This window comes from Aquimarina sp. MMG015 (genome assembly GCF_018100855.1).
GTDB classification, from domain to species: Bacteria; Bacteroidota; Bacteroidia; order Flavobacteriales; family Flavobacteriaceae; genus Aquimarina; species Aquimarina latercula.
In genome coordinates, this window is the sequence record NZ_JAGJEB010000018.1 from 1 (window position 1) to 57,671 (window position 57,671).

52 protein-coding genes and 1 pseudogene (1 of these 53 running past the window's edge) are annotated in these 57,671 nt (G+C 32.0%); 26 read left to right on the top strand and 27 right to left on the bottom strand.

Features of this window, described 5'->3' with window-relative positions; genetic code table 11:
- Positions 1-65 precede the first annotated feature (65 nt).
- Positions 66-1,133, bottom strand: a complete 1,068-nt coding sequence (locus J8L88_RS22260; RefSeq protein ID WP_027392247.1) for a hypothetical protein — start codon at positions 1,131-1,133, stop codon at positions 66-68.
- A 140-nt stretch (positions 1,134-1,273) separates the two neighbouring features.
- On the opposite strand from J8L88_RS22260, the gene J8L88_RS22265 reads away from it, so the two are divergent.
- From J8L88_RS22265 to J8L88_RS22320, 12 genes are all read left to right on the top strand, one after another.
- Complete coding sequence (locus J8L88_RS22265) at positions 1,274-2,173, top strand: ABC transporter ATP-binding protein (protein ID WP_027392248.1); 900 nt, start codon at positions 1,274-1,276, stop codon at positions 2,171-2,173.
- A 4-nt stretch (positions 2,174-2,177) separates the two neighbouring features.
- Positions 2,178-3,017, top strand: a complete 840-nt coding sequence (locus J8L88_RS22270; RefSeq protein WP_027392249.1) for an ABC transporter permease — start codon at positions 2,178-2,180, stop codon at positions 3,015-3,017.
- A gap of 27 nt (positions 3,018-3,044) precedes the next feature.
- Positions 3,045-6,464: a T9SS type B sorting domain-containing protein gene (locus J8L88_RS22275; protein ID WP_211061889.1), complete on the top strand. Its 3,420-nt coding sequence runs from the start codon at positions 3,045-3,047 to the stop codon at positions 6,462-6,464.
- A gap of 77 nt (positions 6,465-6,541) precedes the next feature.
- Positions 6,542-9,022 (top strand): T9SS type B sorting domain-containing protein, encoded by a 2,481-nt coding sequence (locus tag J8L88_RS22280; RefSeq protein WP_211061891.1) that lies wholly within the window; start codon positions 6,542-6,544, stop codon positions 9,020-9,022.
- Between the two features lie 81 nt (positions 9,023-9,103).
- A complete protein-coding gene (gene uvrB / locus J8L88_RS22285; protein WP_118389745.1) occupies positions 9,104-11,110 on the top strand; it encodes an excinuclease ABC subunit UvrB in 2,007 nt (668 codons plus the stop codon).
- A 73-nt stretch (positions 11,111-11,183) separates the two neighbouring features.
- Positions 11,184-12,200 (top strand): adenosine deaminase, encoded by a 1,017-nt coding sequence (locus J8L88_RS22290; protein ID WP_211061893.1) that lies wholly within the window; start codon positions 11,184-11,186, stop codon positions 12,198-12,200.
- The gene (locus J8L88_RS22295) at positions 12,197-12,778 is read left to right on the top strand and encodes a pyridoxal 5'-phosphate synthase (protein WP_211061895.1); all 582 of its coding nucleotides are present in this window, start codon (positions 12,197-12,199) and stop codon (positions 12,776-12,778) included. The genes J8L88_RS22290 and J8L88_RS22295 overlap by 4 nt, the downstream gene beginning before the upstream one ends.
- A gap of 107 nt (positions 12,779-12,885) precedes the next feature.
- The gene (locus J8L88_RS22300; protein ID WP_211061897.1) at positions 12,886-13,686 is read left to right on the top strand and encodes a DUF3050 domain-containing protein; all 801 of its coding nucleotides are present in this window, start codon (positions 12,886-12,888) and stop codon (positions 13,684-13,686) included.
- A complete protein-coding gene (locus J8L88_RS22305; protein WP_118389741.1) occupies positions 13,674-14,132 on the top strand; it encodes a hypothetical protein in 459 nt (152 codons plus the stop codon). The genes J8L88_RS22300 and J8L88_RS22305 overlap by 13 nt, the downstream gene beginning before the upstream one ends.
- A gap of 263 nt (positions 14,133-14,395) precedes the next feature.
- Entirely contained in the window at positions 14,396-15,691 is a 1,296-nt protein-coding gene (locus tag J8L88_RS22310) for a serine hydrolase (protein ID WP_118389738.1), read from the top strand.
- A 65-nt stretch (positions 15,692-15,756) separates the two neighbouring features.
- On the top strand, positions 15,757-17,130 hold the full coding sequence (locus tag J8L88_RS22315; protein ID WP_118390117.1) for a hypothetical protein: 1,374 nt from the start codon (positions 15,757-15,759) through the stop codon (positions 17,128-17,130).
- Between the two features lie 18 nt (positions 17,131-17,148).
- On the top strand, positions 17,149-17,739 hold the full coding sequence (locus tag J8L88_RS22320; protein WP_118389736.1) for a hypothetical protein: 591 nt from the start codon (positions 17,149-17,151) through the stop codon (positions 17,737-17,739).
- 51 nt (positions 17,740-17,790) lie between these two features.
- On the opposite strand, the gene J8L88_RS22325 is transcribed toward J8L88_RS22320, so the two are convergent.
- Both J8L88_RS22325 and J8L88_RS22330 read right to left on the bottom strand, forming a co-directional pair.
- Positions 17,791-18,336: a DUF1569 domain-containing protein gene (locus tag J8L88_RS22325; protein ID WP_158594414.1), complete on the bottom strand. Its 546-nt coding sequence runs from the start codon at positions 18,334-18,336 to the stop codon at positions 17,791-17,793.
- 24 nt (positions 18,337-18,360) lie between these two features.
- Positions 18,361-20,745 carry a TonB-dependent receptor gene (locus tag J8L88_RS22330; RefSeq protein ID WP_027392259.1) on the bottom strand — a complete coding sequence of 795 codons (2,385 nt, stop codon included), beginning with the start codon at positions 20,743-20,745 and terminating at the stop codon, positions 18,361-18,363.
- Positions 20,746-20,992: 247 nt separating this feature from the next.
- Here J8L88_RS22330 and J8L88_RS22335 point away from each other — a divergent pair, with 247 nt between their 5' ends.
- From J8L88_RS22335 to J8L88_RS22350, 4 genes are all read left to right on the top strand, one after another.
- Complete coding sequence (locus J8L88_RS22335) at positions 20,993-22,069, top strand: sensor histidine kinase (RefSeq protein WP_211061899.1); 1,077 nt, start codon at positions 20,993-20,995, stop codon at positions 22,067-22,069.
- A 1-nt stretch (position 22,070) separates the two neighbouring features.
- Positions 22,071-22,829: a LytTR family DNA-binding domain-containing protein gene (locus J8L88_RS22340; RefSeq protein WP_118389730.1), complete on the top strand. Its 759-nt coding sequence runs from the start codon at positions 22,071-22,073 to the stop codon at positions 22,827-22,829.
- 22 nt (positions 22,830-22,851) lie between these two features.
- Positions 22,852-23,877, top strand: coding sequence for an aldehyde reductase (locus tag J8L88_RS22345; protein ID WP_027392261.1), 1,026 nt, complete (start codon positions 22,852-22,854; stop codon positions 23,875-23,877).
- 410 nt (positions 23,878-24,287) lie between these two features.
- Positions 24,288-24,758, top strand: coding sequence for a hypothetical protein (locus J8L88_RS22350; protein WP_051336020.1), 471 nt, complete (start codon positions 24,288-24,290; stop codon positions 24,756-24,758).
- 67 nt (positions 24,759-24,825) lie between these two features.
- On the opposite strand, the gene J8L88_RS22355 is transcribed toward J8L88_RS22350, so the two are convergent.
- From J8L88_RS22355 to J8L88_RS22370, 4 genes are all read right to left on the bottom strand, one after another.
- On the bottom strand, positions 24,826-25,008 hold the full coding sequence (locus tag J8L88_RS22355; RefSeq protein WP_027392263.1) for a hypothetical protein: 183 nt from the start codon (positions 25,006-25,008) through the stop codon (positions 24,826-24,828).
- A 3-nt stretch (positions 25,009-25,011) separates the two neighbouring features.
- Complete coding sequence (locus J8L88_RS22360) at positions 25,012-25,866, bottom strand: SPFH domain-containing protein (RefSeq protein WP_211061901.1); 855 nt, start codon at positions 25,864-25,866, stop codon at positions 25,012-25,014.
- 173 nt (positions 25,867-26,039) lie between these two features.
- Positions 26,040-26,471, bottom strand: a complete 432-nt coding sequence (locus tag J8L88_RS22365; RefSeq protein ID WP_027392265.1) for an Hsp20/alpha crystallin family protein — start codon at positions 26,469-26,471, stop codon at positions 26,040-26,042.
- A 198-nt stretch (positions 26,472-26,669) separates the two neighbouring features.
- The gene (locus J8L88_RS22370) at positions 26,670-27,071 is read right to left on the bottom strand and encodes a TerB family tellurite resistance protein (RefSeq protein WP_211061903.1); all 402 of its coding nucleotides are present in this window, start codon (positions 27,069-27,071) and stop codon (positions 26,670-26,672) included.
- Positions 27,072-27,176: 105 nt separating this feature from the next.
- Here J8L88_RS22370 and J8L88_RS22375 point away from each other — a divergent pair, with 105 nt between their 5' ends.
- The gene (locus tag J8L88_RS22375; protein ID WP_211061905.1) at positions 27,177-27,443 is read left to right on the top strand and encodes a DUF1456 family protein; all 267 of its coding nucleotides are present in this window, start codon (positions 27,177-27,179) and stop codon (positions 27,441-27,443) included.
- Positions 27,444-27,520: 77 nt separating this feature from the next.
- A complete protein-coding gene (locus tag J8L88_RS22380; RefSeq protein ID WP_211061907.1) occupies positions 27,521-29,128 on the top strand; it encodes a class I SAM-dependent methyltransferase in 1,608 nt (535 codons plus the stop codon).
- A gap of 60 nt (positions 29,129-29,188) precedes the next feature.
- Here J8L88_RS22380 and J8L88_RS22385 read toward each other — a convergent pair whose 3' ends face one another.
- Positions 29,189-29,521, bottom strand: coding sequence for a hypothetical protein (locus tag J8L88_RS22385; protein WP_108803578.1), 333 nt, complete (start codon positions 29,519-29,521; stop codon positions 29,189-29,191).
- A 305-nt stretch (positions 29,522-29,826) separates the two neighbouring features.
- On the opposite strand from J8L88_RS22385, the gene J8L88_RS22390 reads away from it, so the two are divergent.
- Complete coding sequence (locus J8L88_RS22390; protein ID WP_371813727.1) at positions 29,827-30,210, top strand: S41 family peptidase; 384 nt, start codon at positions 29,827-29,829, stop codon at positions 30,208-30,210.
- A 148-nt stretch (positions 30,211-30,358) separates the two neighbouring features.
- Here the strand turns inward: J8L88_RS22390 and J8L88_RS22395 are convergent, their stop codons facing one another.
- The 8 genes from J8L88_RS22395 to J8L88_RS22430 form a co-directional block, all read right to left on the bottom strand.
- Positions 30,359-30,871, bottom strand: a complete 513-nt coding sequence (locus J8L88_RS22395) for a PAS domain-containing protein (protein WP_027392271.1) — start codon at positions 30,869-30,871, stop codon at positions 30,359-30,361.
- A gap of 96 nt (positions 30,872-30,967) precedes the next feature.
- The gene (locus tag J8L88_RS22400) at positions 30,968-33,439 is read right to left on the bottom strand and encodes a TonB-dependent receptor domain-containing protein (protein ID WP_118389724.1); all 2,472 of its coding nucleotides are present in this window, start codon (positions 33,437-33,439) and stop codon (positions 30,968-30,970) included.
- Complete coding sequence (locus J8L88_RS22405; RefSeq protein ID WP_211061911.1) at positions 33,420-34,781, bottom strand: HTTM domain-containing protein; 1,362 nt, start codon at positions 34,779-34,781, stop codon at positions 33,420-33,422. Before J8L88_RS22405 ends, J8L88_RS22400 begins: the two co-directional genes overlap by 20 nt.
- A gap of 18 nt (positions 34,782-34,799) precedes the next feature.
- Complete coding sequence (locus J8L88_RS22410; RefSeq protein WP_118389720.1) at positions 34,800-35,915, bottom strand: imelysin family protein; 1,116 nt, start codon at positions 35,913-35,915, stop codon at positions 34,800-34,802.
- 105 nt (positions 35,916-36,020) lie between these two features.
- On the bottom strand, positions 36,021-37,247 hold the full coding sequence (locus J8L88_RS22415; RefSeq protein ID WP_211061913.1) for a DUF4856 domain-containing protein: 1,227 nt from the start codon (positions 37,245-37,247) through the stop codon (positions 36,021-36,023).
- 198 nt (positions 37,248-37,445) lie between these two features.
- Positions 37,446-37,904 carry a heme-binding domain-containing protein gene (locus tag J8L88_RS22420; RefSeq protein WP_211061915.1) on the bottom strand — a complete coding sequence of 153 codons (459 nt, stop codon included), beginning with the start codon at positions 37,902-37,904 and terminating at the stop codon, positions 37,446-37,448.
- Between the two features lie 17 nt (positions 37,905-37,921).
- Complete coding sequence (locus J8L88_RS22425) at positions 37,922-38,788, bottom strand: hydroxymethylglutaryl-CoA lyase (RefSeq protein WP_211061918.1); 867 nt, start codon at positions 38,786-38,788, stop codon at positions 37,922-37,924.
- Between the two features lie 49 nt (positions 38,789-38,837).
- The gene (locus tag J8L88_RS22430) at positions 38,838-39,464 is read right to left on the bottom strand and encodes a LysE family translocator (protein WP_027392278.1); all 627 of its coding nucleotides are present in this window, start codon (positions 39,462-39,464) and stop codon (positions 38,838-38,840) included.
- Positions 39,465-39,624: 160 nt separating this feature from the next.
- Between J8L88_RS22430 and J8L88_RS22435 the strand changes: the two genes are divergently transcribed.
- The gene (locus tag J8L88_RS22435; RefSeq protein ID WP_118389712.1) at positions 39,625-40,536 is read left to right on the top strand and encodes a spondin domain-containing protein; all 912 of its coding nucleotides are present in this window, start codon (positions 39,625-39,627) and stop codon (positions 40,534-40,536) included.
- 1 nt (position 40,537) lies between these two features.
- Here J8L88_RS22435 and J8L88_RS22440 read toward each other — a convergent pair whose 3' ends face one another.
- The 5 genes from J8L88_RS22440 to J8L88_RS22460 form a co-directional block, all read right to left on the bottom strand.
- A complete protein-coding gene (locus tag J8L88_RS22440; protein WP_118389710.1) occupies positions 40,538-41,575 on the bottom strand; it encodes a quinone-dependent dihydroorotate dehydrogenase in 1,038 nt (345 codons plus the stop codon).
- 84 nt (positions 41,576-41,659) lie between these two features.
- Positions 41,660-43,858 (bottom strand): PepSY domain-containing protein, encoded by a 2,199-nt coding sequence (locus J8L88_RS22445; protein WP_211061920.1) that lies wholly within the window; start codon positions 43,856-43,858, stop codon positions 41,660-41,662.
- A gap of 13 nt (positions 43,859-43,871) precedes the next feature.
- Positions 43,872-44,360 carry a DUF2271 domain-containing protein gene (locus J8L88_RS22450; protein WP_027392282.1) on the bottom strand — a complete coding sequence of 163 codons (489 nt, stop codon included), beginning with the start codon at positions 44,358-44,360 and terminating at the stop codon, positions 43,872-43,874.
- 27 nt (positions 44,361-44,387) lie between these two features.
- Complete coding sequence (locus tag J8L88_RS22455; protein ID WP_211061922.1) at positions 44,388-45,890, bottom strand: ankyrin repeat domain-containing protein; 1,503 nt, start codon at positions 45,888-45,890, stop codon at positions 44,388-44,390.
- Between the two features lies 1 nt (position 45,891).
- Entirely contained in the window at positions 45,892-46,803 is a 912-nt protein-coding gene (locus J8L88_RS22460; protein ID WP_211061924.1) for a DUF6607 family protein, read from the bottom strand.
- A gap of 117 nt (positions 46,804-46,920) precedes the next feature.
- On the opposite strand from J8L88_RS22460, the gene J8L88_RS22465 reads away from it, so the two are divergent.
- The 3 genes from J8L88_RS22465 (at position 46,921) to pepT (ending at position 51,233) form a co-directional block, all read left to right on the top strand.
- A complete protein-coding gene (locus J8L88_RS22465; protein ID WP_211061926.1) occupies positions 46,921-49,080 on the top strand; it encodes a TonB-dependent siderophore receptor in 2,160 nt (719 codons plus the stop codon).
- An 11-nt stretch (positions 49,081-49,091) separates the two neighbouring features.
- Positions 49,092-49,838: an HmuY family protein gene (locus tag J8L88_RS22470; RefSeq protein WP_027392286.1), complete on the top strand. Its 747-nt coding sequence runs from the start codon at positions 49,092-49,094 to the stop codon at positions 49,836-49,838.
- A 159-nt stretch (positions 49,839-49,997) separates the two neighbouring features.
- Positions 49,998-51,233 (top strand): peptidase T, encoded by a 1,236-nt coding sequence (gene pepT / locus J8L88_RS22475; RefSeq protein ID WP_211061928.1) that lies wholly within the window; start codon positions 49,998-50,000, stop codon positions 51,231-51,233.
- A gap of 45 nt (positions 51,234-51,278) precedes the next feature.
- On the opposite strand, the gene J8L88_RS22480 is transcribed toward pepT, so the two are convergent.
- Together J8L88_RS22480 and J8L88_RS22485 are read right to left on the bottom strand one after the other, a co-directional pair.
- Entirely contained in the window at positions 51,279-51,443 is a 165-nt protein-coding gene (locus tag J8L88_RS22480; protein ID WP_211061930.1) for a hypothetical protein, read from the bottom strand.
- A gap of 164 nt (positions 51,444-51,607) precedes the next feature.
- The gene (locus tag J8L88_RS22485) at positions 51,608-52,351 is read right to left on the bottom strand and encodes a LytTR family DNA-binding domain-containing protein (protein ID WP_211061932.1); all 744 of its coding nucleotides are present in this window, start codon (positions 52,349-52,351) and stop codon (positions 51,608-51,610) included.
- Positions 52,352-52,391: 40 nt separating this feature from the next.
- Here J8L88_RS22485 and J8L88_RS22490 point away from each other — a divergent pair, with 40 nt between their 5' ends.
- The 3 genes and pseudogenes from J8L88_RS22490 to J8L88_RS22500 all read left to right on the top strand — a co-directional run bounded on the left by J8L88_RS22490 (position 52,392) and on the right by J8L88_RS22500 (position 55,544).
- Positions 52,392-54,314, top strand: coding sequence for a histidine kinase (locus tag J8L88_RS22490; protein WP_211061933.1), 1,923 nt, complete (start codon positions 52,392-52,394; stop codon positions 54,312-54,314).
- Positions 54,315-54,382: 68 nt separating this feature from the next.
- A pseudogene (locus tag J8L88_RS22495) lies at positions 54,383-54,535 on the top strand (peptidase T); the annotation flags it as partial.
- 130 nt (positions 54,536-54,665) lie between these two features.
- Positions 54,666-55,544, top strand: coding sequence for a mechanosensitive ion channel family protein (locus tag J8L88_RS22500; protein WP_051336021.1), 879 nt, complete (start codon positions 54,666-54,668; stop codon positions 55,542-55,544).
- A 75-nt stretch (positions 55,545-55,619) separates the two neighbouring features.
- Here the strand turns inward: J8L88_RS22500 and yajC are convergent, their stop codons facing one another.
- From yajC to J8L88_RS22520, 4 genes are all read right to left on the bottom strand, one after another.
- Positions 55,620-55,919 (bottom strand): preprotein translocase subunit YajC, encoded by a 300-nt coding sequence (gene yajC / locus J8L88_RS22505; RefSeq protein WP_027392289.1) that lies wholly within the window; start codon positions 55,917-55,919, stop codon positions 55,620-55,622.
- 5 nt (positions 55,920-55,924) lie between these two features.
- Positions 55,925-56,404, bottom strand: a complete 480-nt coding sequence (locus tag J8L88_RS22510; protein WP_027392290.1) for a DUF1573 domain-containing protein — start codon at positions 56,402-56,404, stop codon at positions 55,925-55,927.
- Between the two features lie 49 nt (positions 56,405-56,453).
- On the bottom strand, positions 56,454-57,365 hold the full coding sequence (gene nusB, locus J8L88_RS22515) for a transcription antitermination factor NusB (RefSeq protein WP_118389698.1): 912 nt from the start codon (positions 57,363-57,365) through the stop codon (positions 56,454-56,456).
- A gap of 163 nt (positions 57,366-57,528) precedes the next feature.
- A protein-coding gene (locus tag J8L88_RS22520; RefSeq protein WP_118389696.1) for a Glu/Leu/Phe/Val dehydrogenase crosses the window boundary here: on the bottom strand, positions 57,529-57,671 show its 3' portion. 952 nt of this gene lie beyond the right edge of the window; 143 of the gene's 1,095 nt are visible here — the last part of the coding sequence; its start codon lies off the right edge, out of view; the stop codon is at positions 57,529-57,531.

The following is a 57,671-nucleotide window of genomic DNA, read 5'->3' on the forward strand; positions in this document are numbered from 1 at the left end:
GACTTCTGACTTCTGACTTCTGACTTCTGACTTCTGACATCGGTCCTCCGACTTCCGACTCCCAATTATCCTTCCAACAATCGTTTCATATTTACATTTTCATAATTACGCTTCACGAAATCCAACGCTGTTTTTAAAACTTCTCCCATCGACTTACTTCGCCTAAATTTTAAGTCTAGTGTAAAATTATATAAATGCTCTCTTAATTCTTTTAAGTTTTTTTCTGTAGAAATAGTGTCTTCGCACATACATTTCACAAGGGTTTCATAACGGGATCTAGAATTCAATATTCGCTTTGCAAGAATAGAACGTTCTTCTTTTTTATACTGCTCTATAGAACTAGGCTGAAGCTTATTCATCACAATATCTACCATATCAAAATTCTCTTTAAAAAACTGTGGTTGATATACTTTTAACTTCCCTTCGAAACATTGTTGATCAAAATCTATAGCCCTTATTTTATATTCTACATGATCAAAATCATGGATAGGGATAATAACATAATTATATGATCTCATATCTCCTAATAAACGCATCTGGCAACGTTCATTAAACTTCACAAACTCTTTTGCTATTTGGGATTTAGCCTGATCACTTAAATCCGGTAGAAAATCTTTAATAAATACATCTCCAGGAATACCTGCAATATGCTCTTCTATAAGTGTATTTTTATATACTAAAAAGTTAATTCTATTGGGCGAAAACATATGCTCTAGTTCCAATCCGTAGATACGAGAAGCATCTGCTTTCTTAACATAAATATACGTATAGTTATCATTCAGTATATTCCGAACTCGAACTCTAAAAGGCTTTGAATTTCCAAAGGTGCAATAGTCAATTGCATCGATATTAAGAAACTCTATAGCATCTTCATTTCCATCAGAATGTAATATCGTATATACTTTTTTTAAACTAGATTCAATCTCTGGCCGCTCATGCTCTTCATAATACACGCGAACCCACAAAGTATCTTCGTCATTACTATCATAAACAACTATGGAGCCAGAAAACCTCAACAAATCATCGTAAAATACTGGAATCTTTATTTTACGATTACATTCTTTTAAATAACGATCCAAACTATCATTAATTGGATAGGTAGGTTTCTTTTTAGACATTAACTTTTCTTCCATATTCAGCTGCTTTCGGATAGCAATTTACGAAAGAAAAGGTTTCGAAATACAATATTCAATTACTAACAAACCACAACTTTATTGTAACAAAACTTAATACCGGTCGTCTAGTTTAATATAACCACCAAAAATAATCACAATTGGAAACCATTCTAACTTTAAAGAATCTTACCAAAAGATTCGGACCAATAACAGCCGTCAATGATCTTTCCTTTACAATTAAAAAAGGAAACGTATATGGTATTTTAGGACCTAACGGAAGCGGTAAATCAACTACTTTAGGAATTGTTCTTAATGTTGTCAATAGAACTTCTGGAGATTTTACCTGGTTCGACGGATCGTCGTCCACCCATGAGGCACTAAAAAAAGTAGGAGCAATTATTGAGCGCCCTAATTTTTATCCCTATATGACTGCTGCTCAAAACTTAAAGTTAGTATGTCAAATAAAAGAAGTAGCAGCTGATAAAATTGATGAAAAACTAGAACTTGTTGGTCTTTTAGATAGAAAAGACAGTAAGTTCAGAACTTTTTCTTTAGGTATGAAACAACGATTAGCAATTGCTTCTGCATTGCTAAATGATCCAGAGATCCTTATTCTGGATGAGCCTACAAATGGATTAGATCCACAAGGGATTCATCAAATCAGAGAAATTATTAAAGTAATTGCATCTCAAGGTACTACAATTCTTTTAGCATCTCACCTCTTAGATGAAGTAGAAAAAGTATGTAGTCACGTGGTTATTATTAGAAAAGGAGTGAAATTATATTCTGGACCGGTTGATGAAATGAATGCAAGTCATGGTTTCTTTGAATTAAACAGTAATCAAAATAGCATCTTAAAGAAGTGGTTATCTGAACAAAGTACTTTTGGTAATATTAAAGAAGAGGACGGCAAACTGATCGCTTTTTTAAATAGTGAATTAGATGCCGAAAGTCTTAACAAACAGCTATATGACGCTGGTATTACTCTGACACATCTTGTAAAGCGTAAAGAAAGTCTAGAAGAACAGTTCTTACAATTAACCAACAACTTAAACTAAAGCCATGTTACGATTACTCAATATAGAATTTCAGAAATTACGATATAATAAGTCTGCGAAAGTACTGACTATAACTTATTTTGTATTAATACTCCTTATTTCTCTTATAGCATCTTATGAATTTAGTTTTGGAGGAGTGAATTTTCGTTTAGCGGATCAAGGGATCTTTAATTTTCCATATATATGGCATTTTAATGCTTGGATTGCTGCTTGGTTAAAGCTTTTCTTAGCCATAGTTATTGTATCTATTATGGCGAATGAATACTCTAATAGGACATTAAAACAAAACCTAATAGATGGCTTAAGCAAAAAAGAATTTCTTGCTTCTAAGTTTCTTACCGTTGTTGTTTTTTCATTAATATCTACCATTTTTTTATTCTTAGTATCTCTAATTCTAGGATTGATATTTTCTGATTACAATGAGATTTCAATTATATTTTCGGATTTAGAATTTATTTTTGCTTATTTCATAAAATTAGTTGGTTTCTTTTCTTTCTGTATGTTTTTAGGAATACTTATCAAACGTTCAGCTTTTGCTCTTGGTTTTCTTATTTTTTGGCAGCTAATTGAAGGCGCTTTTAGATTATTTTCTGGTTTAATTAAATGGAAATTTGATTCTGATATCATAGATAAAATTATACCTTTTTTACCTTTAGATAGTATGTCTAATCTTATTAACGAACCAATAACTAGATTAAATTTTATACAATCTGCAGCTAATCAACTAGGAGAAAACTTTCAAAGAGACTATGCTGTACACTGGTATGAGATACTAATTGTGTTAATCTGGACTGTAATATTTGTTAGACTTTCGTATTATCTTCTTAAAAAGAGAGATTTATAATATCTTTGGGTTTTTGGAACTCAACTCATGAAACACATATCGTTCATCTTTTTCCTTTTATTAGGAGCTTCAGTATTTTCGCAAGGAGAAGCTAATAACTGGTATTTTGGACAAAATGCGGGAGTCAACTTTAGTACTACACCTCCTACTCCACTTACAGATGGTAGGATAAGTACTTTAGAAGGATGTACAACAATATCTGATGCTACTGGAAATCTTCTTTTTTATACAGATGGTTCGACTATTTATACGCAGAATCATAGTATCATGTTAAATGGAGAAGATCTAAGAGGAGATACTTCGAGTACCTCATCTGCATTGATTGTCCCTCAGCCAAACACTCCTAATATTTATATTGTTTTTACTGTAGATGAGCCTCATCATTTTAATGCAGATGGAGATTCCAACACCAATGATGGAGATGGAGTAAATGATGGACTATTATATTCGGTAGTAGATATGTCGTTAGATGGAGGAAATGGGGCTGTAATTTCTGGTCAAAAAAATCTTCCGCTAATAACGTATGATACTTCTGATTCTTTAGAAAGCTTATACAGATGTTCAGAAAAAATAACAGCGGTAAAAAGTGACGATTGTGATTCTTTTTGGGTAATTACTCATTTTATTGATACCTATTATGCATTTAGTGTTGATCAAACAGGTGTTAACACTACTCCCGTTACATCACAGGTTGGAGTTACTGTTCCTATTTCTGGATACCGTCGTAATGCATTAGGTTACCTAAAAGCCTCTCCGGAAGGTGATAAATTAGCTGTAGTTCATTTTGGATTGACTACTGTAACTGGAGGTGATGGGCCTGGCAAAGTATTGTTTTATGATTTTGATAATAGTACAGGAATTGTAAGTAATGAGATAGAATTATATGATGGTGATGCACCTTACGGTATTGAATTTTCACAAAGTGGTCAACGTTTATATACTACAGTTGGTATTGGAGACGGAGGATTTGGCAATGGTTTTCTTATGCAATTCGATCTTACATTACCCGACAACCAAATCGCCGCTAGTGGCACTCGAATTTTAAATGAGAACGGACAAGACAATTCTAATTTTAGTGCGGGAGCATTGCAATTAGGACCGGACGGTAGAATCTACAGAGCTTTATATGATTTTGATTCTGGAACTGGAAATTATCTTGGAGTTATAGAAAACCCCGAAGAATTAGCAACAAATATCAACTATAGTGATAGAGGGTTATTAGTTAACACAGATGGAAGAAGAGGATCCAGAATAGGACTTCCTCCTTTTATCCAATCTATTTTTGCCCAGTCAATTGATATCATAAATAATGGTGACGTAAATAATGTAAACCTTTTACTTTGTGAAGGAGACACATTTAGACTTGAATATCAAGATATCTCTACAGCCACATATACTTGGTATATCAATGATGTAGCAGTCACAAACACTCCTTATTTTCTAGACATTACAACCACTGGTAATTATAGATTAGAAGTTGATCTAAATGATGGAAGTTGCCCTTTAATTGGTGTTGCTAATGTGACATTTTTTGAAGTTCCTACCATTCAAAACACACCAATGAATGAAATCATCTGTGATGATAATAATGATGGGGTAACAAGTTTAGATCTCTCTATTTATGATTCCTCTATTCTCGGAATGCAGGATCCTAGTCAGTTTCAAATTCGTTATTTTAGATCGATTGCCGATGCTGATGCTGATATAAATGAGATATCTGGAAATTTCGTAACAGAAAACAACCCGCAAACTATTGCTATTAGAATTGAGAATATAGAAAATATAGTCTGTTATAATACATCTAGTTTTCAGGTACAGATTTTTGATGGACCTACAGCTTTTAATACTAGTCCAATAGTTGCTTGTGATAATGCAGATGATGGAGATGACACCAATGGAATGATTACATATGATCTAACCACAATCAATTCTGACATTTATGGCAGTCAAAATATTTCTGATTACAACCTTAGTTATCACGCTACATTAATTGATGCCGAGAATAATACGAATCCATTTTCGGATCCAACAAATGTAGTATTATCAAGCGCAATGACTTCTATATTTGCCAGACTTGAAAACATCTTGAACACAGCTTGTTTTGATACTACAGAAATTCCTGTAACCGTTAATATATTACCCGTTGCCAATAATTCTTCTCTATCACAATGTGATGAATATCTGAACACAAATGACGGAATAACATCATTCAATTTAAATCAAGCAATAAATCAAATTACTGGTGGATCAACAGATCGTACGGTATTATTTTTTGAGGATATGGTATCTGCCGAAACTGGATCCCCTGTTATTTCAAATACAAATACTTTTATAAATACAATTACTAATCAACAACTATTCGTAAGAGTAATAGATGATATTACGGGATGTTTTAGAACAACTACCTTAGATTTACTAGTAAGTACTACATCCGCGAGTGATGCTGTTTTAGCAGTTTGCGATGATGACGGCATAGAAGATGGTTTTAGAGAATTTGATCTTACACAAGCAAACCCTCAAGTCTTGCTCGGAATAGCAAGTCCCAATCTTTCTGTTTCATATTATGAAACTAATGAAAATGCGCTAAGTGAAACTAATGAAATTGTATTTTATACCAATACAACTCCAGGAACTCAAGGACAAGACATTGTTTACGCCAGAGTAGAAGACAATCAAAATCAGTGTTATGGTATTAATGAAGTGCAATTATTTGTAAATCCTCTGCCAGATATTGAAGAATTAGCTGAAGCTTTTTTATGTGAAGGCACTAATGTTACTATTAACTCAGGATTACAATCCGGAAACTCAAGTAATTTCGATTATTTATGGTCTCCAAATGGCGAGACTACAGAAAGTATCAATGTATCTCAAGAAGGAACATATACTGTTTCAGTTACAAATCAAACCACAGGATGTTCTAAAGATAGAATGGTAACTGTTACAAATTCTTCTCCAGCGACTATTATACAACCTATTGAAATTAATGATGCATCGGACAACAATACAGTAACGATAAATGTTTCAGGATCTGGAGACTACGAATATGCAATTGCTTTTAACGATGCTAACATCCGAACGTATCAAGATAGTCCAATCTTTACAGATGTTCCTCCAGGATTCCACACGGTATATGTTAGGGACAAAAATGGTTGCGGACCAGAAGCCTCTCAAGCTATTTCTGTAGTTGGTTTTCCCAAATATTTCACACCAAATGGAGATGGTTTTCACGAAACTTGGAACGTAAAGGGAATATCTGCTCAAGTACTTGGAAACTCTATCATTTATATTTTTGATAGAAGTGGGAAATTATTAAAACAATTAGTTCCATCTGGAAATGGTTGGGATGGAACATATAGTGGCTCCTTAATGCCTTCCAGCGAATATTGGTTTCGTGTAGAACTAAGTGATGGAAGAATTCGAAAAGGAAGTTTCTCTTTGATAAGATAATACATCTACAAGCCTTTTCTTCTTCTATAAAGCTATGGTATATTATTAGTATATTCGTGGCTTAACAGAGATTGTAGATGGTAAAAAAATTACACTTCACTTTATTACTTTTTATATTATGCTTTAATGGATATGCACAAAACGAGCCTACGGATTGTATAAATAGCATTATTGTTTGTGGAAATACAAATTTAGAGCTTAATTCTAACGGAGTTGGTACTAATGATTTTGCTTTACCCGGCAATTTCCCCCCAGATTGCGCATTTGTGGAAAGTCAAAGCTTGTGGATTAAAGTGAATATAGTCCAGTCCGGAACGTTAGCCTTTACCATAACACCAGAATCTAGTAGTACTGGTGAAGATTATGATTTTGCTGTTTACGGCCCCAATGTCACCTGTAATGCACTTGGTACTTCTATTAGATGCTCATCTACTAATCCTCCAGCGGCTGGAGTATCTACTTTAACAGGACTTAATGACACTGAAACAGAAACTAGTGAGGGACCTGGTAGTGAAGGAAATGGATTTGTAAGATCTATAGATGCTCTTGCAGGAGAAGAATATTACATATTAATCGATAACTATTCGCAAAATGGTGGTTTTGATTTAGAATTTACAGGAACAGCACTTCTGCCTGATAGCCCTCAAAATGATTCTGGTACTTCTACTAGTTTAGACCTTACAGAATGTGATATCGTTACAGATCCTAATGACGGAATGACAAATTTTGATTTAGAAAGTAATACTGCAGCAATTCTTGGAACTCAAATAAATACCATTATTACGTATCACGCTTCTGAAGAAGATGCCAGCCTAGGAAATGGGGCATTAACAAGTCCTTATCTCAGTACACAAAACAATCAAACCATTTATGTAAGAATAGAAAATACAATCACAGAATGCTTTGTAGTAGACACCTTTCTTTTAATAACAGATCCTGGTCCCCCTATAGCTATTCCTACTCCATTTATAGTATGTGATACTAATGATGATGGTAATGACACAAATGGATTTGTTTCTTTCTTATTAAGTAATAAGGATTCAGAAATTCTTAATGGATTAAATCCAACGGATTATACATTAACCTATCATCTATCTCAATCTGACGCTGATGCAGGAACAAATATTATTGATAAAACAACGCCTTATATTAACATTTCTAATCCACAAACACTTTTTGTTAGAGTTCAAGAAAATACTTCCTTACTTTGTTTAAGTACCACTAGTTTTGAGTTACAAGTTGATCCACTTCCTGTTGCAAATGCTTCTACACTTACACAATGTGATGAATATAATAATCCAACCGATGGTATTACTCTATTTAATCTCAATCAATCAATTGATCAAATCACTAATGGCAACCCTAATCGAACAGTTACATTTTTTGAAGACCTAACAGCAGCTAATATGGGAGCACCCTCAATTACGAATACAGATGCTTATCAGAATTCAACAACAAATCAACAACTATTTGTTCGAGTTACTGATGACACCAATAACTGTTTTAGAATTATTACTTTAGATCTTCAGGTAAGTATCACTACTGCCAATAATGCTTCTATAGCTGCATGTGACGATGATGGTATTGAAGATGGTTTTACAGAATTCGATTTAACACTTGCCAATGCTCAAGTACTTTTTGGAATCAATAACCCTAATTTATCAGTTGTCTACTATCAAAATATTGATGACGCTTTAAGCGAAACTAATCTCATAACCTCATATACTAACACTACCACAGGAACCCAAGGAACGGATATTGTTTATGCTCGTATAGAAGACAATCTAAACCAATGTTATGGTATTAATCAAGTAGCACTTTTTGTAAACCCTTTACCTGATATTGAGGAATCAGCAGAAGCTTTTTTGTGTGAAGGTAGTAATGTAACTATCAATTCAGGGTTACAATCTGGAACCTCTAATAACTTCGATTATTTATGGTCTCCAAATGGCGAGACTACAGAAAGTATCAGTGTATCGCAAGAAGGAACATATACAGTTTCGATTACCAATCAAATCACCGGATGTTCTAAGGATAGAATAGTTTCAGTTACAAGTTCTTCTCCAGCGACTATTATACAACCTATTGAAATTAATGATGCTTTGGATAACAACACGGTAGCTATTAATGTTTCAGGATCGGGAGACTACGAATATGCAATTGCTTTTAATGATGCTAATATCCGAACGTATCAAGATAGTCCAATCTTTACAGATGTCCCTCCAGGATTCCATACAGTATACGTAAGAGACAAAAATGGTTGCGGACCAGAAGCCTCTCAAGCTATTTCCGTAGTTGGTTTTCCTAAATATTTTACTCCAAATGGAGATGGTTTCCATGAAACTTGGAACGTGGGCGGAATTTCATCGCAGGTTTTAGGTAATTCGATTATTTATATTTTTGATCGAAGTGGCAAGTTGTTAAAACAGCTAGTCCCATCTGGAAATGGCTGGGACGGAACTTATGGAGGAACACTTATGCCATCAAGTGAATATTGGTATAGGGTAGAACTTAGTGATGGAAGAGTACGAAAAGGCAGTTTTTCATTAATACGATAAACTTTCCCTAAAACTTCGATTCATCATAAAAAATCATAGTAGTATTCTTTATCTTTATTCAGAAAAGACAGTCTATATATAATGAAGTTCGAACTCAAGTCAGATTTTAAACCAACAGGAGATCAACCTGGAGCTATAAAGCAGCTTGTTAATGCCTTAGAAGCAGGAGAAAGATACCAAACATTACTAGGAGTAACAGGTTCTGGTAAAACATTTACAGCGGCTAACGTTATTTCTGAAGTACAACGCCCAACATTGGTATTAGCACATAACAAAACATTAGCAGCTCAATTATATTCTGAGTTTAAACAGTTTTTTCCAGAAAATGCTATAGAGTATTTTGTTTCTTATTATGATTATTATCAACCAGAAGCATATATCCCAACAACAGGTACCTATATCGAAAAAGATTTATCAATTAATGATGAAATTGAAAAGTTAAGATTAAGTGCTACTTCTTCCCTGCTTTCTGGGCGAAGGGATGTACTAGTAGTTGCTTCAGTTTCTTGCTTATATGGTATTGGAAATCCTGTTGAATTTCAAAAGAATGTAATCTCTATACAACAAGGGCAATTTGTATCGAGAACTGCCTTGTTACATAAACTAGTTCAAAGTTTATACTCTAGAACTGAAGGAGAATTTAATCACGGTAATTTTAGAATTAAAGGAGATACTGTAGATATTTATCCTAGTTATGCTGATGATGCATTTAGAGTCCATTTTTTTGGTGATGAAATAGAAGAAATAGAAGCTTTTGATGTACAAACTAATGAAATTATAGAAAAATATGATCGCCTAAATATATATCCTGCTAATATGTTTGTTACCTCTCCAGATATATTACACGGAGCAATCGATCAAATCGCATTAGATCTAGGTAAACAAGTAGAATATTTTAAAGAGATTGGAAAGTTTCTTGAAGCTAAAAGACTAGAAGAACGCACTAATTTTGATTTAGAAATGATCAAAGAATTAGGATATTGTTCAGGAATCGAAAACTATTCTCGCTACCTGGATGGTAGAGAGCCTGGAACCAGACCATTCTGTTTATTAGATTATTTCCCAGATGATTATTTAATGATCGTAGACGAAAGTCATGTAACGATACCACAAACACATGCGATGTATGGAGGAGATCGATCAAGAAAAGAAAACCTTGTAGAGTATGGTTTTAGACTACCAGCCGCGATGGACAATCGTCCTTTAAAATTTGAGGAGTTTGAAGCTCTTCAGAATCAAATAATTTATATCAGTGCAACACCGGCAGATTATGAATTACAAAAAAGTGAAGGTACATATGTAGAACAAATTATTCGTCCGACAGGATTATTAGATCCAATTATAGAAGTACGTCCAAGCCTTAATCAAATTGATGATTTAATTGAAGAAATGCATAAGCGTATTGAAAAAGACGAACGTATATTGGTTACTACTCTTACCAAAAGAATGGCCGAAGAGTTAACAAAGTATCTTACCAGAATTGATATTCGTTGTAGATATATCCATAGTGATGTAGATACATTAGAACGGGTAGAAATAATGCAGGATTTACGAAAAGGGCTGTTTGATGTATTGATTGGGGTTAACCTACTTCGTGAGGGATTAGATCTTCCCGAAGTATCCTTAGTTGCTATTTTAGATGCTGATAAAGAAGGCTTTCTACGTAATAATAGATCGCTAACGCAAACCATAGGGAGAGCTGCTAGAAATGTCAACGGATTAGCTATCATGTATGCGGATAAAATTACAAAAAGTATGCAAGACACTATTGATCAAACTAATTATCGTCGAGAAAAGCAAATTGCTTATAACACCAAACACGGTATTACTCCTAAAGCAATAAAAAAATCACTGGATAATGCGCTTGCTGGTAAAAAAGTAGAACCGTATCAATTCGAAACTGCTCCATCATTGCAAGCGGCAGAAGAAGAAACTGCTTATTTTACAAAGGAACAATTAGAAGCTCGAATTCGCAATGTGCGTAAAGAAATGGAGAAATCTGCTAAGGAACTAGATTTCATGACTGCTGCAAGATTACGAGACGAAATAAAAATGTTACAAGCTAAAATTCAGGATCAAAAAGTATAATGCAGTTGGCAATATTCTTAGAATTAGATAACTGTTATTTACTTAAACAATAAACTAAAAAAATAGAACGAATATGGTTTCCATAGAAAGATTCATAGAAGGCATTCCGAAAACAGAATTGCATTTACATATCGAAGGAACTTTTGAACCAGAATTAATGTTCGAAATAGCAAAAAGAAATCAAAAGAAGATTCCTTATGATTCTGTTGCAGCTTTAAAAAATGCATACCAGTTTAATAATCTACAAGAATTTCTGGACATCTATTATGCCGGAGCTAATGTATTAATTAAAGAGCAAGATTTTTATGATCTCACTTGGACTTATCTTACTAAAGTTAGCGAACAAAATGTGGTTCACGTAGAAATATTTTTTGATCCTCAAACACACACAGATCGAGGAGTATCTTTTGATACTGTTATCAAAGGAATTTACTCAGCTCTCGAAGACGGAAAAAAGAAACTAGGTATTACATATCAATTGATTTTATCCTTTCTAAGACATTTAGACGAAGCTTCTGCTTTTAAAACCTTGGATCAAGCTTTGCCTTACAAAGATTGGATTAGTGGAGTTGGATTAGATTCATCTGAAGTAGGCAATCCTCCTTCAAAATTCGAAAGAGTATTTGAGAAATCTCGAAAAGAAGGATTTCTTACGGTAGCACATGCTGGAGAAGAAGGGCCTGCATCATACATTTGGGAGGCATTAGAACTATTAAAAGTCACTCGAATTGATCATGGTAATCGTTGTTTAGATGATGACAAATTAGTAGACAAATTAGCTACTTCTCAAATACCTTTAACGTTATGCCCTCTTTCTAACTTAGAACTAAAAGTAGTCTCTGACTTGAAGCAACATCCAATAGTCAAAATGATGGACAAAAATTTACTTGTAACTGTAAACTCTGATGATCCTGCTTATTTTGGGGGGTATATGAATGAAAATTACATCGGTATTGCAAATGCTTTAAATCTTTCAAAAAAGCAAATAGCTGATTTAGTCAAAAATAGTTTTAAAGCGAGTTGGTTACCTGATCAAGAAAAAGAAAAAAGAATATCAGAAGTTGAACACTATTTGATAAAAAACTCATGAATATAGATCCTTTCCAATTATTTACTAAGTGGTATGCCGAAGAGCTTGAAAAAAGCACTAACAGTCTTCCTGCTGCTTGTTGCATATCTACCATTGGATTAGATGGATATCCTAATGCTCGATTTGTGTCATTAAAAGAACTCAAAAATGACACCTTTATTATTACAGGACCGCTTCAATCAAGAAAAGGATTAGAAATCGAAAAATCATCTAAAATAGCAATTACTTTTTGGTGGGAAACTACTCAACGACAAATACGTATCCAGGGGAATGCTACTAAAATAAACGAGGAAGAAGCTATATCATATTTTGACCCAAGAACTAAAAAATCTAAAATTATATCTATGATTAGCGAACAAGGCAATACTATTGAAAACATAGATGTGCTTAAACAAAAATTTTCCGAAGCAGAATCAATTTATAAAAATAACGATGTTGTAAAACCTGAAAACTGGGGAGGATACGCTATACAGCCTATTAGAATCGAGTTTATGGAATTCAAGACGAATAGATTTCATCAAAGAACTCTTTTTCAATTGAATAATAAGATATGGAAAACAACAATATTGCAACCATAATCATTAATAAACACATGATATCCAACAATAATATAAGTCTATAATAGAAGTAAATATAAAAAGTATAGAGTGAATATTTTTGCAATTACTAATAAGTACCAAAAAAAATGGATAAAATTCAACATATAGAAAATGAAATTTCTGAATTGAGAAATCAGTTGCAGAATCATCAACTGTACAAAAACTTGAGAACAATAGATGACATTAAAACCTTTATGGAAAATCATGTATTTGCCGTTTGGGATTTTATGTCACTTTTAAAAAGCCTTCAAATAAACTTAACGAATGTTCAAATTCCTTGGACGCCTTCAAATAATCCAACACTTTCAAGATTTATAAATGAAATTGTCCATGGAGAAGAAAGTGACATCAATGAAATGGGAGAACCAAAAAGTCACTTTGAAATGTATTTGGACGCTATGAATCAAGTAAAAGCTAATACAAATGAGATTAATGAATTTATAACAAAAATTGAATCTGGACATTCGGTTTTATATTCATTAAATGAAATTAACATTGATAAAAGAGTAGCAGATTTTGTAAAGTTTTCATTTTCTATTATTGAAACTAACAAACCTCACTTAGTCGCTTCTTCTTTTACATTCGGACGAGAAGACCTCATCCCAGATATGTTTATAGAAATATTGAAACAGTCTGATTCCGAAAACAATACATACAATAAGCTTAAATACTATCTAGAAAGACATATCGAACTTGATGGCGATGAACACGGCCCTCTGTCACTTAAAATGGTAGAAGAACTATGTGGAAAGGATGAGCAAAAATGGAATGAAACATTACTAGTGGCAAAACAATCCCTAGAAAAAAGAATCTCACTTTGGGATGCTATAAATGATTTAATTATTCAAGAAAACCTGTTTATACAATTTGAAAAATGGAGATCATAATTGCGAAAGGTAAAAACAGAAATATGCTGACTTGCATAAGAGAAGATGGGACTTCTACAACTATAAATCTCGGACCAGATATACCAAATCACGATATTGCCCATTATGTCGTTGAAAAAAAATTCCATTTAAGAAATGGATTTTATGGAAAAATTCAATCAGGAATGACTATACAAGAGTTATCTGACAAAGAGGTTATTAAGAATCTTGGCGCAGAAACCTGGTTATCTGAAATTATGGCTAGAAACTTACAGTCAATAGGCTCTGGAGCTGCAAAAACAGAAGAATTCATTGAATTAATAAACTGGGAAGCTAAAAAAATTGATGGAATTAAAGTCCCAAAAATGAATCTAACAGATATTGAAAAAATAAAAGAAAATTTTGATCAACTCTGTAAAAAATGGAATCTGATTCCTGAAAGTGATGAGCTAATACTATTATTCTAATAAAAGATGATTCACTAAGAAACTGCAATTTTTAGAGAAAGAAATTACAACAGTATTGTTTATCAAATTAAATGGTTCTCAAAACCAAAAAAAAGCTGGTAAAAAACCAAACAAAGACCATATTATCATATAGTTATAACAAAAAATAACAATTTAAAATTTCGCAAATATTCCCTACCTTTAACAGTAACGAAAATACTCACACATCTTTTGTTAGGCACTCTACTCAAAAAGGTTCCATACAAATCAAACACTTCGTTGGTATGAAAAAGGCTTTTTTTTTAATATTACCTATCGCAATTATCTTTAATGTAAACGCTCAAGAATACTTAAGTGCAGAAAAATCTGATCCTATCAGAATGGGATGGATGCAAGGGTATCCTCCTCCTAAAGAAAAAACAATCTCGGCCTCTGACGGGAGTTTTTTTAAATTTCCAGCACTTAGATATAGTGTTTGTCATATGCGAAAATTTCTGCCTACTACAACAGTAAAAGCAGCTGCATCCGATAGGTATCAATTCGAAACAAAATTAGACCCTAAAATAGATTCAATAGAGTTCACTCCTTTAAACAGTAATAAAAAAATGAGTTGGTTGATATCTTTGAATGAGAATTATACCGATGGAATCTTAATAGTACATAAAGGCATTATTGTCTATGAAAAATATTTTGGAGCACTAAAAGAAGATGGTTTACATGCTGCTATGTCCGTGAGCAAAACATTCACAGGAACACTTGGCGCAATGCTAGTTACGGATGGTGTTTTAAATGAAGATACTACCGCTGTAAATTATATTTCAGAATTTAAAAATTCTGCGTTTGAGACCGCGACGATCAGAGAAATACTAGATATGCGCACTAATCTTAAATATAGCGAAGACTACTCGGATCCCAATGCTGAGATTTGGGCTTTTTCTGCTGCTGGAAATCCATTACCCAAACCAAAATCATATACTGGTCCAACAAATTATTACGAATACTTACGAACCGTAAAAAAAAATGGTGAACACGGAGAAATATTTGGTTACAAAACAATTAACACAGATGCTATGGGATGGATTATTTCTAGAGTGACTGGTAAAAGTATTCCACAATTATTATCAGATAAAATCTGGAAACCATTAGGAACTCATTACGATGGCTATTTTCAGGTTGATGGTTCCGGAATCGCATTTGCTGGAGGAGGGTTTAGTGCTAATATGAGAGATCTGGGCATGTTCGGAGAAATGATTCGCAATAAAGGATATTTTAATAACAAACAAATATTATCTCGCGAAACGATAGAAAATATTATGAAAGGTGGTAACCAGGAATCCTTTAAAAAATCAGCGTATAGTTCTTTGACTAATTGGAGTTATCGAGATATGTGGTGGATAACTCATAATGAACATGGAGCATTCGCAGCTAGAGGAGTTCACGGACAAACCATTTATATCGATCCTAAAGCGCAAATGGTTCTAGTCAGATTCTCATCTCATCCTGAAGCAAAAAATTCGAAAATAGATCCAACTTCGTTACCAGCGTATCATGCAGTTGCAAAATATTTATTGCAGAAATGAGGATATTTAACTTTAAATTCTTAAGCTCTAAATCTATATTTTTTTATTTGATTTTATCTGCTTCAATGTCAATAATAGCTCAAAAAAATAATGCACTTCATTTTTTAAATAAAGAACATCTTGACATTCAAGGATATCTACAGTCAGGAATAAATGCCGTTGCAGAAACTAATTTATTTTGGAATTTAGCTGATGTTCCTGAATTAGATTTTAACTCAGATACGGAATGGTTAGAATTATATATGAAACCTGGAATTGGTTTAGAATACAAAACCGAATCAAGTAATATCCTTTATACTAAAGTATCCGCAGTAGGCTCTTATACTTGGGGGATTGATGCATTCGACGCACAGAATACCGGACGCATTACATTAGAGGACGCATATTTAGGCTATCGTTTTAATATATTAGATAGTATATCATTTGATGTTTCAGTTGGATCTAGGCCTCTGAAGTTAGGAACTGGAATGTTAATTTCTAATGGTGCTTCAAGCGGTTTTGAAAGAGGAGCATTAAAACTTGGACCAAGAAAAGCATGGGAGAAATCTGCTATTATAGAGGTTATCAAAAATCAATTAAATAGTAAAATATTTTATATAGCACCTAATGAATTACCTTCTAATGATACTAACAATGAATTAATTGGATTAGACTTCAATTATTCCTCTTCTAAAAACAAATATCTAGGTATATCTTACATTAACGTATTACAATCCGACGCCCCATACCCCAAAGCTGCTTTAAATGGAGATGGCCCTCCCATAATTACAATTGGGGACAGGAAAGGATTAAACGCCTTAAATCTATATGGAAAAACAAATCCTGTTAAGAATTATGTAGAGAATCTATATATAGCAATGGATTTGGCATATCAATGGAATACAGCAATAGACTTAATAGCTTGGGGAGGAAGAATACAATTAGGATATAGTATCGCCAAATTACCTTGGAAACCAACATTTATGTATTCTTATCAAGTATTTTCGGGTGATGATCCAGACACCTTTAATCAAGAACGATTTGATCCTTTATATTTTGAAGGTTCTCCAAGCGCTTGGTCAACAGGTTCAAAATCTTCTATGGTATTTATTAACTCTAATGTACAATCTAACGGAATTACTGTCAGGTTACAACCGTTTTCAAAAGATATAATTACATTAAGGTATGCACATATTACTGCACAACAATCACGTAGTCCAATTCAATTTGGACAAGCTGCTCGTATTGAATTTTCTGACGAAATTCCTACCGTTATAGCTGGTGTTACCAACAATAAATTAGCAGATGATATATTTATTGAATACAATAAAATAATTGGTAAAAATCTATTTATCAATGCTGGTTTTAGCATTTCTTTTCCCGGTAAAGGAATTCGCTTAATAACAAACAACACTTCTAATTGGACTGGAGGTTTTATTAATTTTGTGTTTAATTATTAAAAAGAAACATAGTAACGTTTGAAATTTTTCAAAAACATATCCGCAATTTTCAATAGAAAGCTATTCGCAAAAAATCTATTTTGTGGAATAGGAAATTCTGAAATACAGGAAAATGCTATCTGGTTTTATAAATATCCATTTGAGCCTTCAATCATCTATCCAGAAAGATTAGTGCACGCTAGTGAAATTGAATCTATAGGTATGGAATTTGGAGCTATTAAAATCTTTCTAAAAGATGATATAGTTTTTATATCTGCAGAAAAAAAGGAAACATTAAAAGCATTTGCAGAAAGAAATGCCATTCCTTTGTCCCCTTATAGCTGGAATTGGGATTGGATTTTGGAACCTTACCTAGACACTGAGTTAACTAAAGAACATGGAGAACTACTTATAACTAGGCTTCAGGAGAATAATTTTAATGAAACTGAAATTATTAAAATACGAAATGAAGTAGAAAAATCAATGTACATTTATAATTTTGATACATTATTATGGGAATGGAATAGTTTATCTTTATTAGACGTCCTTTCTGCTATGCGAGCTACCTATAAAAAAGAAGATTTTAGAGCTTTTTACAAAAGAGCTCTAGAAATCGAAAAACGTAACTAAAACAATTATTGATTACATTTTTCGATTATTAAAAGTTCTCAGGTCTAGGTTTTATTCTTTACCTAAAATATCTCGTACAATTTTTAAATGATGTTTAGTATGAATCTTCAAAAAACGTTTTGCTTGTTTCTTATTTAATTGACCAAAAACTGGATGGATAAAATTAACGTTTTGATCTAATTTTTCTAGTTCTGATAGGTTTTCTCGGGCTTCTTCTAATTGAGATAATATATCTTCTGTTTTTATAGTATTAGGCGGTAAAACAGCTGCAGGGGATTTCGCTCTTCCCCTAGGGATATATCCAAGTGTAAATGAAAAAACTCGTGTTAAACTAAAACGTTTTTCGTAGACAGTTGGATCAGAATTCTGTAGTATATTATGAATTCTGTTTACTACCTTAAGCGTATGATCCAGATGCCATGCAACTGGCACTTTAGAGACATTGGTATTTACGCTGTCTCTAAATTGAATCAAATATGCGATATCATATAATTGACTATCCATAAATCCTTTCTTAACATCATTATTATCTCCTTGTCCATACCCCCAGAAAGCCAAGTTACAAATAACAGAAAACGTGAATAATAGTGTTCTCATTGTGTTCATGGTGAATTTTTTATGTTAAAATTCAAAACGATATCCAAAATCGGGAAAAAACCCTATTTGATTTACCTCATCTATATTATTAGTCAATCTATTATATCGTCTTGCAAATAGATTTTCATTAGCAGTTACATTCTGTAGATCAACATAAAATTGATGAGAAGTTTTCTTTTTACTGCTATTAATTTTATAACCAAACTTAACGTCCCACCTAAAATATCCGTCATTTTGTTCACTAAAAGCAATATCCTCTTGCAAAACCTCAAAACCAGCCGCTTGTGAAGCAGGCAGATCAACAGGTGTATAATATCTTCCACCAGAAAATGTTACTCTAGTATCAAAAAATAAAACATCTTTTTTGTTTTTACCCATAGCAAATTCTTTACCGGCAAGCATATTAATAACATACCCATTATTAAAAGGAGTATTTCTTTCCACACCATCACTTCCTTCATATTTGCTTTCGAATATTGATGTCGTTAATAATCCGTAATATCCTTTATTAAAAAACTTTTCTAACGTAAGCTCTATTCCTTGATTAAAACCAGTTCCTTCATTTAGGAGAGAAGTTCTATCATTATCAAAACCAAAATCCGCTCCTTCTGTTAAAGAAGAGTAACTAGATGGAAATGATTCTACAGCTGCATTATCAATATCTTGATAATATATTTCTGCTTTACCTCTCCAACTATTGCCCAGTTTCACATCGTATCCTAATACAAAATGATTACTTCTCACAAAATCCAACTCCTTATTTGTTTGTAGAATTTCTCCATCCACTTCTTCGTTTAAAAACAAAAGAGGTAGCGGAACAGGCTGATGATGCAGACCATACCCAAAACTCAAACGATGATTTTGGGATATCTTATAATTTAATCCTGCTCTTGGCTCTATTACAAATTGTTCATTTAGTGTACTATATTGGCTATGAATACCACCATTTATAGTTAGCTTTTCTGTTAATCTAAATTGTCCCTGAATAAAAGGCTGTATAATTGTAAGGTTTTCATCTAAATCTCTAAAAGTAAATATATCTGGATCTCCATCATTATTAATATCAGGTTGTTCCGTTCTATCACGAAACAAAGATTCTACACCAATATTCTCTAATAATACTCCAGTTCTTAAGGTGCTTTTATTACTTAATTTTACGTTATAAAGGGTTGAGAAAGTAAATCGATTTTCTTTATTATCCGCTTCTGTATATCGAATAACTCTTTCCTGTGGAGTCTCTTTATCTATAAATCGATCCGCAACGAAATCATTTGCCGTAAATGATCCAGACAGAATTGTCTTAAGATATGATTTGTTGGTAATATTAATTTGATGCTTTAAACCTATCACACCAAATCTAGATTTTACAAAAGAATTCTCATCTTCTGCAGCAAACAGATCATCCTCATCAATATCATCTCCAAGAAAATCAATATCAGAAAAACCGATGATACCAAATAATGAAAAATTACCTAATTTACTTTTCCCAAAATCAAGATTAAAAGACACATCACTATAGTTAGGAGCAGCAGAAGTTCCTCCTGCTCCAACTCCTAATAAACCAACAAGCGAATATCTTCCTGCGACTAAAAAAGAACCATTATTCTTTCCTAACGGACCTTCTGCCATTGCTTCTATACCTGTAAAAATTCCTACCTGAGCAGTATATTCGTAATCGTCTTTATTTCCTTTTCTAAAGCCAAGATCAAAAACTCCTCCTATTGCATTTCCATACTCTGCCGGAAACGCGGAAGTAATAAAATCTGAATTCTTTAACAGATTAGGATTCAAAGCAGACACAGGACCTCCAGTTGTTCCCAATGTACTATAATGATTAGGACTAGGAATCGGAACTCCTTCTAATCTCCATAATAATCCTGTAGGAGAATTTCCTCGAATTACCACATCATTTCTACTATCATCAGGAGCTGATACTCCAGCAAAATTCGCTGCTAGCCTACCCACATCACTTCTTCCACCAGAAAAACGAGTTACTTCTTCTAAACTAAATTGCCTTGCTGATACTGATGTTAATTTATTAATAGATCTGGCTTTATTAGTATCAGATGTAATTATTACCTCGTCTAATCTATCAAAAGCTTCAATCAAAGCTACATTTACTACGGCATCTTTACCAGATGTAACCACTATATTCGGTAGAGTTATAGATTCAAAACCAATATAACTTACACGAATTACTTGTCTTCCTAATGGAACTCCTTCTAAAGTAAAAAAACCATCAAGATCTGTAATAACACCATTAGCTTCTTCGGTATTTAATAACTCTACAGTGGCGCCGATTAGAGGAGTTTCTGATTGTTTATCCAAAACAATTCCTTTTATAACACCAGTTTGTGAATAGCTTATCGTTGTACATAAAAGAGTAAACAAGAAAATATATTTTTTCATAACCTTTTTGATTTTACTCAAATCTGCTAACTTGATTCTAATCTTTCTAATTAAAATAGTAGAGTTGTTAAATTATCAATTGAGTTGTCTAAAACTCTTATTGGATCTTTTTTATTGACTTATCAATTGACATTTACAAACGAAATAACTTTTCATACAGTTCAACTCTTATTTTGACAGTTCGGTGTAAAGTGTTAGACAATTTGATTCGTAGTTATGTATCTTTAACAGTACTATTATAATTTCTATGGTAAAAAAAACTACATTAAAAAAAATAGGAATAAGGATCATTATAATTAATGTGGTTTATTTCTTAATCAAACTAACAATAGTTCATGAAGAAAAGGAATCAATTTTTGACGCTCCTGCCATTTTTTATTATTGTAGTGCATTTTTTTTATTTATGCTTGCCTGGGAAAGTAATGATTGGCTGGTAAAAAGACAGCAATCAAATAATGGTGAAGGTCTTGATTTAACAAAAGGATTACAAATATTAGTTATTAATTTAGCTATTTGTCTTCCCATTTCTGCATTAGTATATTATCTCGCTATTTTTCAATTTGATCAAATTTGTCAAATTGATGCAGATGACCCCTGGTTGCGATTTAGAATTGATTTTTTTAGAGCGGCTATTCTAGGGTTTGCTTTAATAATCTTCAATTTATTCTATCATTCTTTACAACAGAAAAAAGAAATGGAAAATAGAATGAATGATTTACAGAAGGAGATTATGACGTCTAAATATAAATCCCTAAAAAATCAAATCAGTCCACATTTTCTTTTTAATAGCCTAAATACTTTAACCTCTTTAATGTACGAGGATAGAGATTTAGCATCTGATTTCGTATCTAGATTGGCAACTTGTTATCGATACATTCTCGATAATCGTGAAGAGGATTTAGTGAGTTTAGAAAAAGAATTAAGTTTTTTAGATTCTTTTATTTTCATGATGAATGTTAGACATCAAGGAGCTTTAAGCATTACAACACATATTACAGTTAACCCAAAAGATTTTGTTATACCTACCCTTTCCTTACAAATGTTAGTAGAAAATGCTTTAAAACACAATTACTATTCTAAAGAAAAACCTTTAGAAGTCACCATAATTTCGACAGAAAAAGATGGTTTGATCGTTCAAAACAATCTACACGTAAGAACGCAGAAAGAAGAATCAACAAAACTTGGTCTAAAGAATATAAAAAAACGGTATTCATTTTATACCAATCAAAAAGTAAATATCGAAACCCAACATGGATACTTTAAAGTAACCATTCCTTTAATTCCTAAAAACATTAAAGAAGTTTCCATTATAAAAGTATCCTAAAATGACAGCAGTAATTGTTGAAGATGAAAATTTTGCCTCTAAACGACTTGCTTCTTTAATAGAAGAGTTGGCTCCTGAAATAAATATTATAGGGCAAATTACATCTGTAGAAAATGGCCGTAAATGGTTTGATAATAATCAAAAACCAGATTTAATATTCTTAGATATACAATTAAACGATGGATATGGATTTGATATTTTGGATATGCTAGAAGATCATCCTCCTGTTATTTTTACTACAGCATATAATGAATATGCTATTAGAGGTTTTAAATACAATGGATTAGATTATTTATTAAAACCGATAGATCGGAATGATCTTAATAATGCCCTAAATAAATATAGAAAATCACAATCCAATAGTGACCCCATTTTTGACGAACAAAAATTAGCAAACATCAAAAAGCTATTTAATAAAGAGTACAAAAAACGATTTATGATTAAGGTTGGAAATCAGTTCAATACTTTTAGTGTAGAAGATATTGCCTATTTCAAATCTAACGAAGGATTAATATTCCTTTATTCTCATAATGGTCAACAATATCCTATTGAATATTCTATTGATCAATTGGAAGAAATTCTAGATCCCGTTCATTTTTTTAGGATTAATAGAAAATTTATGATATCGGTAAAATCAGTCATAGAGATTCACAGTTATTTTAACAGTAGATTATTACTAAAACTAAAACCTCAAGAAGAAGAGCAAATTATTGTTTCTAGAGAAAGAACTTCTAATTTCAAAAAATGGCTGGATCTATAAATTCGAAAAAATCATATTAAGCATGAATAACAAAAAGGTATTATTAACAGGTATTACTGGTTTTTTAGGTTCACATACCGCTATACAATTATTAAATAAAGGATATGAGGTAATCGGTACTTTAAGAAGTATGGATAGAGCCAAAGAAATCAAAGAAGTTATAAAAAAGAAGACCCCAAATATTGATAAACTAAGTTTTGCAGAAGCGGATTTATTAGATAAAGATGTATGGTATGATTTGGTTAGCGAGGTTCAGGATGTTTTACATATTGCCTCTCCATTTCCAAGAGAATTACCCAAAAACGAAGATGATCTTATCATACCAGCTAAATCAGGAACTTTACATATTCTAAAAGCCGCTTCTATGCACGGATTAAGAAGAGTGGTTCTTACCTCATCATCTGGTGCAATTATTTATGGAAAAGACAAATCAAATCGAAAAGGTATTTTTGACGAAAACAATTGGACCGATGTTTCCAATATAAATGATTCTACTCCATATTTTAGAAGTAAAACTATTGCAGAACAGGCAGCTTGGGATTTTATTAGAAATGATACTAGCGGATTAGAGTTGACTACTGTATGTCCTGGAGCTATTTTAGGTCCTATACTTGAAAAAGATTTTGGAACTTCTGCCAATATTGTTATCAAAGCTATGGATGGCAGCTCACCTGCAATTCCAAAAATTGGTTTTGATATGGTTGATGTAAGATCAGTTGCGGATTTACACATAAGAGCTCTAGAAACTCCTGAAGCAGCAGGAGAACGGTTTGTTGGCTCTGCAGGTTATATGACTTTTCAGGAAGTTGCTAATATATTGAGAGAAAATTATCCAAATAAAAAAGTTCCTAAGTTTACTTTACCAGATTTTGCAGTACGGTTATTTTCTAATATCGACAAAACAATTAAACCAATCTTGATTGACTTGGGTACAGAAAGAAAGGTAAATAATAATAAAGCCGTAAAACTTTTAGATTGGAAACCAATACCTGTCAAAGATGCTATTATTGCTTGCGCAGAAAGCGCTATAAAATTAAGTTTAGTTTAATATTTTTTTGCTTGAGTAGTCTTTAAATTTAATCATTCATTATCTCGATTTTTATAATGAATTTTATAATTATTCAAGACATTATAACAAGACCGAACTAAACATCAATACCCTGTTTTAAAAACACTTAACCAGTGGATAAAAATTAACAGATGAGTAGTCAGGTTTAGAAGAATTAGAGTCAGAAATAGTAAAAAAATAAGATTTTTCCTTCAATATACAAGGGGAAAATCTCACAAAATTAAGACTCAAAATAGATCTAAGTTAACAATTAATTTCTTAAATTCGTGAACCACACAAACCATCCGAATTTCAATCGGATAATGATTCACACAATTTTATTAGGGCTTAAAAATAGTACATCAGATCATTTGTAGTATTCAATTAATATTATCAAATACGCCCCAAAAATGAAATTAATTTTATTATCAATATTTACTAGTGTTTTTGCTTTAGGCACCTTAAAAACTAGAACAGAGAATAATACCGATGGTATTTTTATAACTTCTACTGATCCAATATCAGGTAGAACATTAATGATAGAAGAAGATGAATACTCAATCTGGGTTTATGTTTTAAACCCTGACAAACAAGGTATTGATTTTGATGGGTTTCTTTGTTCTGTAGTAGATCCAGAATCTATTACTATGAGCCCTAAAGAAGCTACAAAAAATGGAAATGCACCTCCTCTAACGACAGATTATGCAAATAAATATAGCTACATTAAAAATCTTAAGTCCAATGATATTAAGGTTTATTGGAAGTACAACAGGATAGAAATCAAGCTAAAAAAAGAAACATATCTTATTATGGATTTAGAAAGTAAAACAAGCTATTCTAAAGCCCTTTCTAAAGATTGTTATTACGGTAATACATTATAACTTATTAAATGATTGTTTTCGAATCATCCCATTTTTGAAAACAATCATTTGTAAATTATGTTATTTCCTATTCCTTTTCAGAATCATCATCCTTTTTTTTGGGTTTAAGTCGCTTGGCATCTTTAAGGCTTTTAGAAATCATCCATTCTAACTGACCATTAACACTACGAAATTCATCATCTGCCCATTTTTCTATTAACTTAAAAGTTTCTGGGGATATCCTAAGAACAAATGATTTTTTCTTACTCATAAATTACGAATGTAGTGTTCCTGTATTAATAACAGGAGTCGCCTCCTTATCACCACACAAAACTACCATTAAATTACTAACCATAGAAGCTTTTTTATCTTCATCGAAATCAATTATTTCGTCCTGAGATAATTTAAGCAATGCATCTTCTACCATCCCCACAGCTCCTTCTACTATCTTTTTACGCGCTGCTACTATTGCTACAGCTTGTTGCCTTTTTAACATAGAACTTGCTATTTCTGGAGCATAAGCCAAATACCCTATTCTAGCTTCCATAACTTCTATCCCTGCAATAGCCAAGCGTTCCGTTATTTCACTTTCTAAAGCCTCATTTACCTCATCCATACCAGATAAGAGAGTTACCTCTATCTGTCCCTCTGCAAAATTATCATAAGGATATGAACCTGCTAATTTTCTTACTGCCGCATCTGTTTGTACCCTCACAAAATCTTCATAATGATCTACATCAAAAGCTGCTTTATAAGTATCACTAACTTTCCAAACCAAAATCACATTTATCAAAATAGGATTTCCAATTTTATCATTAACTTTTACTCGTTCGCTATAAAAATTTCTAGCTCTTAAAGAAATCCTTTGTTTCGAATAAAAAGGGTTAGCCCATAGAAAACCATTTTCCTTTACTGTTCCTTTATACGCTCCAAAAAGCACCATTACTTTAGAACTATTAGGGTTTACAATAAAAAAACCTTTGATTACCAACACAACAACTACTATTAAAGTCAGAAATAGAGGATTTTTTGTCACAACCATACCAGTAACAACTCCTACTATTAACAATAGTAGTACCATCAACATCATGTAACCATTACTTGTCTTTATATTTTTTTCTTTTTTCATAATAATATCATTTTGATATCACAATGATACAAAAAATTTTCGTGATTATAAAATTTGACAAAGACTAAGCAAAAAACTAATTGCTAACATTTGCCTTTAAAACATAAAAAACGCCCTTGATATAAGGGCGTTTTCGTAACATTAACTAACTAACTCAAATCTCAAAAAACAACTTATGAAATTTCTATTAAACGTTTAGGCTGTACCTTGGCTTCTTCTTTTTTAGGAAGTTTCACTAATAATACTCCATTATCATAAGAAGCTAAAATATCCGCGATATTTACTGTATCTGGCAAATTAAATGAACGTTTAAACGTTTGATAACTAAACTCTTTTCTTGTATAATTATCTTTTTCTTCTTTCGCCTCATTTTTAGTTTCCGAAGAGATTGTTAATACATCATTATCTAATTCGATATTAAAATCTTCTTTTACTAAACCTGGTGCAGCCAATTCAATGATAAAATCATTATCGCTCTCTTTTACATTCACTGCTGGAGTATTAAAACCTATTTTGTGCTCATTGGCGATACCACCAAACCAATCGGTATTAAAAATATCGTCGAAAATAAGTGGTAATCTGTCTGTTCTTTTAATTAAACTCATTGTATTTATTTTTTTAAAGTTATTCTAGATTTAAATTCAATGAGTATATAGCAATTAGAGTTCCATTACTATTTTTATGTCATTTTGACATATTTTCATATGAAAATAATGACAAAATGTCAAATCATTATGACAAAACCAAAAAAAAACCTTCAGAGGATATCTGAAGGCTATATTTATTATGAATAATTTTCTTCTTTAATTATAAAACCTAGTAAAAATCTCTATTAAGTCCTTTGGAGGTATTACTTTATTGGGATATTTATGCATTTCTTTTAAAACCGTATCAACAGCTTCTTGTCGTAATCCCATATGCAAGCCCATTTCTTTGATTTTATCTAGTTCCGAAAGAGCTGCTTCTTGATCCACATTCATTAACAACACTAATCTATGAAACTGAAGTATTCTTTGAGATTCTGGCTGTAGATTTCGTTTCTCAGCACTATTTCTCACTAAATAACCAATCTCTTCTTCTGATATCTCTAATTGAGAAGCCACAGCTAAAATAAAATTATATTCTTCATCTTTTATTTTTTTATCAGCCTTAGCAAAATCAATCATTTCTGATAACAAACTTAATTTCTCTTCCTTACTATACATATTTTACTATATAATTTAAAAATGCAAATATCCTATAAACATATTTGTTTTGGAACATAAAGGATATTTTTTTCTTGAAGTCAATTAAAAAGGTACCTTTGTTCTATGGGATTAACAAATAATGATATTTTCAAAAAATTACGAGTAGCTCACAAACTGCGAGATGATGAAATTGTAAAAATTTGTTCATTAGTAGATTTTAAAGTAACAAAGAGCGAACTTGGTGCAATTTTCAGAAATGAAAATCATCCTAAATATATGGAATGCGGGGATCAAATTCTTCGTAATTTTCTTAATGGACTTGTTATTCATTTAAGAGGACCGATGCCTGAAAAAAAAGACAAAAAGCAAACAGCTAACAAAAAACCCTAAAAAAACTTCGGAAATAAATGCTTAATTTGGTAAATCATTGAACTAAAACAATCGACAACCAATTTAATTAAGTATCTATGCTAACAAAAGAGGAGAAGCAAATATTCCGAGAAGAATTATTCAGACATTTAGATGGTATAACCGTTGCTCCTGTTGCCTATTCACTCTTAAAAAAAGGAATAACTGATTATATCGTTACTAAAAAAAGTGTATCCATTTCTGAAATCATAGAAGAATTTGGAGGAAATGCAGGATATATAAACGTAGCACTCAGAATGCTTTCTTCCCAAAGTTGGTTGATCTATGAAGTTAAGCAAAATACGATCAAAGTATCCCTAAATGAGTATACAAAAATAGCATTTGATTATTTCTATTTATATGAAGGTGTTGTTGATCTTTTAGAATACTCCGGTAAATTTCATCCCAGAAAATTCGAATTAGAGCCATTTCACAAATTAGAAAAATTAATTACTCAGTATAAAAACTCATTTAATCTTTCTTTTTCCGAAGATGCCACTACAAATAGAATACAGCATCAAATCTTAAAACATATCGAAGGGATTTTAGTAGGCCCTACTATTGTACATCTTGGAATGGGCGGAATGTTTCATAAATATTTTATGGAAGCTTCTTTTAGCGCAGATGAATATCACAAGTTTCCTACAAGTTTTGATACGATCCTTTCTTTTTTAAGCAATCTAGGATGGTTTAGCAAAAATAATGACAACTACACTTTTACTAACAAAGGTTTGTTTTTTGCTAAAAGAGCAACAGCATATGGCGTAACAGTTTCTTACATCCCAATGTTTAGACAGATGGATCAATTATTATTTGGTGATCCAAACGTTTTATGGAACACTGAGAAAAGTTCTGACGAATCCCATGTAGACCGCGAAATGAATGTATGGGGCAGCGGAGGAGCTCACACCACCTATTTTAAAAAAATTGATGAAATTATTATTAGTCTATTCAATAAACCTTTAGAAGAACAACCCAAAGGGATTCTTGATATGGGTTGCGGAAATGGAGCATTTCTTATTCATCTTTTCGAAATCATTGAATCAAAAACATTAAGAGGTAAACACCTAGATAACCATCCTTTATTTTTAGTTGGTGCAGATTATAATAAAGCAGCACTAAAAGTTACAAGAGCAAATTTAATTCAAGCAGATATCTGGGCAAAAGTTATTTGGGGTGATATTAGCGATCCTGATCTTCTCGAAAAAGATTTAAAAGAAAATTACAAAATTGAGCTAAAAGATCTTTTATCTGTTAGAACTTTTCTAGATCATAACAGAATATGGAGTGAACCAATTTCTACATTAAATACGTCAAGTGAATCTACAGGGGCTTTTGCATATAGAGGAAAGTTACTACAAAATGATGATGTAGAACGTAATCTAAAGGATCATTTTAAAAAATGGGAACCACATATTGCTAAATTTGGTTTAATCGTTATAGAATTACATACTGTACCTCCACACATAGTCTCTAATAATATCGGAAGCACAGCGGCTACAGCTTATGATGCCACCCATGGATTTTCTGATCAATATATTTTAGAAATCAATTCCTTCCTTAAAGTTATCGAAGAAGTAGGATTACAAAGCGATCCAAACCATTTTTCTAAATTCCCGAATTCTGAATTGGCAACCGTAAGTATACACTATATTACAGGAAAGTAAACGCATAAAAAAAATCCTGGTTGATGAATCCAGGATTTTCTTTTTCTTTACTCTTATACCTTAAGAGGCAACTACCCTCACTGGCATCGTATAAAATTTAACTCCAGTGCGTGGTTTAGCTTCTATTTTTTGATAATTTAGTCTGTTTTTAATGTAACCTTTAATGACATCACTATCAGAGTTAACAGAAAGGACTACAATTTCACCTTCATCGTTTAAAGTAAAAGTAACACTAGCCTCAATTTCATCTTCTATTTTAAAAGAAGGCTTTTTTAATAATTCTTTAATTTCCTGCGTGAAATTAGTTTCTGACTCTGTTGGTTTTGTACTTGCAGTTGCAACACTACTGATTGCAAAAGCTGCTGCTAACAGCATAACATTTAATTTTTTCATTCTATTCGTTTTTATTGATTTATGCTTATAAGACTACTAGGCATCAAAGATTGTTACATCCCAAAAACATCTTTAACAACAGATTAACAAACTAACAAACAATAGTTTGCGGAATTTATAATCAAACAAAAAAACTTAATTCTATTTAGGCTAAACAACTACTATATTGGTTTTCAACATTAATCTTAATACATCCATCCATACCAATTATAAGATTGAAAACTATATATTTTAAAATATGATTAACAGAATCCAATTCGTAAAAACTTAATTTCATTTATTAAATAAAAACACCAAGTGCCTCTATTCAAGGACCTAAAGTAATGATCATTGATGAAACTGCTGGATCTGGTGGAGATATGTTACCATGGATGTTTAGAAAATTTAAAGTAGGACAAATGGTAGGTAAACGAACTTGGGGAGGTTTAGTTGGAGTTTTAGGATTTCCAGAATTTATTGATGGTGCAAGCGTTACCGCTCCTAATGTAGCAATTTGGACAGAAGATGGTTTCATTGTAGAAAATGTTGGTGTAGCGCCAGACATAGAAGTAGATCAATTACCGTCTGAAGTAATTAAAGGAAGGGATCCCCAATTAGAAAAAGCAATAGAAATAGCCTTGAAAGAACTAAAAAATAATCCATCTAAAGAACATAAAAGACCTCCATATCCTAAAAGAGCAAGTAATTAGTTTTAACCCGAATTAGGTATTTCATAATAAAGGTCAGTCAACATTCATAACGTTAACTGACCTTATTTTTTATTATATAAAATTATTTTTCTAAGCTAAAACGATAGATAAGTATTTACAACAATAAATGTGAAAATTGATTTTTAAACTAAGCCGCTTGTTCAAAAGCTATATAATTAACTAATTTTCCTTTTTTGTCTCTTACAGGAAAACCTTTAATATGACATAAATATGTAGATCTATCCTTTTTATAATTAACAATAGAAACTTCGAACGGTTCTTGATTATCAATTGCGGCTCTAATAATCTTAGATGTTTTTAGATCCGTTTGTTCACCTTGAAACATTTTTGGAGAATTACCCACAACCTCTTGCGGTGTGTATCCACTCATTTTTTCAATATTACGAGTAGCATATACTATTTTAAGATCCGCATTAGTAATAACTATAACAGATTTTTTATGAACAAGCTCATTATGATATACGTTCTCGAAATCCCATTTTTTTGTTATTTTATTTAAAGAATCAAGATCGTTCTTAAAATTATTCAAAAACCAATTATGTTCTCCATAGAATTCCCAACTAGATAACGGAAGAACTAATGCCGGAATCGAATTGTAATATTCTGCCATCATTGTATCATAACCCTCAAACTCTTTCATAACCTGTGTTTTAAGCAAATTTATAGATTAAAACCAAAACCATAGATTGAACAAAAGTTAATTATACAAGTAAACAAAAGTTAAATTTTATCCTTATTACCACTTAAATTGCAATGTTGCATACCAAGTTAAAGGATCAGATGGTATAATTCCAGGACCTGGATATCCCGTAGCTCTTTGCGTAAAATAACTCTCATCTAGAAGATTATTAACTCCTGTTTCTAATTTAAACTTCTTATATGTGTAAGAAAAAGAAACATCTAAAATTGAATAAGATGGAATCTCACCAATAATACCATTTCTATTATCTCCATCTAAAGCTACAGAAGCATTAGAAACATCAGTAAATTGCTCAGAAAGGTATGTATATTGAAGGTTTGCTAGAAAATTCTTATAACCAAACTTAAGTCCCGTTTTTAGGTTAATCTCTGGTATAAACTCTACTTTGTTTCCTTCTACCCCCGAAAGATCAGACGATGTATATTCTGAACTGGTAAAAGAAGTGTTAGCAAAAAGATTTAATCTATAATTTTCATTATCTCCAGAAAATGTATTCCAAATATTCCAATCTACAAAACTCTCTACTCCATAAATAAACGCATCTCCGATGTTTCCTCTTACGCGTTCAGCCCTATCATTAAAAACAATGCCTATTCTATCATCATACACCAGCCCAAAAACACTCACATCATATGACAACATATTATTTAATCTACCTCGTACTCCAATATCCGCGGTAAAGCCTTCTTCATCTCCTATGTTTGGATCCACTCTAAATGTTGGACTTACTACTCTTATATCACTAAAAGTAATAGATCTATAATTTTGTGAAACATTCACATAAGTTTCTAGAGAATTATTAAGTTTATAACTAGACCCTATTCCGAAAAGAAAAAAAGATCGATCCAATTCTCTATTATCCGTCTCTGTGTTATTAGCAATAGGGTTACCAGCATTATCAAACACTACATTATTAAAAGTTCCTTCACTCTCTGTTTTAATATATTCAAATCTAAATCCTGGAGTAATAGAAAACTTCTCTGATAATTTGAAAATATTTTCTCCAAAAATAGCGAGGTTAACATTGGGAAAATCAAAAGAAGATTGATTAGGGTAATCAGGAAAAGTCTCATCCTGAAAGTTAAAATCAGGCCCTGACCCAAGACCTCCTGATCCTTGTCTAGAATCATTGGATGCTTTATAAAACTTCGAACCAATAAGAAAAACAGATTCCTTATCTAGCAAATCATATCTAGTAAGTAATCTTGCCTCTGCTCCCCAATTTCTAAAATTATCAACAATAAGATCTCTAGAATTCACAAAATTGCCAGACCCATCTACTTCATCAACATCTGTAATAGGGTTTGTATTAAGACTACCAGGAATTCCTCTAAAACCTACTGCAGATCTAGAAGCATCCAAACCAAATAGATGAAGACTAAAATCTGTCCTATCAGAAAATTCATGTTCTAGTTTTAAAGAAAATAATTTCCAATTTACATCAAACCAATTCCTAGTTCTATTACTAAATGTAGGATCTATGTTAAATTGAGTATCTGTTAAACCACCCGGTTGTTTAGCCAAATAGTCTAAATAGGTAAACTCCCCGATCAACTTCGTTCTACCCGATAATTGATAACCCAAATGAACATAGGCATTCTTAGAATCAAACTCGGAGTTAGCTCTAAACCCATCACCTTGCTTATAATTGAAATAGGTATAATAACTAAACTTACCAACAGTACCTCCTAAACTATTGAAACTGGTGAAAAGGTTATAGGAACCTAAAGTTTGACGAGATACTAATTCTATTTTCTTGTTTGGATTTGGCTTTTTCATTTTAAAATTCAACAAACCTCCAAACTGTGTTCCATATTGTAATGAAGCAGCCCCTCGCACAACTTGTATTTCTTCAATAGCTTCTGCAGGTGGTGTATAGTAACTTTCTGGATACCCTAATACATCAGCACTAATATCATATCCGTTCTGACGGGTGTTAAAATTTGCTGTACGATTAGGGTCTAAACCTCTACCTCCTATATTAAGTTGTAATCCCCCCGTACTATTCTCATAAATATTTAATCCAGCGACCTGCGCATAAATTTGCCTTGCATTATTAGAAGCTAAATTACCTTGAACATTACTTAGTAAAACTACCTCACTTTTTTTACCTGCATATATTGCAGTTCCTTCTACAGGTTTTAAACGTTTAAGTCCAAATACTTTTTCTCTTCGTTGTGTTACTACTACCTCAGACAACTCTTCTCCTAATGTTTTTAGAACAAAATTAACTTCTAGGTCATTATCCACCTTTACTTGTCGCTCCAAAATTTCATAATCAAAGCTAAAAACAGATAAATAGTAATCCCCTTGCTCCACATCCACAAATTCGAAACTACCATCTCCTCTTGTAATTGTTTGTTCTCCAGTAGATCTATTATACACCTCCGCACCTTGAATTGGTCCATTATTTTCATTTAAAACAACCCCCTTAATCTTGTATTGCGCCGATACAACTGTAGTTAACAGTAAAAAAAACACAACTACTTTACAATCCCTTAATCTCATCCTTGAATGGAATAATCCACGTTTTATGTTCAAATGACTCTTTTTGTTTTCCAAGATCCACTGTGGGATCAATATATTGACTACTTAATCTACCATTAAGCGCCACATAACTTTCTACAAATACCTGCACATTCTGATGCCCCTGTTTTTCAAAATGTTTTTTTAAGTAGTTTGCATACTCTAATATAAAATCTGGCTGTGTTGCCATTTGTTTTTGCTGAAAAGGAGTTAAAAAATCATCATTATCAACATAAAATCGTTTTCCAGTTTTTTGATCTACGATTTTAAAATTAGCGTAACCTGCCTTTTCCATTAACATCACACGCCAAGAGAAACGATACCCCTCTTCTGTCCAAAACAATTCTCCGGGATATAGCATATACCGAAACGGCAAAAGTAATTGAATCACAAAAAATATTCCTACTATCGACACAATAATTTTTGTTCTTACAGATCTTATAATTAAAGCTCTATTAGTATCAAAACCTATTTTCTTAATATTGAATATTCTTGAAATGAATTGTAATATCTTGTGATGTATATTCCCACCAAAAAATATCAATGCACTTACAATCATCACATACGGAAACATTCCTATTGGAAAAAGGACTCTAGTCAAAATATGAAACACAACTACCATTATAAAGCCGAAAACTCTAGTCTTTCTAGATAGTAATAAAAATGGAATTGTTAAATCATAAATAGCACCAGTATAACTAAATGTATAATGTACCCATTCTTGTTGCATTAAATCACCAATTAAAGGAATATCATATTTAGAAGGCAACCATATTTTAAGCGGCATAGCAGTTAATAACCAATCTGAATTAAGCTTTGCAAGGCCAGCGTAGAAATACACTATTCCAATAAGTAACTTAAGCGTATCAATTGTCCAAACTGGTATTTTCTGAAAAGACATCCCTCTTATTTTAGCATCCAATGAATAATAAGCGTTAGCTGGTAAAAAGATTAACAAAAAACTTAGAATACTAATAAAGTAGTAATGGTTAAGATACGTAGTCTTATCCATCAATTCTATATATGTAAAACTTAAAAAAAATACTATGATTGCAATTCTATATTTATACCCAATCATGACAAGTAGAGCAGAAACAGCACATAAAACAAAAATCAGATATGTATAACTGCCAATGGGTTTAATAAAATCAAACCCATAATACGAGAAGAAAAAAGTTGGTTGAACATATAATTTATCTATCCAACCGTAACTCCAAAAACGAATAATACTAATAAACATCATTAAACCAAAAAAAATACGAAAGACTGCAAGTGGTGCAGCCTCTGTATTTTTTTTAAGATATTCGTTTAATTGAAAATTCATAAGAGAACGAGATTACATTTAATCTCCATCGGCATCTACAAAATCAATATTTACAGCTATAGCCTGAAGCATATCTACTTTTAGAAAAACAACATTCTTTTGCAATTCATCATACGTATTAAGCATTAAACTATTATTTGTTCTCACTTGCTCAGAAAAATCTTCGTTTAGGTTCGTCGCTATTGTTCTAGCTGAATTAAATTGATTATTAATCAGACTACTTAAATCCTCACCGTCTTTAATAGTATTAAGAAAATCTAGGTATGTCTTTAAACTCTGACCTGTAGCATTACTACTAAAATCCTTTCCGTTAAAGAAATCTTGTAATGCGTCAAGATTCGCATTAAAAAGTGTTTTTGATAAATCGCCTTTATAAATCGCTTCTACTCTATCATCTAATGGATTCCCAGAAAATACACCTGCCGGAATACCTATTTTACCTGCACGCAAATGTTTTTCATAATGAAATATGAAATCATTTACTAACTTATCTAATGAACTTGTAGCAGATGAACCATTATTATTTACAAAAGAACCTCTAAAAGTACCTGTCCAATCGTTTAACACCTCAGATGTCATATCATCCATTCTGGTAACAAGATCAGTAAGGTAATTTTTATAATTTGTACCTGTAGTGGCGTCGGTATAGAAACCAACAATAGCGGCATCAGAATCAGAAAGACCATTAATTAAATAATCCAATGAACCAAAACCTTGTTCATCTTGCTGAGAAACAGAAGTAAGATCATAAGTTCCTGAAGATATATTTGCTTCTATATTTGTAGCACTAACAGGATATACATTCATAAAGTTTCTAAAAGAAATCTCTTCTGCTTTCCCAATTTCAAACATACTAACAGATTGCCAAGAGATAAATGCAGTTGACCAAGCCTGTCTTAAAGCTACCAAATTAGATTCATCCGTCGTACCTACAAAATCCGATGTAGCTACTTTTAATGCAGCCATATTTGTAGAAAAATTTTGATATGCTGGAATTACAATATTATCCGCCACATTTTCTAACATAGCCTTTCTATCAAAGTTATCTGTCGTTTCTCCACTATCATCACTTGATGAGCAGGCAGCCAGAATAAGAACCAAAACAACCACTGTCAAAAACCCAAACTTCTTCATCTTATTTTTATTTATTCTTAATAAATTTTTGCAAATGTAAAAAAAGAGGAGGGATTATTACAAAGTCCTTCCTCTTTTTTATCATTTTTATATTTTGTTTAATTTTTAGCTCCCAGCCTGTGCTACGGTAAAATCAAACTTAGATGCTATTGTTTCTGACATTGTATCTAAGGTTTCTGGTGTTACATCCCATAAACCATTTGTTCCTCCCATAAGATCGTCTATCAAGCTTTGTACCTCTGTTCTAGTGAAATAAGGAGTATTACTATCTGAATTTCTTGTAAACTGTAAACTATAAACAAATCCGAATCCTTCGGAAAGGTCGTGAAATGCACTTGCATAATCCACTGTACCAGCTTCTAATGCTGCTTTTCCTTGTTGTAAATAATAAACCGCTCTTACTGCAATAACTTCAGAAATTTTTTCTCTAAGAATTGCCGCTTGTTCATCACGTACGGTATAGTTTTTAGCAACAATAGCAGCTCTACCTAGTTTAAATGCATTATAAATATCATCAGCTATTCCTGTAAAATCAGCATCATCTTCTACTCTACCAACATACTTATTAAGAAAACTATCATCATCTCCAATAGTTGCATTAGGATTCGCTGGATCTATAGAAGCACCGTAAACATATCCATAAGCTTCATCCCATTTATGCTCCATAGTAGTATACGTACTACCATCTGCTACTATTCCATTATCATTATTTGTTACATTATCAGCTTCGTCAAGAACAGCCGTACCTAAGTAGTTATTTAATGCTTGATCTGTCATTAACGCACCGATCAAACTCTTAGCAAATGCTTGATTATACTCTAATCCTTTAGCATTTACATATCTATTAGATCCACCTCCAGCTTCTTGAAGAACTCCTGGATTACCAGCTGTAGCAGTTATCGCCCAGTTAGGAAAAACCTCATCAACCTGACCATTAATCCAAGCATCAAAATCAGCTTTTATCGCTGCAGCTTCTGTAGCGTTAGAAGAAAAATAATCTCTTGATGCTGCTGTTTTACTTCTTACACTTTTATCAGAAGCATTTAAATCCGCATCTTCAAAATCATCTGCATTTTCTTGATGATCAAACATTGCATCTATAATAGCTTCGGTATTTGTATTATCAACAAATTGGCTGATAATTACCTCTGCCATTGCTATTCTAGTAGTTTGACCACTAAAGCTTACGGTACTTTCTCCTTCTCGTAGGAATTCATATGTAGCAGGCACTTCTACTTGCGTGATTGGAGTTGCGTCATCATCAGAAGAACAAGAACCTAAAACGATAGTTCCCGATATGCATACAATTTTGAATACACTTTTAATTTTCATTGCTTTTTATTTAGACTTATTACAAATAATTAATAAAGTGCAAATATATTCAACCAAATATATCTGGCAAATTTTATTTATACTAAATCTAAATAAATTTAAATTTTTAACAATTAGATAAAAAAAACTAGTAATCCTAAATGATTATCTAACTGTTCTATTCATAAACCAGTTTCCAAAATTGTTTAACTACTGTAGTTAATTTGTAGCGTATTTTTTTCTAAGTTCTGTTGTCCAATTAATTAGAACTTCCATTTCTTCTTTTTCTAAATCACCGTGGATCCAAGTATAGGATGAAAGTGGCATTTCTCCTTCTTCTACCTCTTCAATCAACTCATCCAGTTTATGGTCTTTTTTCTTATCAGAATACCCTTCCCAATCAGAAACATTAAAATGTTCTTTTCCTTCTTCCACATGATCTGCTAACCAATAAGAAACTGGTGCTATTTCTGCATACCAAGGATATATGGTTTGATTGCTATGACAATCGTAGCAATTACTTTTTAATATTTCCTTTACCTTCTCTGTTGGCTTTGTATCATTTTCAAAATAAGCTACCGATTCATATCCTGACTCGTTCTTATCTGGTCTAACAAATTGCATAATTACTAATACTACTAACAATAACAGCCCTACTTTTTTTAATACATTTTTCATTTTATTACTCTATCTATTTAATGGTATTTCGTAAATATCTTAGTTGCTTCATTATGAGAAGACTCAAAACTCATAGTTCTTACATTAGTATCAGCCTGTACAGTGGTAAAGTAAGAAAGCATTCTCTCCGTAGGCATGTTACCTGTTAATTCATCTTTTGCCATTGGACATCCTCCAAATCCTTGTATTGCTCCATCGAACCTTCTGCAACCGGCTTTGTAGGCCGAATCTACTTTTTCATGCCAGGTTGTAGGCGTTGTATGTAAATGTGCGCCAAATTCTATATCGGGATATTTTGGGATCAAGTTAGCGTATAAATACTCTATAATTTCTGGATTAGAAGTACCTACAGTATCAGAAAGTGATAAAATTTTCACTCCCATATTACTTAACTTCTCTGTCCAATCACCCACAATCTCTACATTCCAAGGATCTCCATAAGGGTTCCCAAAACCCATGGATAAATAAGCTACTACTTGTTTATTAGCTTTATCAGCAATATTTAAAATTTCCTGTAAAGTTTCTACAGATTCTGCAATGGTCTTATGCGTATTACGCATCTGGAAATTTTCCGAAATCGAAAAGGGGTATCCTAAATAATCAATTTCTTTATGCCGCACTGCATCATTAGCTCCGCGAACATTAGCTATTATCGCTAATAATTTACTTTCTGTTGCCGAAAGATCTAATTTTGATAAAACTTCTGCTGTATCTACCATCTGCGGAATCGCTTTTGGAGAAACAAAACTACCAAAATCTATAGTATCAAAACCACAACGCAACAACGATTGGATATACTGTACTTTTTTTTCTGTAGGGATAAAATCCTTGATGCCTTGCATAGCATCTCTTGGACATTCAATGATTTTTACTTTTTCGGCCATTTATTAGCTTCTATCTAAAAGAAATTCAATTAAGAGTATAAAAATATGATTATTTTTCAGAAAACAGGATAAAAATTCCTATTCCAATAAAGACAATTATCTGCATCCATTTTAAGAACTCTCCAACCCTTGAATTACTTTTAACAAAATCCGAAATATAACCAGCCATAATTGCTATCCCTCCAAAAACAAAAAAAGACACTACGATAAACAAAAAACCTAAAACATAAAACTGCGTTACATTACTTAACTCTTGACTAAATAAAAACCCAGGAAAAAAGGCTAAAAAGAATATAGACACTTTAGGATTCAGTACATTCATTATAAAACCTTGCTTAAACAATTGCCCAACACTCTTTTTCTCAACCGAATCCTCAGAAAGCTGAATAGATCCTTTACTTCTCCATACTTTATAAGCTAAAAAGAATAAATACAAAGCCCCCATTAGTTTAATCCCAAAAAACAATATCTCACTTTGTTTAATTATAACAGAAACACCAAAGGCAACCAATGTTGTGTGAACCAAACATCCGGACATCAAACCTGCGACAGTAGCAAGACCGTATTTTTTTCCATTAACAATACTTTGCATCAACACATAAATATTATCAGGTCCTGGAGAGATTGATAAGGCCAATGTGGCAATTATAAACGTATACAAGATGTCAAAATTCATTCTTAATTTTTATGAGATTACATTTCATTGACAAATGCTTCAAAAATATGCATATCGTTTTAAATTAGTTCCTAATAAATCATAATTAAAAATTAGGGTTATTTAGTAATCAACTGTTTAGAATATATAACACAAATCAAAATAACCAACAAACTCACAAATGAAGAAACGTATACTAAACTCTATTATATTACTCTTAGTATTTACAACATATAGCCAAACTACTGCCACATATGATATTGTTTTTACAAGTAATTGGGCATCTCACGGAACTTTACCCGGTAACGCACATTTTACAGAATTAGTAGGTGCTACACATAATAACAACATTGTTTTCTTAGAAATGGGTGGTTTAGCCACTCCCGGAATTGAAGACGTTGCAGAATTAGGTCTTTTCGGTGACTTCTCTAACGAAGTGAACACCGCAATTGCCGCAAATAATGCAGACCAATTTATAGAAGGCCCGAATTTATTCCCTACTTCTTCTAATCAAACAATTAAAATTAATGATCTTACTGTTAGTTCTGATTATCCGCTAGTTAGTCTTGCCTCTATGATTGCTCCTAGTCCTGACTGGATGATTGCTGTAAACAGCATATCTCTGATAGATAATGGAGGGCAATGGATTCCAGAGATTTCTATAGATCTTTTCCCATATGATGCCGGAACTGAAGAAGGAACTGGATATAGCCTTAACAATAATGCTACTAACCCGCACGAAGCTATTTCTATGCTTTCTCCATCAAATTCACCGTTTAATTCCGATAAGATAGGCACTATAGTTTTTACCCAAAAACAACTTAACGTACAAGATTTTAACACACAAAAAGATGACATCACTATTTCGCCAAATCCTAGTGATGGTAATATCTCTATTCAGACTAACCATGCATCAACCTTAAAAGAAATTGAAATTTATAATGTTTTAGGTAAACAAGTTAGACGTTACAATTTTAAACAGAGTAATAGTAATATTAATCTAAACTTAAGTAATCTAAACGCTGGAATTTATCTAGTGCGACTTCATACTAATTCAGGAACAACAGAAACTCAAAAAATAATTCTGAGATAGTTTACAATCCTTTTTGAACAACCATTTTATTGATATTTTTTATCAATTTTGGCCCTTCATAGATAAAACCAGTATAAATCTGAACTAGGCTTGCTCCTGCTTCTAATTTTTCAATTGCATCCGCAGCTGTATGAATACCTCCTACTCCAATTATAGGAAAAGCTTGGTTACTTTTTTCTGATAAATATTTTATCACTTTTGTACTTCTGCTCTTGATTGGTAGCCCACTTAATCCTCCATTACCAATATCTTCTAATCTTTTCTTAGAAGTCTGTAATCCTTCTCTATTAACAGAAGTATTACTAGCAATTACACCATCCAATTTTGTTATCTTAACTAGTTCTATTATTTCATCTAATTGAGTGTTGTTTAAATCGGGAGCTATTTTTAGTACAATTGGTTTTTGTGCCGAAAATGTAAGATTTGCTTTTTGAACAGTTCTAATTAACTCTTCTAAATATTCTTTGTCATTAAGTTTTGCATGACTCCCAACATTAGGACAACTAACATTTAGTACAAAATAATCAACATATGGGTGTAATGCATTAAAACAAGCTAAGTAATCTCTCGTATAATCCTCGGGAGCTGTATCTGTGTTCTTTCCAATATTACCACCTATTATGAGTTTACCTTTATTCTTTTTTAATTGAGTAATCGCTGATTCTAATCCTTCATTATTAAATCCCATTCTATTAATGATCCCAGAATCTTCTTTTAATCGAAATAACCGTTTTTTAGGATTACCTTCCTGAGCTTTCGGAGTAACCGTTCCGATTTCAATAAAACCAAACCCAAAATTAGCTAACTCGTTATACAATACTGCGTTTTTATCAAATCCAGCTGCTAATCCAACAGGGTTTTTAAATTTCAATCCAAAAACTTCTCTTTCTAATTTGGAGTTTTTGACTTGATATAAACTTCTAAAAATACCTGATACAAAAGGAAACTTTGATAGCGTTCTAATCATTTTGAAGGTAAAGTGATGTACACCTTCTGGATCATATTTAAATAATATTGGTCGAACTAGGGATTTATACATGTAACAGCTTCTTTTGGTTTGCAAAAATACGTGTTACAAAAATTTTACCATACAAATATTTAATTTTTATAATATTCATTAGATTCAATAACAATCCATTCTGATCTGTTTATTTTTTTGAAAGGTACTTAATGGAGTGTTTAATTTATTTTCAGTTATACTTTCCAAAACTTCAAGAACTTCATCTTGCATATTAACAGACCCGCATATCATGATCAAACCATCTTTCTGAAGAACATCCACTATCACACTGTACTCTCTCTGTATAACATTTTGAACATATTCATTATTATCTTCTCTAGAATAAACCCCTTGAAAAGCGTACAATTGCTTTGTTAATTTACCTCGTTTTAGATAATCTTCATATATCTCTTTAGATTCTCGAGTTCTTCCACCCCAAAACAAATGAGTTTTAGCATATTTATTCTCACCCGCAATCATTCCTAAAAAAGGAGCTATACCTGTACCATTTGCTATTAAAACTGCATTCTTTGTATTCGTAGGTAAATAAAATTTTTCATTACGTTTAATTCTACCTTTTAAGATATCTCCCTTATTTAATTGGCTTAAATATGAGGAACAAAGACCTAAATCATGCTTTTTAACACTTAATACAATACCTCCATCTACTTTTCCTATTGAATAAAGTCGTTCTACTGTATTTTGATCTGAGCGAATAGCTAATAAATCTCCGGATCTAAAATCAATAGAAGAATCTTTTGATTGTAACCGAAGTAAAAATGTATCATCAATATTCAATGGTGTTCTATCGATGACTTCAAAAGCATCATATTCTTTATCAACAAAATCTTTAAAAACTTCAATCTCTAATGCAAGCCCTTCAGATACACTCCATTTTTGAATCCAATACTGAAAATTATCTGTTGATTTGTTATTTATTTTTTCTATCGGTAAGCTAGCAGTAAATTTAGAATGCTCTCTAAACAATTCATCTACATCTTCTGCAAATTTGCAAAATTCAGGATATGCTAAAGATCCAAAACCTACTACAGAAAATCGAAGCTCATTAATAGGTTCTATACTATTGAACAACTGATTAAATTTTTTAGCATTTGTAGGAGCTTCTCCTTCGCCATAAGTAGCAGTAATAACAATTATGTGTTGCGCTCTTTGATATGTTGTATATGAATTAAGTTCTTCTACAAAAACTGTTTTACCTACTGAAAATAGTGCTTTTCTTAGATAATTAGCAAACGTATACGTAGAGCCATTTTCTGATCCTACTAAAATTATATAATCGCTTGTATCCTTATTCCCTTTATTACATATCAGTTTACTCCCGTTACGACGTTTAATAGTCATATAAAAACCTGAATACATAAAAAACAAAATGACTACACAAGTAATCAATAAGACAAAAGACCATAAAACATTACCTTTACCTGTATGTAAGATAAGTGCGTAATATGTTGTTAATTTCACAAACGGGTATTCTTGCTCACTAAGCACATTGCCATTAAATTGATTTACAATAAGTTCTTTATTAATCAATTCTAATCTAAAGTAATCCTCTATATCATCAGAAAATGGAAATTCTATGTTCTTAACTTCGGCAAGAGATATTTTTTTAAAAACTGGAAAATCTGTAATAGCAATTACATCAGTTTTCTGATCTCCTTGAAAATTAATTTGGTGGGTGGATGTATATTTCGGGAGTAGAGAAAACTTTTCAATAGATAAATATACACCAGTCAATGCTACAATAAGAATTGGCACAAAAAACCACCGACCTAAAACAACATGATAAAATTGATTTGCATATTCTTTATTAACCTTTGAAAAAAGTTGTAAAACGCCTCCTTGTCTCTTAGCAATAAGAACAATACCCGTAATCACAATCACAACTAACAATAAAGAAATAAAACCAACAAAAAAACGCCCGAAACTTTTGAGGAATAAAGATCGATGGAGATTAGTAGCAAACTTAAAAACTCCGGATTTACGTTTTGGTACACCTAACTTCTCTCCTGTTCTTGGGTTTATATAAATTCTTTCGTCATTTCCCTCTTTCGTTACTACAGAAGCAATTACAAAATTTGTTTCATCTACGGTAATTGCAATAATATCATCATACTCTTCCCGTAATGCCTTAATAGTTTCAGAAATCGTTACCTCTTTAATGTTATCTACTACATATGGTTTTGCAATATCAGATATTGGTTCTAAGGCAAGAATTACTCCCGTTACTGAAGCAATAAATAAAAAAATAGCAGAAGATATAGCCAAAAGAAGATGGCTATATCTCCACAACGAAATAGTCATTATATTCTATATATTATTGAGGAAGCATTCTTATATATCTAATAAAACCCTTCCCTGCCACTTTAGACTTAATCGTTTCAGTAGTTAATTCAAACTCAACATCATCCTTATAATATTCTTGATCTTCTACCGCAGTTTCAAAACGAATTTTATATCCAGCATCAATTTTATCCTTAGGTATTTTAATAATACTTATAGTTCTTTCTCCTCCAGCTATGGTAGCACCAGAAATCGCATCTATATCTGGCCTCCTTTTTCCATAGAATTTCCACCACTCTGTAATATCACTATACCACTCACTATCTTTTCCTTGCACATATAAAGTCTGATCATACTCCCCATCTGGTTTCATAAGTGAAATTACCACATAGGCAGCTTCTCCTGTATAATTAACCATCTGAATCATACACTTAAGATTCTGAGTCTTCGTTTCATTAGTAAAAGAGACCAAAGTAAAAACAGCTAATGCTGTTAAGAATACTATTTTTAAAAGTGTTTTCATTTATTCAAATATTTTATTTCCAACAATCTACTCTTGCAGAAAATCTAACTCAATGTTTTGTTTTTGTAATAATTCGTTTTCAGATGCTAAATCAAAAACGGTTTCATTAAAACTCGTTTGCATGTTTTTATCAGCTCCTTTCTCTAAAAGAAATTTTAACACATCAATACTCTTTGCCTTCATTGCAGCCAAATGTAGTGCTGTGTTACCTTCATCGTTTTTACTATTTAATGGAATATTTAATTTCTCAATTTTTTCTAAAAGAGCTACATCATTTTCTTTTACTGCCAAATGCCATAATGTTTCTCCTTCTGCTTGATGTTCTGTAAAATCAACTCCTTTTTCTAATAGTAAAGTAATTTTTTGATCGAACTCTTCTGAAGTTTTTTTATCGTATGACTCCAAAGCATAATATGCTAGTGAATTCCCTTCTGTATCCTTTAGCAATGGATTTGCTCCATTATTTAGTAATAAATTAACGACGTCAATATTATTTCTTCCAACGGCTTTCATCAATGGCGTTACACCAATTTTATTAGACTGATCAATATCTTTTACGTATTTAATCAAATATTTAATCGCCTTTAAATCATTTCTAGAAACGGCATTTGAAAAAGGAGTATCACCTTTACCATTTGCTTGATTAATATCTACCCCTTTTTTTATAAAATAATTGAATATATCTTGTTCCTTATTCTTAAAAGCTAATGCATGCAACGAATTTACTCCATCAGTTGTTACTACACCTGGGCGAATACCTACATTTTCTAAGTATTGATAAAGCTCTAAATTATTGGCACTATTCCGAGTACCTTGACTGGCAAATATAAAAGCATTTCCTCCTTTAGTATTCAAAGTTTTATAAGCCACACCCTTTTTAATAAGCAACTCTAAAATCTTCGTATTACCCTTTTTTGCAGCATAATTGAAAATACCATTACCATTATCATCCTGACTGTGTATATCAATGCCTTTATCAACGAAATATGTGATCAAAGTTTCATCTTCCAGAAATGGTGCTACAAGTAATAATGGATTGGCACCATCGTTATTTTTTTCTGTCATCGGATTAGCACCATTTTTTATACAAAAATCATATAGTTTTGTGTTTTTTTGACCGGTAACCGCTGCAAAATTTAATAATGAGTATCCGTGACTATCAATAATATCTGTTCTCGCTCCTTTTTCGAGTAGGAACTGCATCATTTCAAGATTATCCCGATAAATTGCCCAAAAAATATAGGTTCTACCATCGTGAGTTTTCTTATTAACATCATTCCCTTTCTTGGTCAATAGATATTCTATAGTAGAATTCCTCACTTTTTCTAAAAGTGCGTATGAAATAGCATCAAAAGCAAACCTATTTAATGCTGTTGGATCATTGCCTGCAGCTATATCCTTATCTATTTGTTCGATACCAGGATTAGACTTCCAGTATGTTCTGTCTAAAAAAACATTTTCTTGTGCTTGTATTTTCGAACAGATCAGCACAAAAATAGTAACCAACCATATATTATGTATGTTTTTCATATTATGGTTTTTTTACAAATGATTCTATGATAGAATTAATGTCTGCTTCGACTGTATAATCTTCTGTAAAAAGATGTTTATATAGTGCTTTATTTTCTACTTTCTGCTCTAATGACAGGTCTTTATTTCTAGCAAAAATTTCATCCCATTTACCACGCACCATCTCCCACTTATCACCATGCTCTTTCCACCAATTAGCAGCAACTTCACAACGTTTATTATCCACACGCTTATATACATTATACCCTTTTTCTTTTGCAATAATCACATCTTCTTTACCCTTTTCTCTTATGATTTTATCATTGTCCTGATCATGGACCCATCCTGTTTTTGTGATTTCATGGCGGTTTCCTCTAATGGTAACATTATAATCACTTCTAGTAGTATACTCTCTCCTTGGTAATGGTGCGGGTGTTGTGTTTTCCCAAAAGCTTTTTCCATCAACATGAACCCAACTAGCTGAACCTTCATAACGAGGGCTATCATCTACTTGAAAAACCTTTTGTGACCATTGTCCAGATACTTCGCTTTTTGGTTTTTGCACATATTTCCAATTATTATCCCCATCATAGAGATAAAAATTTAGATTTTCGTATTCCCAATCTTGTCTCCAATGTTTTACAATATGTGGATCAGCAGGATTACCAACTTGTAAAATATGCTGAATCGATATTTTATCATCTTCATCAACAATTAATTGTGCCCATTCTAATCCTTTTGATATTTTATTTTTAGAAGGCTTGTATAAAGAATCATTCGTGTAATTAAATGTCTCTGCAAAGTTAAAAGTGACTTCATAGCAACCGCACATTGACTTTATAGCGGTAAGATCATTTTCTTTTTTGTCTGTTTGCCCCATAACTAAACTTGACATAAATAGTGACGAAACAATTGCTAATTGACTGATTTTCATTTTAATAATTATTAAAAAATTTAAGATATAAAAATTTAACTACTCTTATTTAGACTGAATTAAAATAAGATTATATATTTGCCAAAATTAATCATTATTTTTAATTAATCTAAATTAATGAACAAATTCATTGTTTTTATATTATTATTAAGTAGTACTATCTATAGTCAAACAAATATTCCTCATAGGGAAAGTGATTCTTTAAAAACTGAAAAATTAGAAGAAGTCATTCTTACTGCAACAAGAACAGAAAGACAATTATCCTCTATTCCGCTTCCGGTTACTTTAATCTCCGGAAATACTATAAAACAATCAGGAAGTGTTAGAATTGATGACATTTTAGCAGAACAAACAGGGCTTATTCTTGCTACCGATGAAAGCGGTTTTGAAGGTATCCAGATACAAGGAATAGATTCCGATTACACTTTAATTTTAATGGATGGTGTTCCTTTAGTAGGAAGAAGTTCAGGAAACTTTGATCTTAGTCGACTTACAGTAGGTAATATCAAACAAATTGAAGTTGTAAAGGGGCCTACAAGCAGTCTTTATGGATCCGAAGCGTTAGCAGGTGTTATTAACATCATCACAGAAAAACCAAAAAACGAAAAACTTAAAGGACAGGCTTCTTATCGTATTGGATCATTTACCGCCCAAGATATGAACTTATCATTTCAGCAAAAGAAAGGAAAAGTAAGATATGCTTTATTCGGAAATCGTTTTTCTAGAGATCAATATACCTTAAATCCAGATAACAGTGAGCGTTCGATAACAGTTAACCCTATTGAAAACTATACGGTTAATGGTAGGTTTTATTATGATGTGAACGAAAAATTAAAACTAAGTGCTTCTGGGAGATACTTTAATCAATTACAAGATTCTGGCTTTACTTTTACGGATACTAATGAAGATGGACAAGAAATCACAGTAAATGCGCAAGGAGAAGCAGTAGAAAGAGATTTAAATGCTCTATTAAAATTAGATCAAAAATGGTCAGAAAAATTTAATACTACTTATGAATTTTACTACACAAATTACATTGCAGAAGATATCAGTAGAAATACTGAAACTAATGATATCGTATTCAATAATTTGTTTGATCAAAAATTATTTAGAGGCGAAATACGTGCTAACAACATTATTAAAAATACTGGAACCATAACCACCGGTGCTGGTTATCAATATGATTTTCTAGATCGTACTTTATTTGAAAACGAAGTTAGTTTTAACTCACAGTATATATATGGGCAATTCGACATGAATCCTTTAGAAAATCTTAATATTATCATTGGAGCTAGATTCGACAACCATTCTGAATACAATAACCAAGTAAGCCCAAAGTTTGCATTTAACTATAAAATCACTGATCAACTCTCGATTAAAGGATCTACTGGCTATGGATTTAAAGCTCCAGATTTTAGGCAGTTATATCTAAACTTCACAAACCCTTCTGTAGGTTATTCTGTTTTAGGTTATCAAACAGTACCAAGAGAATTACAACTTTTATTTGATCAAGGTCAGTTAGCATTGGGAGAAAATTTAAATCCAGCTCAAGGACAAGCCAGAGTAGATGAACTTATCCAAGCATTTGATAAAGATCTTAAAGCAGAAAGTTCTATTGGATACAACATTGGAATTAACTATAGACAATCCAAAAAACTCATTCTGGATATTAATTTCTTCAGAAACGATTTTAGAAACCTTATAGACACCTTCGTACTGGCAAGAAAAACTAATGGCCAAAATGTATTCAGCTACCAAAATTTTGATGAAATATACACAGAAGGAATAGAGTTTAGCGCAACCTACAACATTTTTGACAACTTAGAAATTAGTGGTGGTTACCAGCTTCTATATGCCTTTAATAAAGACATTAAAGAACAAGTAGAAAATGGAGAACTATTCGTACGAGACGAAAACTTAACATCCATCGTACTTGCAGAAGAAGATCATTACGGTTTTTTTAATAGATCAAGACATAATGGAAATCTAAAAGTGTTTTGGGATATCCCACAATGGAAATTAAACGTAAATGCTCGTGCCATCTACCGAAGTAAATATGGGTTAGGTGATACCAATGGAAATGGAACATTCGATGCATTTGATGATGATGCTGTAGTAGTTGATGGATTTGCAACTTTAAACATAGCCGCGAGTAAGAAATTGTTCAAAAGTTTTGAAATACAAGCAGGCGCAGACAACGTACTTAATTATCAAAATATCAATATCCCCGGTAATCCTGGAACCAGAGGATACATAAGAGTTAATTACCAATTTTAATATTTATAAAAATGAAAAGAGGATTTTATTTATTACTAACGTTTAGTCTTACCATAGCTTCATGTAGCAGCGATGATGATTCATGTGCAGAAACTGTCTTTTTTGAAGATGCGGATGGAGACGGATTAGGTAACGCAGCAACATCACAACTTGCATGTACAGCTCCAGAAGGGTTTGTTTCAAACTCAGATGATAATGATGACACGCAAGCCCTTGCTGATCTTATATCAGAAACAACTAGCAATTTACCAGCACCTCAAGAAGGTGGACAAGGACAACCAATTTCTGGTGATTTTACGCTATTTGATTTAGACACAGGAGCGATCACCACAGATGAAAATAATTGGGATATTGCTTTTAGAGCAACGACAATTATTGTTAACGGAGGCGTCTCGCAAGGAACTACGGATGAACCTAGCAGAACCGGAAATGCAGCAGCTTACATAGCTACTGGTACAATGTCGGATATCGCTTCTGTAGATTCTAGTCTATTTGTTCAAGATGCAACAGATGCACTTGCTATACCATCTGGAAGTGACGAAGGTTGGTACAACTATTCTGGATCTCCATTATTCTTAATTACTCCTTTACCAGGGAAAATCTTAGTAATACGTACTTCAGAAGGAAAGTATGCTAAAATAGAAATTCTTAGTTATTATAAAGATGCTCCGACTAGTCCTGATGCATTTGTTAACGAAAGTAGATTTTTTACATTCAATTATGTATACCAACCTAATAACAACATCACGACATTTTAAAAATTCTGAATTAATATTTACAACTAATTACCCCTAGAAGCAATAATCCTATCGCTTCTTTTGTAGAAAACCTTGCTTGGCAAGGTTTTCTTATTTTTTAAAAACAACATATTATAATAATACCGTATTTTTGAAATCTTCTGACAAAAAAATGTTGCTATGATTCCGAAAAAACATATTATTGATCGATTTATTAGTTATGTAACTATTGACACAGAAAGTGACCCTAATAGTGATACAACTCCCAGTTCTGAGAAACAATGGGATCTAGCAAATAAATTGGTAGAAGAATTAAAATCAATAGGATTACAAGAAGTAACTATTGATGAAAATGCATATATCATGGCAACCTTACCTTCTAATGTAGACCATGAAGTACCTACCATAGGTTTTATTTCGCATTTCGATACTACTCCGGATTTTACAGGAGCAAATGTAAATCCTCAAATTATAGAAACCTATGACGGAAAAGATATCGTTCTTAACGAAGAAGAAAATATCGTATTATCTCCTGATTATTTCGAGGATCTAAAACTATACAAAGGTCAAACATTAATTACCACAGACGGAACTACACTATTAGGAGCTGATGATAAGGCAGGTATCGCTGAAATCATCTCTGCTATGGAATATCTGGTACAACATCCAGAAATCAAACACGGTACAATACGTGTTGGCTTTACTCCTGATGAAGAAATAGGTAGAGGAGCGCATAAATTTGATGTCTCAACATTTGGAGCTGAATGGGCATACACTATGGATGGTAGCCAAATCGGCGAATTAGAATATGAAAATTTTAATGCAGCAGGTGCAGTGGTAACTATTAAAGGTAAAATCGTACATCCAGGATATGCTAAAGGTAAGATGATCAATAGCATGTATATCGCACAAGATTTTATCAATTCTTTGCCAAGATTAGAGACTCCAGAGCATACCAGTGATCGAGAAGGCTTCTTCCATTTATATTCTATGAATGGAGAAGTTGAAGAAACTAAACTTCAATACATCATCAGAGATCACGACAAAGAACATTTTGAAGCTCGAAAAGAGATGATGGCAAAATTGGGAGATGAACTAAATAAACAATATGGAAAAGATGTAGTTGATGTAACGATCAATGATCAGTATTATAACATGAAAGAAAAAGTGGAACCTGTAATGCATATCGTAGATATTGCAGAAGAAGCTATGAAAGAATTAGGCATTACTCCTCTTATTAAACCAATACGTGGAGGAACAGATGGATCGCAATTAAGTTATATGGGATTACCATGCCCTAATATATTTGCTGGTGGACATAATTTTCATGGAAGATATGAATATGTTCCTGTAGAAAGTATGATTAAAGCTGTAGAAGTGATTGTAAAGATCGCCGAACTTACAGCAAAAAGGTAAAATAAACCCTGTTTAAAAAAAACAGGGTATAATTAATTTTAGAGACTATTGATACTCATTATCTGAACCGCACACCCAAGCATAACAACCATCATAACCTGTCATGAATTTTCTACAGTCAGCTCGATTTGGTCGATCAGGATAACAATCAATACCGCCACTTACTGGCCCAAACCCTCCTTGAACATTTTTTTGTGAATTTTTATTCAATTCTTTTACACCGCTTAAACTTAAAATGTTTTTTAACATAACTTCTGATTTTATATAATAATGAATTAAAAAATTATATTCCAAAATTATCGTACAAAGAGCTTTATTGAAGCTACAAAAATTTAAGTGCAGTGAATTTCAATGTAAGGGACAAACTATCCTATTTAATTGTAATTTTCCAGTAATGCCATCAAACTAGATCTATTTCTAGTGGATACATTTATTTTTTCTTTATTTGTTAAAACTATAGTTTCCTTACGAACAATCTTATGAATATAAGTTATGTTTATTAGCACGTATCTACTAGCTCTAAAAAAGCCTTTATTTCTCAATAACTCCTCATAGTACTTTAAAGAATTATTTACCAAATAAACATTTTTATCCTTCATATGAAATCTTGAATGATTTCCATCCGCCTTACAGGTGACAATATCAGTTAACAAGACGGATACCTGTTCATTCCCTAGATTTAGAAACAATTTTGATTCAAAAAGGAAATTTTTCAACAAATCATACCTATGCTTAGAATAAATTCTATTTTCTAAATTCAAAAATCTAGAAACCACCTTGTGCAATTTCATAACATCAACCGGTTTAGTTACATAACTAAAAGTATGATAATCTATAGCTTTTTCCATATATTCTTTATGACCGGTGATAAAAATAATTTCAAAATCCTGAAAACTAACAGCATCCAATATATCAAATGCACTACCATCTTTTAATGTAATATCTAAAAACACCAACTCCGGTTTTATTATGTTTATCTTGTTAATTGAGTCCTTTATATTATCAGATAAACCCTTAATTTTAATAGTACTATAATGCTCTTCTAAAAAGGAAGAAATAAATTGTTGCATTTCTCGATTATCTTCTATTATCAAGACATTAATAAAAAGATCATTCATTAAAATTAAATTGTTTTAGGAGATTTAAAAAGCTATAAAAATGCGAAATTTGACAGAAATAAAAAAAATGGATTATAAGATAATTTTCATATTATTAATTTTAATTATCTCCACAGCTCATGCTCAAGATAAAGTTTATTCTCAAGAGGATATCATAAATTTTGAAATTCTACCCAACACAATCGGTAAGCAAGAGGAATATAAAAAAATGCTCCAAACCGACACTTCTTTAATTGGCTGGGTTTACTACTACACCAAAAAAAGTTATTACCATTTAGCAGAACAACAGGATGACTCTGTTTTACACTATTCTGCATTAGGAATCCAAAAATATAATGAAATGCAAGAGGTTCCGGATTATGAAGCAAAGCACCTAAAAAACATACTTATATACCGCTCCTATGCCTTAAATCATCAAAAGAAATACAAAGAATCTTTAAGCGTTCTTCTACGCGCACTGGACGAATCCAAAAAACTTCCTAAATATCAACCAAAGTCAAATGCATACATACTTGCTATGTTAGCAAGTAATCATATTAAAATGGGAAACAAAAAAAGAGCTCTTAAATACAGATTAGAAATCGCAAAAGATTCTCTTTTTATGTCAACTCCAACAAACGCTGCTTCTTGTTATAACAGAATAGCCTTATTACTAAAAGAGACACAACAAAAAGATTCCGTTCTCTACTATTACAAAAGATCTCTTCAAAAAAGATTATTAACAAATGATTCTTTGATAATAGCAGGAACCTATGGAAATATTGGTGATTATTTTAGAAAAGAACAACTTGAGGACTCCGCTATATATTACTTCGAAAAAGCAAAAAGTATATATGACATCAATTTAAAAAAAGATGCACGTTTCCATACACATTTATTTATTACATCTTATAACGGATACCTATTACTTAAAAAAAATGAAACAAAAGAGGCTATAAAAACCTTTACAAAGGTATTAGATAGCACTGCAACTTTCTCTAAAATAGATATCGAAATCAAAAGATTAAATACGATGACTTCAGAATTCCTAAGAGAAGCGTATATAAAAAATGACAAATACGAGAAAGCCTTAGACATAACTGTAAAAGAAATTAAAACTTTAGAAGAATATCATGAGCAAATTTTAGAAGAAAAGCTAAACGAACTATCAATTGCTTATGAATCTAAAGAAAAAGATAAATCAATAAAGAGTCTTACCGAAATAAGTAAAGAAAAAGACATAGTTATTCAAGAGCGCACTTTATTTATTATTATAGCTATCATACTTATTATATTAATCGTCGGATTTGGCTTACTCTTCTTTATCAATAGAAAACTAAAAAATAAATATAGAATCATCAACCTAGAACAACGTCTATTGAGACTTCAATTAAATCCTCATTTCATTTTTAATTCTCTGAGCACGGTAAGTAATCTTGCAGAAAATAAATCCAAAAAAACTACAACATATATTACCAAATTGGGTGATTTAATAGCATTGACACTTAAAAACTCAAGAGAAGAGTTCATTTCCTTAAATGATGAAATCAAATTCATAACTAATTATCTAGAACTACAATCTGATTTTTCAAAAAAATTTAACCACGAGATAAACATTGATGAAGGTTCAGAAAACATAAATGAAATCTACATTCCACCAATGTTTATACAACCTTTTATCGAAAATTCAATTGAACACGGATTAACCTCCATTGAAAATGGTCTAATTAATATCGCATTCAAAATTAATAAGATCAATAATATTCTTGAGATTAAGGTTAAAGACAATGGAATAGGAATAAAAAAACATGACGAGTTAAAAAAATCTTTAAATAATAATTACGATTCTTTATCTAGTAAAATAATTAAAGAAAGACTTGATATATATTCCAAACTGCTAAATAAAGAAGCAAGGTTTACAATCAAAACAGGAGATTATGGAACTGAAGTTTTGCTATGCATTCCATTTATTTTAGATCACTAAAGGTAGCTATAAAAGTAGGGAGGTATCAATAAGACATTTCAACAATTCCTATCAAATCACGAATTTGGGGTTCTCAATTAAGTTATATGGGATTACCATGCCCTAATATATTTGCTGGTGGACATAATTTTCATGGAAGATATGAATATGTTCCTGTAGAAAGTATGATTAAAGCTGTAGAAGTGATTGTAAAGATCGCCGAACTTACAGCAAAAAGGTAATTCGCAATTCATCGAGATTTAATAACTTTTAACGATTTTACATTTTTTTCTTATCTAAGAATAAAAACAATGTACCCACTATAGTAGTAGATTTATGTGATAACTATTTAATCACTTTAAAACATAAATCATGCAAACTACAGACAAGGTCGTAGATACTGCCGTATCTGCGACTACAGAAACAGGAGGTGCAATAATGAGCTCTCTAGGCGGTTTTTTCAATTCTATACAAGAAGGAGTTGGTCAATATGGACTCAAAATTGTTGGAGGAATTGTTGCATTAATTATCGGACTTTGGATTGTAAAAATGATCATGAAAGCTATAAAAAAAGCTTTCGATAAAAGCAAAGTAGACAGTACCCTAAAACCATTCTTAGTTACCTTAGTAAATTTCTTATTAAAAGTATTATTATTTATTTCTATAGCAGGTATTGTAGGTATACCAACAGCTACATTTGCAGCATTACTAGCAGCAGTAGGTTTAGCCATCGGAGGTGCTTTTAATGGATCTTTAGGTCATATGGCAGCTGGAGTAATGCTACTTGTCTTTAGACCGTTTAAAGTAGGGGATCTTATCGAAACGGGAGGTAAACTTGGTTTTGTAAAAGAAATCTCGGTCTTCGTTACGATTTTAGAAACTTTTCAAAATAAAACGGAAATTATCCCGAATGGGGCTATCACTGCCGGTACAATTACAAATTTAACAACCATAGGTAATCTAAGGGTGGATATGCCTTTTGGAATCCAATATGGTACAGACATCGAAAAAGCAAAACAAATTGTGATGGATGTAATGAAAGGCGATAATAATGTAATGGAAAATCCAGCTCCTAGAGTAGCAGTAAATAATTTAGGTGCAAATGGCGTAGAATTATTAGCATTACCTTATTCTACCTGTGATGACTATTGGGATGTATACTGGGATACTAGACAAAGAATTGTAGAAGCTTTAGGTACCGCTGGATATGCAGCTCCACTACCACAACGAATCGTCACTATGAAATCTTAATCAACCTATACTTATATATATTACACAAAAAAGCGCCGTATTTAAATACGGCGCTTTTTTTAATAAGAGCATTTGTTATTTTTTCTTTTCAGCCGGTGGTGCATTTAATTTCTGGCTCATTTCTAAAGAAATAGCAGATTTATCAAATGTTAATTTACCAGCTCCAGTTTCTATAACAACTGCATTATTTTTTTCGCTGAAGTCAAAGACTTTTCCGTGAAGACCACTTTTGGTAACTACACGATCTCCTTTTTTAAGCTCTTCAGCAAATTTCTTCTCCTTTTTCGCTTTTTGCATTTGTGGGCGTATCATAAAAAAGTACATCACTACAAATATTAAAAGTATAAAAGGTAATTGTCCTCCAAATCCTTCCATAAATATTACTCGCTAACTGGAGTTCCGCTTACTGGTTTAGCTTTTGGAGTTACCATTGCCTTAATCTTAAGGATTTCTTTTCCTGCTTCAGTATTAGCAGTAATAGTAACTTGCTTGTTTTGAGCGTTTGGCTTACCGTTAGAGTTAAACTTTACTAACATTGATCCTGTAGCTCCAGGAGCAACTGGTTCTTTTGTCCACTCAGGAACAGTACAACCACAACTTCCTTTTGCGTTTACAATTACTAAAGGCGCTTTACCTGTATTAGTAAAAGTAAATGTATGCTCTACTACATCACCTTCATTGATTGTTCCAAAATCGTGCTCAGTTTCAGAAAAGCTCATTACAGGAAAATCTGTGTTTTTTGCATCACGATCTGCAGCATCAGCTACATTTTCTTCTTTAACTTTTTCTGCTGCATTATCTTTACAAGACATAAATGTCAAAGCAAAAACACCAGCTAAAATTAAGATTCCTTTTTTCATTACTTGGGTTTTTAATTAATTGAGGGTTAAAAATACTATTTTTTTTGAACTACATAAGTCCACGGCCAACTTTATTTAATTTACCGTTCTCTTGATATTCTTTAGATATTTTATCCAGAATTCCATTGATAAAGATACTACTCTTTGGGGTACTATATTCCTTAGCAATCTCTAAATATTCGTTAATTGTTACTTTTACAGGGATTGACGGAAATTTTTGGAACTCACAAATTGCCATTTTAATGACCGCTTTATCCAACTCTGCGATTCGGTCTTTATCCCAATTTGGAGTCTTTCCTTCTATTTCTTTTGCAAATTCTACTCCGTTAAGCGCTGTTTTCCTAAAGATATCTTTTGCAAATTTTTTATCATCAGCATCTTTATAGAGTCTAGGTAAAGACATATGCTCATCATGAGTTTGCTTTACCTTTCTAAGCATCTTGATAATCCCTGTATTAATTAATGGCAAATCATCTATCCAAGTAAGCTTCTTATCTTCGATATATTCATATAACTTATCATTAGGAGCTATAATTTCTTTAAAAACATCTAAAATAAAATCCTTATCTTCTTTAAAAGAACTCATTTTAGTATCCATATAATCCGAATACAACTCACTTGTACTAATCTCTTTCCAAAGAATTTTAACGTACTCATCATCTAGATCCCAACAATTCATTTTCTTGTGATCCATAGCTTCCTTAAGCTCTGTATTCTTTTCTAATAACAAAAGAACTTCGTTATTAATAAATTTCTGATTTGGATTCTTTTCTTCTGAAGTTGCTAAATATTTTTTTTGACTCTTTTCTAAAAAATCAACAGCATGCTTTCTTATTTCTACCAAAAGTTGAAGATTTATAAGAAACAAATCGTACATCTGATCAATACTAAACAGCAGGAATTTTTCTTCTTTATCTAGATTATCACTTTTCGTCTGCTCTAGTGCGTAGAGGGACTGCATTACTTTAACTCGAATATGTCTTCTGGTTAACATAAGAAATTACAAAGAACATTAATAAAATGGGCGAAAGTGAGTCTCACTTTCGCCCTGCAAAAATACTATTATTTTTAATCTACCAATTCTAAAATTCACTTTTTATACAGTAAATTTTAGATTCTCTCGGCTATTGATTTTTTTTGGCTGCAATTCTTTCATCTGCTATACTAACAGCAGCAGCATTTGTTGTCATACCTGTTGCCTTTGCCTTATTCAAAATATCCAAGGTAGTATTATAAATATTTTCAGTTTTTTTCATGATTTGGTCTC

Excerpts from the sequence above, each read along its gene's own strand:
- J8L88_RS22260 (WP_027392247.1), bottom strand. The coding sequence starts at position 1,133 with ATGGAAGAAAAGTTAATGTCTAAAAAGAAACCTACCTATCCAATTAAT.
- J8L88_RS22270 (WP_027392249.1), top strand. The coding sequence starts at position 2,178 with ATGTTACGATTACTCAATATAGAATTTCAGAAATTACGATATAATAAG.
- J8L88_RS22275 (WP_211061889.1), top strand. The coding sequence starts at position 3,045 with ATGAAACACATATCGTTCATCTTTTTCCTTTTATTAGGAGCTTCAGTA.
- J8L88_RS22280 (WP_211061891.1), top strand. The coding sequence starts at position 6,542 with ATGGTAAAAAAATTACACTTCACTTTATTACTTTTTATATTATGCTTT.
- uvrB (WP_118389745.1), top strand. The coding sequence starts at position 9,104 with ATGAAGTTCGAACTCAAGTCAGATTTTAAACCAACAGGAGATCAACCT.
- J8L88_RS22290 (WP_211061893.1), top strand. The coding sequence starts at position 11,184 with ATGGTTTCCATAGAAAGATTCATAGAAGGCATTCCGAAAACAGAATTG.
- J8L88_RS22295 (WP_211061895.1), top strand. The coding sequence starts at position 12,197 with ATGAATATAGATCCTTTCCAATTATTTACTAAGTGGTATGCCGAAGAG.
- J8L88_RS22300 (WP_211061897.1), top strand. The coding sequence starts at position 12,886 with ATGGATAAAATTCAACATATAGAAAATGAAATTTCTGAATTGAGAAAT.
- J8L88_RS22305 (WP_118389741.1), top strand. The coding sequence starts at position 13,674 with ATGGAGATCATAATTGCGAAAGGTAAAAACAGAAATATGCTGACTTGC.
- J8L88_RS22310 (WP_118389738.1), top strand. The coding sequence starts at position 14,396 with ATGAAAAAGGCTTTTTTTTTAATATTACCTATCGCAATTATCTTTAAT.
- J8L88_RS22315 (WP_118390117.1), top strand. The coding sequence starts at position 15,757 with ATGTCAATAATAGCTCAAAAAAATAATGCACTTCATTTTTTAAATAAA.
- J8L88_RS22325 (WP_158594414.1), bottom strand. The coding sequence starts at position 18,336 with ATGAGAACACTATTATTCACGTTTTCTGTTATTTGTAACTTGGCTTTC.
- J8L88_RS22330 (WP_027392259.1), bottom strand. The coding sequence starts at position 20,745 with ATGAAAAAATATATTTTCTTGTTTACTCTTTTATGTACAACGATAAGC.
- J8L88_RS22335 (WP_211061899.1), top strand. The coding sequence starts at position 20,993 with ATGGTAAAAAAAACTACATTAAAAAAAATAGGAATAAGGATCATTATA.
- J8L88_RS22340 (WP_118389730.1), top strand. The coding sequence starts at position 22,071 with ATGACAGCAGTAATTGTTGAAGATGAAAATTTTGCCTCTAAACGACTT.
- J8L88_RS22345 (WP_027392261.1), top strand. The coding sequence starts at position 22,852 with ATGAATAACAAAAAGGTATTATTAACAGGTATTACTGGTTTTTTAGGT.
- J8L88_RS22350 (WP_051336020.1), top strand. The coding sequence starts at position 24,288 with ATGAAATTAATTTTATTATCAATATTTACTAGTGTTTTTGCTTTAGGC.
- J8L88_RS22355 (WP_027392263.1), bottom strand. The coding sequence starts at position 25,008 with ATGAGTAAGAAAAAATCATTTGTTCTTAGGATATCCCCAGAAACTTTT.
- J8L88_RS22360 (WP_211061901.1), bottom strand. The coding sequence starts at position 25,866 with ATGAAAAAAGAAAAAAATATAAAGACAAGTAATGGTTACATGATGTTG.
- J8L88_RS22365 (WP_027392265.1), bottom strand. The coding sequence starts at position 26,471 with ATGAGTTTAATTAAAAGAACAGACAGATTACCACTTATTTTCGACGAT.
- J8L88_RS22370 (WP_211061903.1), bottom strand. The coding sequence starts at position 27,071 with ATGTATAGTAAGGAAGAGAAATTAAGTTTGTTATCAGAAATGATTGAT.
- J8L88_RS22375 (WP_211061905.1), top strand. The coding sequence starts at position 27,177 with ATGGGATTAACAAATAATGATATTTTCAAAAAATTACGAGTAGCTCAC.
- J8L88_RS22380 (WP_211061907.1), top strand. The coding sequence starts at position 27,521 with ATGCTAACAAAAGAGGAGAAGCAAATATTCCGAGAAGAATTATTCAGA.
- J8L88_RS22385 (WP_108803578.1), bottom strand. The coding sequence starts at position 29,521 with ATGAAAAAATTAAATGTTATGCTGTTAGCAGCAGCTTTTGCAATCAGT.
- J8L88_RS22395 (WP_027392271.1), bottom strand. The coding sequence starts at position 30,871 with ATGAAAGAGTTTGAGGGTTATGATACAATGATGGCAGAATATTACAAT.
- J8L88_RS22400 (WP_118389724.1), bottom strand. The coding sequence starts at position 33,439 with ATGAGATTAAGGGATTGTAAAGTAGTTGTGTTTTTTTTACTGTTAACT.
- J8L88_RS22405 (WP_211061911.1), bottom strand. The coding sequence starts at position 34,781 with ATGAATTTTCAATTAAACGAATATCTTAAAAAAAATACAGAGGCTGCA.
- J8L88_RS22410 (WP_118389720.1), bottom strand. The coding sequence starts at position 35,915 with ATGAAGAAGTTTGGGTTTTTGACAGTGGTTGTTTTGGTTCTTATTCTG.
- J8L88_RS22415 (WP_211061913.1), bottom strand. The coding sequence starts at position 37,247 with ATGAAAATTAAAAGTGTATTCAAAATTGTATGCATATCGGGAACTATC.
- J8L88_RS22420 (WP_211061915.1), bottom strand. The coding sequence starts at position 37,904 with ATGAAAAATGTATTAAAAAAAGTAGGGCTGTTATTGTTAGTAGTATTA.
- J8L88_RS22425 (WP_211061918.1), bottom strand. The coding sequence starts at position 38,788 with ATGGCCGAAAAAGTAAAAATCATTGAATGTCCAAGAGATGCTATGCAA.
- J8L88_RS22430 (WP_027392278.1), bottom strand. The coding sequence starts at position 39,464 with ATGAATTTTGACATCTTGTATACGTTTATAATTGCCACATTGGCCTTA.
- J8L88_RS22435 (WP_118389712.1), top strand. The coding sequence starts at position 39,625 with ATGAAGAAACGTATACTAAACTCTATTATATTACTCTTAGTATTTACA.
- J8L88_RS22440 (WP_118389710.1), bottom strand. The coding sequence starts at position 41,575 with ATGTATAAATCCCTAGTTCGACCAATATTATTTAAATATGATCCAGAA.
- J8L88_RS22445 (WP_211061920.1), bottom strand. The coding sequence starts at position 43,858 with ATGACTATTTCGTTGTGGAGATATAGCCATCTTCTTTTGGCTATATCT.
- J8L88_RS22450 (WP_027392282.1), bottom strand. The coding sequence starts at position 44,360 with ATGAAAACACTTTTAAAAATAGTATTCTTAACAGCATTAGCTGTTTTT.
- J8L88_RS22455 (WP_211061922.1), bottom strand. The coding sequence starts at position 45,890 with ATGAAAAACATACATAATATATGGTTGGTTACTATTTTTGTGCTGATC.
- J8L88_RS22460 (WP_211061924.1), bottom strand. The coding sequence starts at position 46,803 with ATGAAAATCAGTCAATTAGCAATTGTTTCGTCACTATTTATGTCAAGT.
- J8L88_RS22465 (WP_211061926.1), top strand. The coding sequence starts at position 46,921 with ATGAACAAATTCATTGTTTTTATATTATTATTAAGTAGTACTATCTAT.
- J8L88_RS22470 (WP_027392286.1), top strand. The coding sequence starts at position 49,092 with ATGAAAAGAGGATTTTATTTATTACTAACGTTTAGTCTTACCATAGCT.
- pepT (WP_211061928.1), top strand. The coding sequence starts at position 49,998 with ATGATTCCGAAAAAACATATTATTGATCGATTTATTAGTTATGTAACT.
- J8L88_RS22485 (WP_211061932.1), bottom strand. The coding sequence starts at position 52,351 with ATGAATGATCTTTTTATTAATGTCTTGATAATAGAAGATAATCGAGAA.
- J8L88_RS22490 (WP_211061933.1), top strand. The coding sequence starts at position 52,392 with ATGCGAAATTTGACAGAAATAAAAAAAATGGATTATAAGATAATTTTC.
- J8L88_RS22500 (WP_051336021.1), top strand. The coding sequence starts at position 54,666 with ATGCAAACTACAGACAAGGTCGTAGATACTGCCGTATCTGCGACTACA.
- yajC (WP_027392289.1), bottom strand. The coding sequence starts at position 55,919 with ATGGAAGGATTTGGAGGACAATTACCTTTTATACTTTTAATATTTGTA.
- J8L88_RS22510 (WP_027392290.1), bottom strand. The coding sequence starts at position 56,404 with ATGAAAAAAGGAATCTTAATTTTAGCTGGTGTTTTTGCTTTGACATTT.
- nusB (WP_118389698.1), bottom strand. The coding sequence starts at position 57,365 with ATGCAGTCCCTCTACGCACTAGAGCAGACGAAAAGTGATAATCTAGAT.